Source organism: Aeromonas sp. QDB31 (assembly GCF_027707605.1).
Taxonomy (GTDB): domain Bacteria; phylum Pseudomonadota; class Gammaproteobacteria; order Enterobacterales; family Aeromonadaceae; genus Aeromonas; species Aeromonas media.
This window is the reverse complement of sequence record NZ_JAPCIX010000016.1, coordinates 29063-86318: the sequence shown is the minus strand read 5'-3', so window position 1 is coordinate 86318 and position 57256 is coordinate 29063. Positions and strand designations below refer to the sequence as shown.

The window sequence follows — 57256 nt, the reverse complement described above, 5'->3', positions numbered from 1 at the left end:
GACAACCGCGAGTCGGAGGGCCGCATGCTGGCCGACTTCGAGACCTGGATCCGCCAGCATTATCAGCGTGAGTCCGCCGCCGCCCTGTGAGGCGCTCCTCCACCATCAAGCCCTGCCCCTCGGCAGGGCTTGTTCATTTCAGCAGGAAGCAAGCTTGGTCAGGTGGGGCGGGATCTTTGCCGCGGCGCAAGATGTGCCTGTTTTTTGCGCCATCTATCTGTTTTGACTATTAATTATGGTGATGCGCAGAGGCTTTGGCTGAGCGCTGGCGAGGCGGGTCACAGATATGTTTCTCTGGATATATTGAGTATTCACGGCGATCCCATATCATGGCGCTCGCTCGCCGCCAGAGAGTGGCGACATTCAGATGATTAGCTAAATACAAAGCCCTGAAGGCTTGTCGAGGGATGGAAATTGAGAGCCGTATTGTTGTGTTTGCTGGGGCTGTGGCCCGCATTGAGTTTTGCCACTCTGTCCGCCGACATGGTGGTGGTCAAGAAGTCGAGTTATAGCCTGACCCTGATGAAGGATGGCAAGCCGGTCAAACGCTATTGGGTCGCCCTGGGTCCGGCTCCCAAGGGGCACAAGCTGCAGGAAGGGGATCAGCGTACCCCGGAAGGGCGCTACACCCTCGACTACAAGAAGAGCAATTCCGGCTTCTACAAGGCTATCCACATCAACTACCCGAATCTGGACGACATCAAGCGTGCCAATGAGCTGGGAGTGCGCCCGGGCGGCATGATCATGATCCACGGTCAGCTCAACCGTATGGGGGATCGCAGGGTGCAGCCGTCCAACTGGACCAATGGTTGCATCGCCGTGCTCAACCACGAGATGGACGAGATCTGGAACGCCGTCGAGCCCGGCACCCCCATCATCATCGAGCCCTGATCCTCGCCCCTCACGCCCGCTGCCCAGCGGGCGTTTTATTTCCTCCCTGGATGGCGTGACAGTCCATCCCGCACCGTGCTAGTTTTTCCGGTTCGCGTTGGCAGTCACAAGGATGATCCCATGATGTCAGGAACGAGCCTCCCCGTGCCCGAGCGCACGGGTGTGCTCTGGTGGCGCGCCACCCTGGATATTCTCCCACTCTCCATTTCCGTGATCCCCTGGGGGATACTGTGTGGCGCCCTGGCGTTGCAGGCGGGCCTGAGCCCGGTGCAGGCCCAGCTGATGTCGCTGCTGGTCTATGCAGGTGCCGCCCAGCTCTCGGCCACCACCTTGTTCGGGGCGGGCACTCCCCTGCTGCCCATCATGGGTTCCACCATGGTCATCACCTCCCAGCATCTGCTCTACGGCTTCACCTTCCGCCGGGACGTGCTGCCGCTCTCTCTGCGCTGGCGCGCCAGCCTCGCCTTCTTCCTGACCGACGAGATGTTCGCGGTGGCACTGAAAGACAGGGAGCGCCACGGCGTCTTCAACCCCGCCTATGCCCTGATCGCGGGCTTCGTGTTCTACCTGTTCTGGAACCTGGCGACCCTGCTCGGCATCGCCGCCGGCCAGTACATCGAGGGGCTGGACAAGATGGGGCTGGACTTTGCCATCGCCGCCACCTTCATCGCCATGACGATCCCCGCCATGAAGAACCTGCCCATGGTGGCGGCGACTGTGGTGAGCGGCGGCACAGCACTGCTCACCAAGCCGCTGCTGGCGGAGATCCACATCATCATCTCGGCCCTGGCCGGCATGGTGGTGGGCTATGTATTGCACCGGATGAGGAGATGACCATGGGCTGGCTGATGATTGGCCTGCTGGCCCTGATCACCTTTTTCAACCGCTTCGCCTTCTTCTCGCGGCTGACCCGCTATCAGCCCGGTGCCGAGATGGGGGCCTTCCTCAGCTTCTCGGCCCAGTCGGTGCTGACCGCCATCTGGCTGCCCATCGTCTTCAGCTATGAGCCAGGCAAGGGGCTGGACTGGGATCCGGACTACCTGGCCGCCACCCTGCTGGTGACCGCGCTGACCCTGCTGCGCCTGCCGACCCTGGTGGTGGTGGTGGTCGGTATGGGGTGCTTTTTCCTGTTGCGTTGGCAGGGGGGACTGGCGGCGCTGCTGCCCTGGTTGGGTTGAGTCGTGATCCAACATAACGGATGTCTCTATCAAACATCCGTTATGTTGTGAATGTCACTTTAAAAAAGACCTCTCAAGTGTGAGGATTTAGGGACTGTCCGCCAAGGAGCTCCCCATGTCTTTCACCGAAACCTGTCAGCGCATAGTGCGCGACCCCCTGCTCTCACCCGCTCAGAAGAGCCATGCCCTGGCGCTCGCCGCCGAGAATGCACTGCCCTATCCCGCGCTGCCTGCCGAGGTGACCGAGGCGATGGCGCAAGGGGTGCTGTGCGACATGTTCGAGGGACATGCCCCCTACAAGCCACGCTATGTGCTGCCGGACTACGAGAAGTTCCTGCGCCAGGGCTCTTCCTGGCTGGAGCTGGCGCCGCCACAGGATTTCGACGAGGCACTCGATGCCCTGCGCATCCTCTATCACCATGTGCCCTCGGTCACTGGCATGCCGGTCTGGTTGGGGCGCCTCGATCACCTGCTGCTGCCCTTCGTCGGGGAGCTGGATGACGAGACGCTGTACCGCAAGCTGAAGGGGTTCTGGATCTACCTGGACAGGGTGCTGCCGGATGCCTTCATGCACGTCAACATAGGCCCGGATGACAACAGGATCTGCCGCCTGCTCCTGCGCATCGACGGCGAACTCAAGCAGGTGGCGCCGAACCTCAGCCTGTTTCACGATCCTGCATCGATCCCGGACAGTCTGCTGATGCAGGGGGTGCAGAACATAGCCCTGTGCGGCAAGCCCCACATAGTCAACTACCCGATCCACAGGGAGACCTTCGATGAGCGGGGCTTTGGCATCGTCAGCTGCTACAACGCCCTGCCGCTCGGAGGCGGCGCCAATACCCTGGTGCGCCTCTCCCTCAAGGGAATGGCCGAGCAGAGCGCCGACCTCGAGGAGTTCATGACGCGCTGGCTGCCCCACTATTGCGAGCAGGCCTCCCGCCTCATCGAGGCAAGGGCCGCCTTCCTGCACCAGGAGTCCGGTTTCTTCGCCAGCTTCCTGGTGGAGGAGGGGCTGATCGAGGAGGCGCGTTTCGTCCCCATGTTCGGCATCTTTGGCATGGCAGAGGCGGTGAACCTGCTGATGGATAAGGCGGGGTTGCCCGGGCGCTATGGCCACGACGAGGGGGCCAACCAGCTCGGCCATCGCATCTCGGCCCGGCTTTCGGCCTGGGTGACGGCCCGGCCCCAGCCCCATGCCTGGGGCGGGCGTGCCCTGCTGCACTCCCAGGGCGGGCTCAGCCTGGACCAGGGGGTCACCCCCGGGGTGCGCATCCCTTATGGGGAGGAGCCGGATCCCGCCAGCCACCTGCTGGCCCTGGCCCCGCACCACGGCTACTACCACTCCGGGATCAGCGAGATCCTCACCCTGGATCCCACCATACGCCAGAACCCGCAGGCGCTGCTGCAGCTCTGCAAGGGGGCTTTCGCCCTCGGCATGCGCGAATTCAGTGCCAACGTGGTGGACAGCGACCTGGTGCGGGTGACCGGCTACATGATCCGCAAGAGCGACCTGGCCCGCTTCGCCGCCGAAGGGTCGCGGTTGCAGACCACCTGCCTCGGCGCCGAGGCGAGCGAGCTGACCGGGATCCGCCAGCGGGCGCCGCGGGTGGTCGCCCTTGAGGCGACCCAGTGTGACCACTGACAGTGACAAGGGGGCGCGCACCGCGACGGTCAGTCGCTGGTTGCCCTTCTCCTGCGTGGACGGGCCGGGCAATCGGCTGGTGCTCTTCCTGCAAGGGTGCAACTTTCGTTGCCCTGGTTGCCACAACCCGCACACCATAGGGCTGTGCGATCACTGTGGCGACTGCCTTGCTGTCTGCCCGAGCGGTGCGCTCACCCTTGCTGAGGGCCGCCCTGGCGAGAGCCGAGTGCGCTGGCAGGCGTCGCTCTGCACCCATTGCGACCGCTGCCTGGAAGCTTGCCCCCGCAGCGCCAGCCCCAAGACCCACCAGATGTCGGTGGCGGAGGTGCTGACCCTGCTGCGCCGCTACGGCCCGCTGCTCACCGGCATCACAGTCTCCGGCGGCGAGGCGACCACCCAGCTGCCGTTCGTGATCGGCCTGTTTACGGCCATCAAGGCCGCGCCGGATCTGGCTCACCTGAGCTGCCTGCTCGACAGCAACGGTTCCCTGGGCGAAACGGGCTGGCAGCGGCTGCTGCCGGTGCTGGACGGCGCCATGATCGATCTCAAGGGGTGGCGCGAGTCGGTGCATCACTCGCTCACCGGTCAGGGCCGCGAGCGGGTGCTGGCGTCGCTGCAACTGCTTGCGCGGGCGGGCAAGCTGGCGGAAGTGCGGCTGCTCCATGTACCGGGGCGCACTGATTTCATCGATGCCGATGGCAAGCTGGAAGCGGGCCTGGTCAGCTTTCTGCAGAGCCTAGGGCCCGTCCCCATCCGTCTCAACGGCTTTCGCCACCACGGGGTGCGCGGGGAGGCGCTGGCCTGGCAGGAGGCTGCCATGGACGAGCTGGATGGGCTGTCCAACGCATTGAAGGTGAAAGGATTTGGCCCAATCTCCCTGCCGCCATTGTGACGAGGCCGGCATGTTTTTCCTCCTGAGTCCCGATATGACGCAACTGTGAAGTCTGTCTATTTGGTGCGCGGAAAGTGGCGGCTAGAATGGGAAAACCGCCCATCATCAACAGATACCCATGAGTGAAACCAACGCCTTATATCGAGTGCAGTTTATTTGTCACAACGAGCGTTACGAGGTCTATGTCAAGGACGTGAATCAGGGCCAGCTATTCGGCTTCATCGAGATAGCGAACTTCGTGTGGGACAACCACACGGCGCTCATCGTCGATCCCAGCCATGAGAAGCTCAAGAGTGAGTTTGCCGACGTCAACCGCACCCTGATCCCCATGCACCAGGTGCTGCGCATCGATCAGGTGCGCAAGCAGGGGGCTGCCCGCATCACGGATCTGGGCAGCAACGTCGCCTCCTTCCCGAGCCCCATCTACACCAAGAAGCCCTGAGCCGCCCGGGTACTAGGTACTCAGCTCCCGTGCGAGCTGCAGGATCCGCTGGCGGAACCAGTGCAGGGCGGGATCTTCCCCCAGGGGGCCGTACCACACCAGGCTGTGGGTCACGGCGCCGTAGTCGAAGGGGACGGGCCGGCTCACCAGCCCGGACGGCCTGGCCTGCCCGGCCCAGCCGTCGATGGCGGTGAGGATGAGATCGCTCTGGCGCAGCAGGGCGGCCGCACTGCCAAAGTCCGGCAGGGTGGCACCGATCTGGCGTCGTACCTGACGCTGGGCCAGGCTCTGCTCGAAGAAGGGGTCGGCCAGCTCGCTGTCGCGAATGACGACATGGCGCCAGCTTAAGTAGGCATCCAGATCCCAGGGCCCAGCCAGCGCCGGGTGATCGTTCCGCAGCAGGCAGACCAGCTTGTCTTCCCGCAACGTCTCCCATACCAGGCCAGGCTGGCTGGGCAGGGGCTGGCTCTGGTCGTGGGGCAGGATCACGAAGTCGAGCTTGCCCGCCGCCAGTGCCGCCAGTCCCTGCTGATCCTTGTTCCAGATGACGGGCACCAGCCCGGGCACCTCCTGCATCAACGTCCCCAGCACGGGCCCCATGGGCCAGATCATGCTGCTTTCCCGCATCGCCAGATTCAGCTCCCCCTGCCAGCTGGCGGGGTTGAAGCCCTCCGGACTGGTGAGGCCGTTCAGCTCGCTCAGCAGCCGGCGCAGGCTGGGGCCAAGCCGCTCGGCGAACGGGGTCAGCAACAGCTGGTTGCCCTGGCGGTAGAGCAGCTGATCGCCGAGCAGATCCCGCAACTGGTTGAGGGTCTTGCTGACGGTGGAGGGGGTGGTGCAGAGACGCTCGGCGCTGCGGGTGACGCTCTGGGTGTCCAGCAGCAGGTGCAGGGTCACCAGATGGCGTCCGCCGAGGCGTGAGAGCGCGATGAGATCCATAAAACCTCCCGGGATGAAGCCCGTGCGGGCGAGGATGAGGGGAACGTCCGGCCGCCGGGATTGCCCCTCCAGACGAAACAAACAAAAAGCCCCGCCGAAGCGGGGCATGGGGATTACCCCTTGAGCACGGCGGCCATGGCGTCCGCCACGTAGTCGACGTTGCGGCTGTTGAGGCCCGCCACGCACATGCGGCCGGAGCGCACCAGATAGACGGCGAACTCCTCGCGCAGGCGATCCACCTGCTCCGGGGTGAAGCCGGTGTAGCTGAACATGCCGCGCTGGTTGATGAAGTAGCTGAAGTCGCGGCCCGGCACCTTGGCGCTCAGCACCTCAAACAGCTTCTCGCGCATGGCCTTGATGCGGGTGCGCATCTCGGTCACCTCGCCGACCCACAGGGCGTGCAGCTCCGGCTGGCTCATCACCGCCGCGGTGATCTGGCCGCCGTGAGTGGGAGGGCTGGAGTAGTTGCGACGCACGGTGGCCTTCATCTGGCCCAGCACCCGGCTCGCCTCTTCGGCATCCTGGCAGATGACTGACAGGCCGCCGCAACGCTCGCCGTAGAAGGAGAGGTTCTTGGAAAACGAGTTGCTGACGAAGAAGCTGACGCCGGCGGCCACCATGGCGCGAATGGCGTAGGCATCCTCTTCCAGCCCGTCGCCGAAGCCCTGATAGGCGATGTCCATAAAGGGGATCAGGTTCTTCTCGACTACCAGCGCGATCACCTGGTCCCACTGGGTACGGGAGAGATCCACCCCGGTCGGGTTGTGGCAGCAGGGGTGCAGTAGCACGATGCTTTTCGCTGGCAGGCTGCTCAGGCAGTCGATCATGGCGTCAAACTGCACGCCGCCGGTGGCCGCATCGTAGTAGGGGTAGTCGTGCACCTTGATGCCGGCGCCCTCGAACATCGCCTTGTGGTTGTCCCAGGTCGGATTGCTGACCCACACCTCCGAGGTCGGGAAGTAGCGCTTGAGCAGATCGGCGCCGATCTTCAGGGCGCCGGAGCCGCCGATGGTCTGGATGGTGGCGATACGTCCAGCCTTGACCGCTTCGTGGTCGGCACCGAACAGCAGGTGCTGCACCGCAGTGCGGTAGTTGGCGGCCCCTTCCATCGGCTGGTAGGGGCGCGGCGCGGGGGCGGCGGCGCGCTGGGCTTCGGCCTGCTGCACCGAGGGCAGCAGCGGAATGCGGCCCTGCTCGTCGTAATAGAGGCCGATCCCCAGGTTCACCTTCTGCTCGCGGGTGTCTTTGTGGAAGGTTTCGACGAGCGTCAGTATGGGGTCGCCAGCATAGGCATCGACGTGTTCAAACATGGGGGGTCCTTGAAGTTGACTGTCCAATTTCGCCAGCCCGGGGCCGGGGCCGTTATCATGGCGTAATCTGGAAGTGGCCTCAAGTTGTTCGACATGGCAGCAAGGATGACAGTTGTTGTCGTAGCAAGAGGGCCCGGCCGCCCATGAAGAATATGCCAGCCATAAAATTAATCACCCCTTTTGGCCGCTGAGGGTGCCTTTTATAGTGTCAACTGGATCACATATACCGTGAATATGGTACTCGGGCATGAAGGTCACCCGGTCACCCGGATCTCATCTGGGGCCACCTGAGATAAGTGATTAGTTGCATAATAAATAGAGTTTTTTCTGACAACCATGACAGTGTGCCTGGGTCCCGTTGCGGGGCCCCACTATAACGGGTGACCCATCGCCGATGACTCGAGACGTTTCTAATGCCGCTTCCCCCTGGCTGGACTGGCACGGCCTGGGTGGCTGGAATATCTATTTCCTTGCCAAGTTCGCCCTGCTCTGGGCGGGTTACCTCAATTTCCACCCCCTGATCAATCTGGTGTTTGCCGCCTTCCTGATCTTTCCCCTGCCCAGTACGGGGCTGCGGCGCATCCGGCACTGGCTGGCGCTGCCCATCGGCGCGGGGATCTTCTATCACGACACCTGGCTGCCGGGGATAGAGAGCATTCGCGCCCAGGGGGGGGCAGGTCTTCTCCTTCACCCTGGATTACTGGCTGGAGCTGCTCGGGCGCTTCATCAACTGGGAGATGGTCGGCGCCGGTTTCGTGATGCTGACCCTGTATCTGTTCATCGCCCAGTGGCTGCGCTTCACTCCCTGGATCCTGCTTGCCCTGCTCTGGTTATGGCTCTCTCCCCTGGTGGGTGATCCCTTTGCCTCCCGGGATGCGGTGGCGGCCAGCACGGTCACCTCCCCTCAATCCGGGTCCACACCACGGCAGGTGTCGATGACGGAGCAGCTGGATCAGAGCGCCCCGCCGACCAACGAGAACCTCAACACCTATCTCGACGACTTCTACCGGGAAGAGCAGGATCGTCTGGTGCGCTTCCCGAGCGCCCTGCCGGCCGACGCGACGCCATTCGATCTGCTGATCATCAACATCTGCTCCCTGGCCTGGAGCGACGTGGAGGCCAGCGGCCTGACCGAACACCCGGTCTGGCGCCATTTCGACATTCGTTTCAACCACTTCAACTCCGCGACCTCCTACAGCGGACCGAGCTCCATCCGTCTGCTGCGAGCCAGTTGCGGGCAGACCAGCCACCAGGGGCTCTATGTGACGGCCCCCAGCCAGTGCCTGCTGTTCGACAACCTGGCCCGGCTCGGTTTTGACAAGCAGATTGCCATGGATCACTCGGGGGCCTTTGGCAACTACCTGAAGGATCTGCAGCAGTACGCCGGGCTGGACATCACGCCCATGGGCAAGGAGGGGCTGGCCCATGATCTCGCCTCCTTCGATGGTGAACCCATCTATCGGGATGATGCCCTGTTCGGGCGCTGGCTGAGTGAGCGAGAGAAGAACCAGGCGGCGCGCAACATGACCTTCTTCAACCTGATCGCACTGCACGACGGCAACCGCTACGCGGCCACCCGCCAGGTAGCGCCCTACAAGGCCAGGCTCAAGACCCTGCTGGATCAGCTGGATGACTTCATGACGACGCTGGAGCAATCCGGTCGCAAGGTGGCCGTGGTGGTGGTGCCTGAGCACGGGGCCGCGCTGGCCGGCGACAGGATGCAGATGCCCGGGCTGCGGGACATTCCCAGCCCGAGCATCACTCTGGTGCCCGTCGGTGTCGCCCTGCTGGGGACCCGGGCGCAGCACGAGGCAACCCGCAACATCGACACGCCCAGCAGTTTCCTGGCGGTGTCCGAGCTGGTGTCCCGGCTGGTGGGGGGCAACGTGTTTGGCACTGACACCATCGACTGGGATGCACTGCTGAGCGGTCTGCCAGAGACCCCTTCGGTTTCGGAAAACCAGGGGGCTGTCGTGCTCGAGTATCAAAACCAGTTCCACATCAAGCTGGGGCAGGGGGATTGGGTCCCCTATCCCCAATGACACCGGAGGTGGACGTGCAGAGTGAGCGGCGACCCGCGACGCAGGCTCCCTTCGGGGTGCCGGTAGAAGGCGGCATGATGAGCGACGTGGCCATGGTGCAGCAGGCCTTCGGCGTCAATCTCTCCTACCAGGACATCGCGTTCCGGGAGCGGCTCATCGCCCTGCGTGAGCGCTTCCCGCTGCTGGCGGAGCTGGACCTGAGAGGGCCGGCAGCGCCGGACGCAGGGAGGTCAGCATGAACCTTGTCGCGTTGCAGGGGATCCGTGGCGGTGTGGGCACCACCTCTCTGGTCGCCGGCCTGGCGCTGGCGGCCCGGGAGCAGGGTGCCCGGGTGCTGGCGGTACGACCCCAGAGGCTGGAGCCGGCTGGCGGACCCGACGCGGGAGTGGCGTTCGGCACTCTATCACTATGAGGAGGGGCTGGATCTGCTGCCCCATGGCGGCCAGCAGGGGACATCGGCAGGAGCCTGGCTGCAGGCCATCGAGGGCTATGATCTGGTGCTGCTGGATCTGCCCATGGGCCAGTTGCCCGGGTTGCCCTGCAAGCGCTTGACCATAGTCAATGCCGACGCCAACTGCCATGTGCGTCTCTACCGCCATGTCTGGGGGGATGGGGAGCGATTGCTGGTGACCCAGTTCACCAGCCGCCGTGCCCTGCAACAGGATCTGCTGGATCTCTGGCAGGCGGGCGGGTTGCCCCTGCTCGGGCTGCGTCTGCATCGGGACGAGGCGATGGCCGAGGCCATGGCCGCCAAGCAGCCGGTGGGTCGCTATGCTCCCACCAGCCTGATCGCCCACGAGCTGACCGCCCTGGCCTGCTGGTGCCTGGACATCGAGGGCGCCGACCCATGCTAGCCAGGCTGCTGACCCCGACGGCGGGCCTCTGGTGCTCCCAGCGCTACCAGGCACTGCGCCGCCAGGGCGGCTCCCGGCTGGGGTCCGCCGGTCTGACCCTGGTGTGGCTGCTGGCCTGGACCCTCTTCCCCCTGGAGCGCCATGGCTGGCAGTGGGTGCTGGGCCACGCCCAGAGTCTCTATCCCCAGCTGGCCCGGCCCCGCGTCGGGGATCCCCTGCGCATCCTGTTGCAGAGCCTCTGGCTCATAGTGCGCCGCCCCGAGCCCATCCCCCTGCACTGGCCCGCCTCCTGGCAACGGGCCTGGCAATGGGGCACCCAGGCCCTCGGCACCCTGCTGATTCGGCAGGAGGAGAGGGGGCTGGCGGCGGCCAGGGCCACCCCCCGCGAGGCGCGCTGGAAGAGCGTGCTGCTCTGCGTGGTGGCAGGCATCCTCTCCCTGCTCTGCATTACCCAGCCCTTCACCCTGCAGGCGCAGCTGGTCTTCGTTCTGCTGCTCGCCGCCATGGCCTTCATTTTGCGCGCCGTGCCGGGCCGCTACCCCATGTTGATGATGATGGTGCTCTCCCTCACCGTCTCCTGCCGCTATATCTGGTGGCGCTACACCTCCACCCTGGACTGGTTCGATCCTCTCAGCCTCACCTGTGGTCTCTTGCTGCTGGCCGCCGAGACCTATGCCTGGGTGGTGCTGCTGCTTGGCTACTGGCAGACGGCCTGGCCGCTGCACCGCCCGCCGGCGCCGCTGCCGGCGGACCCGGCCCAGTGGCCCAGGGTTGACCTGATGATCCCCACCTACAACGAGGATCTCGCCATCGTCAAGGGCACCGTCTATGCCGCCATGGGGCTCGACTGGCCCGCTGACAAGCTGACCATCTGGCTGCTCGATGACGGGGGCCGGGAGTCGTTTCGCGAATTTGCCGAAGGGGCGGGGATCCGCTATGTGGCGCGGCCGACCCACGAGCACGCCAAGGCTGGCAACATCAACTACGCGCTCAGGCAGGCGAGCGGGGATCTGGTCGCCATCTTCGACTGTGATCACCTGCCAACCCGCTCCTTCCTGCAGATGACGGTGGGCTGGTTTTACCGGGATCCCAGGCTCGGGGTGGTGCAGACCCCCCATCACTTCTTCTCCGCCGATCCGTTCGAGCACAACCTGCAGCGGTTTCGCAAGATGCCGAACGAGGGGGCTCTCTTCTACGGTCTGGTGCAGGATGGTAACGACATGTGGGACGCCAGCTTCTTCTGCGGCTCCTGCGCCGTCATCAAGCGCTCGGCGCTGGACGAGATCGGCGGCATCGCGGTGGAGACGGTCACCGAGGATGCCCACACCTCGTTGCGGCTGCACCGCCTTGGGTACACCTCCGCCTATATCCGCATCCCCCTGGCGGCGGGGCTGGCCACCGAGAGTCTCTCCGCCCACATCGGGCAGCGCATCCGCTGGGCGCGTGGCATGGTGCAGATCCTGCGCCTGGACAACCCCCTGTTTGGCAAGGGGCTCAACCTGGGGCAGCGGCTCTGCTACTTCAACGCCATGCTGCACTTCCTGTCGGGCATACCGCGTCTCATCTTCCTGACGGCGCCGCTCGCCTTTCTGATCCTGCACGCCTACATCATCTACGCCCCGGCGGCGGCCATCGCCCTCTACATGCTGCCGCACATCTTCCACAGCGCCCTGACCAACTCCCGGTTGCAGGGCAAGGTGCGCCACTCCTTCTGGGGCGAGGTCTACGAGACGGTGCTGGCCTGGTACATAGCCCGGCCGACCACGGTGGCACTGTTTGCACCCCACAAGGGCAAGTTCAACGTCACCGCCAAGGGGGGCATGACGGAGGAGGTGTATCTGGATCTGGCGGTCTCCAGGCCCTATCTGATCCTGATCCTGCTCAACCTGTGCGGGTTGGGCTTTGGCATCTGGCGCATCGCCACCGGCCCGGCCGACGAGGTGTTGACCCTGATCCTCAGCATGCTGTGGACCCTCTACAACATGACCATACTGGGGGGGGCTCTGGCGGTGGCGTTCGAGTCGCGTCAGGTGCGCACCAACCCCAGGGTGGAGATGGTGATGCCGGCGGCCATCAAGCTGGCCAACGGCCACCTCTACCCCTGCACCGTCAAGGACTACTCCAATGGCGGGGTGGGTGTCCTGCTCGAGGATCCCCTGCCCCTGGTCGACAAGGACAGGGTCTGGTTGCTGCTGCGCAATGGCCAGCGGGAGCAGGCCTTCGCCGCCAAGGTGCAGCGGGTGTTCGGCCGCAAGCTGGGGCTGGAGCTGGCGCCCATGGATCAGACCGAGCACATCGCCTTCATCCAGTGCACCTTTGCCCGGGCCGACACCTGGTCCCTGTGGCAGCAGCGCCTCGGCAAGGATCGTCCGCTCCACAGCCTGCTCGACATCACGCAGCTCGGCTGGGGGGCTTACTGGCGCCTGGCGCGCGCCTCACCCATAGGGTTTGTTTGTATCCTGCTTGAGAAGCTGGTTCGCTGGCTGCTCTCTTTCGTTCCACGTCGCGTCTCGCCGGGTTTCCGGTCCGGGGCTCCGACCACACAGACAGTGAAAGGATGATGAAACCACAACGCTACCTTGTCCCTCTGCTGCTGATGACGCAGAGTGCGCTGGCCGCCGAGGCCAGCGGCCCCCTGCCACCCGTGCCCGCGCCGGTGCGCAGTCAGGCGCTGAGTTTCGAACAGATGTCCTCGACCCCGGGCACCCTCTCCCTGCGCGGCAACGCACCGGACGGCCAGGCGGACTTCACCGTGCGGCGTGACGAGGTGGTCACCCGGGCCAGCCTGGATCTCGACTTCACCCCGTCCCCCTCCTTGTTGCCGCTGCTCTCCCAGATCAAGGTCTACCTCAATGACGAGCTGATGGGGGTTACCGCCCTCACCAAGGCGCAGATGGGGGAGCGTACCCATGCCCGCATCGAGCTGGATCCGCGCTACGCCAAGGATTTCAACCGGATCAAAGTGAGCTTCGTCGGCCATTACCAGAAGGTGTGCGAGAACCCGGCGAGCGATACTCTGTGGCTCAACGTCAACCGGGACAGCAAGCTGAACCTGCAACTACAGACCCTGCCGGTGCGCAACGAACTCTCCTTCTTCCCCATGCCGTTCCTCGACGTGCGAGACGATGGCAAGCTGATCCTGCCCATGGTGTTCAGCGGCACTGTTCCGCTCCTGCAGCAGCAGGCGGCGGCCGTGCTGGCGTCCTGGTTCGGTACCAAGGCGCAGTGGCGGGGTCAGCACTTCCCCGTGCTCATCAACCAGTTGCCGGATCGCAACGGGGTGATCTTCGCCATCAATGACGCGCGTCCCGATTTCCTGGTCGACTACCCCAAGGTGAAGGGGCCCACCATCGACATGATCAGCTCCCCCGACAACCCCTATGTGAAGCTGCTGCTGATCCTGGGACGGGATCAGCAGGATCTGCTGACTGCGGCCAGGGGGCTGGCCCAGGGAGAGGTGCTGCTGCGGGGTCAGAGTGTGCTGGTGGACGAGGTGAAGCCACTGGCTCCGCGCCAGCCTTATGATGCCCCCAACTGGGTGCGGCTCGATCGCAAGATGCGGTTCGACGAGCTGACGGATTATCCGGGCCAGCTGCAGGCCACGGGCAGCCGGCTCTGGCCCATGAACCTGACGCTGCGCCTGCCGCCGGATCTCTATCTGCTGGGTGCCAATGGCATCAAGACGGAACTCAAGTACCACAATACGGCGCCGACCCGGCGAGATGGCTCCCGCCTGGACGTGGCGGTCAACGGCCAGTTCATGAAGTCGTTTCCGCTCGAACCGGGTGAGGCCAAGAGTGAGCAGTTGCTCACCCTGCCGCTCTGGTTCGCCGCCGATAACGATGCCACGGCGCTGCGCATGCCCGGGCTCAAGACCACTCAGGCCAACAGCCTGAGCTTCTCGTTTGAATATGCCAGGGAGATGATGGGGGGGAATGAGGACGGTCGCTGCGATCTGGTGATGCCCCCCGCCCATCAGGTGCGCATCGATGAGGGCTCAACCATCGACTTCACCGGCTATCGCCACTTCATCGAGATGCCGAACCTCAGGGCCTTCGCCTATGCGGGCTTCCCGTTCAGCCGGATGGCGGATCTCGCCGACAGCCAGGTGGTCATGCCCGCCAGGCCGCACCCGGCGCAGATCACTACCCTGCTCGATGCCGTGGGTGCCATCGGGGCCGAGACCGGTTATCCGGCCCTCTCCCTGCGAGTCCTGGATGATTGGGAGCAGGCCCGCACCGCTGATCTGGATACCCTGCTCATCGGCACCCTGCCTGAGGAGTTTCAGGGGGATCTGGCGCCAGATGCCCTGCTGCAGTCCACCCGCAGCTGGGTCAACGAGCCGACTCGCCAGCATCAGGGGGATCTGCTGCACAGCATGGCCGATCGCCAGCCTCAGGCCAGGGTCGGCATGACCGGCAACCGCGCCATCGCCGTCATCCTGGGTCTGCAGTCGCCGACCCATGAGCAACGCAGCCTGGTAGCCCTGCTGGCCGACGGCCCGGCGGGGGTCAAGCTGCTCAACGACACCCTGCAAAACACCACCCTGCGTGGCCAGGTCGCGGGGTCGGTGGCCATTATCCGGGAGTCCGGAGTGAAGAGTCTGGCGGTCGGGGATCGTTATGAGGTGGGCTATCTGCCCTGGTGGGAGCGCATCTGGCAACTGTTTGCCGAGTATCCGCTGCGCCTTGCCGGACTGACGCTGCTCTGCATGCTGGTGCTGGGCTGGGGCCTGCGGGTGCTGCTGGCCGGTGCCAGCCGTCGCCGCCTGAAGGAAGACTAAGAGATGACTCAGATGAAAAATGCCTGTGGCGCCCTGCTGCTCTGGGCCCTGTGTACCCTGCCTGCCCTGGCGGCTTGTGACTGGCCCGAGTGGGACTATTTTCGCCAGCACTACATCAGCGAGGAGGGGAGAGTGATCGACCCTGCCGACGGTCGGCGGATCACCACCTCCGAGGGCCAGAGCTACGGCCTCTTCTTCGCTTTGGTCAACAACGACAGGGAGACCTTCGCCCGTCTGCTCGACTGGACCGAGCGGCGGCTCGCCCGCGGGGATCTGACCGGCTTCCTGCCCTCCTGGCTCTGGGGTCAGCGAGAAGATGGCAGCTGGGGCGTGCTGGACGAGAACAGCGCGTCCGACTCGGATCTCTGGATAGCCTACAGCCTGCTCGAGGCGGGCCGTCTGTGGGACAACCACAGCTACGAATCCATCGGCACCCTGCTGTTGCGGCGCATCGCCCGGGAGGAGGTCGCCACCGTCCCCGGTCTCGGCCCCGTGCTGCTGCCCGGCGCCCACGGCTATACGGGGGAGGGGCGCTGGACCCTGAACCCGAGCTACCTGCCGCCCCAGTTGCTGGCCCGCTTCGCGGCGCTGCAGGGGCCCTGGCGCGAGATGCGTGGGCAACTGCCGAGGCTGCTGCAGGAGAGCGCACCCCTGGGCTTTGCCCCCGACTGGGTTGACTGGCAGGGGGAGAAGGGGTGGCAGGTGACGACGGACAAAGGCCCCCAGGGCAGCTATGACGCCATCCGCGTCTACCTCTGGCTCGGCATGCTGAACGACGAGGATCCCGCCAAGGCGCCCCTGGTGGCACACTTCACCCCCATGCTGGAGAGCACGGCGGCCCTTGGCGCCGTCCCCGAGCGGGTCGACACCCGGAGCGGCCAGACTCAGGGGCGGGGACCGGTCGGCTTTGCCGCCGCCCTGCTGCCCCTCTCCCAGGGGCAACCGATGCTGGCCACCCTGCGTGAGCAGGTGAAGCAGCACGGCGAGCAGGCCGACGCCTATTACGGCAGCGTCCTGACCCTGTTTGGCGCAGGCTGGGATCAGGGTCGCTATCGCTTCGCCGCGGACGGCACCCTGCAACCAGGCTGGAGCGAGTCATGCCAAGCAGATTGACCCTGGGTTGCCTGCTCGTCGGCCTGATGGGCGGCACCCTGGCTCAGGGGGCGGTGCAACCGGTGTCGTGGTTGCTGGAGCAGGTCCGGATCGGGGAAGCCCGCGGGCGGGAGGATCTCGTCAGCAACAGTCTCTACTCCCTCTCCCTGGTGGAGCCCAATCACCCGGAACTGCTGGCGGCCCAGGCGCGCCAGGCCCTGCGTCAGGGCAAGACCAGGGAGGCCGGGGAGTTGCTCGCCCGGCTCGGCAAGCAGGATCCCGACTCTGCGCTCTATCGCCAGGGCATGGCCAATCTCGCCCTGAGCGATCCGGCCCGGCGCCAGCAGTTGCAACAGGCGAGGCTGCTGACCAGCGCCGGTCGACTGGAGGAGGCTGAACGTCTCTATCGAAGCCTGTTCGCGGGGGACAGGCCCCCCAATCTCGAGGTGGCGGTGGAATATGCCCTGCTGCAGATGCGCATCCCCGCCATGAAGGCAAAGGGCATGGCGATGCTGGAGAGTCTGAACCGACAATATCCGGGTGAGCCACGGGTGCGCAGCGGGCTGGTCCGCCACTATCTGGCCGACGGGCGGCGCCAGCAGGCTCTGGGGCTGCTGCGCGAGATGGCGCAGGATGACAACAGCCGCGGGGAAGCGGCCGCGATCTGGCTCGCTGACATCGAGGCCATGCCGGTCGGCCCCCGGAGCATCGACGAATTGAAGCAATACATCCCCCTCTTCAGTACCGAGATGGAGGCCGACAAGGCCGAGGCGCTGCTCGCGATCCAGGAGGCGCAGTGGGCCTCTCCGGCCTATCGCTTCCGTCAGCTGGCGCTGGCCCGTACCGCCAGCGGCGGGGCCACCATCGCCGAGCTGCAGCGGGCCCTCGCCGCCAATCCCGGGGATCCCGAACTCATGGGGGCCCTGGGTCAGGCCTATTCCCGCAACGATCAGCGCGCGCTCGCCATCACCCAGTTCGAGCGGGTGCTGCGCCATCCCGATGTGACCGACAAGGACAAGTGGGCCAGCCTGCTGACCACCAATCGCTACTGGCTGCTGGTCAACCAGGGCTCCCAGGCCCTGGCGCAGCAGCAATGGGAGGCGGCGGCGACCCGCTATCGCAGCGCCATTGCCCTGGATGGCAAGGAGCCGGAGGCCTGGCTCGGATTGGGAGACAGCGAGCGGGGCCGTCATCGCGACGGCGAGGCCGAGCTCGCCTATCAGAAGGCCTTCGCCATGCCGGGCGCCCGTGATCGGGCCCTGGCCCGGCTGTTCGATCTCTACAAGGGGCAGGATCCGGCGCGGGCACTGGCCCTGCTGGATCAACACGGGAGTGCAGCCCTGCAGGCCGAGGGCAAGCGGCTCAAGGCCGAGCTGTTGCAGGAGCAGGCCGATCAGCTCGACAAGGCTGGCAAGCTGCCCCAGGCCCTGACCCAACGCCAGGAGGCGCTGCGGCTGCTGCCGGATGATGTCTGGCTGGCCTATCGGGTCGCCGCCACCCAGGCCCGTCTCGGGGATGTTGCTGGCGGGGAGCGGTTGCTGCGGGGGCGGTTGGCGGCGCAACCACAGAACGACAGCCTGCGCTACGCTACTGCCCTCTACCTGTCGGGGCAGGATCAGTCATCCCAGGCCCGCGCCGTGCTGGCCGAAGTGCCAGCCGCGCGTTGGTCGGCTGACATGCAGGAACTGGATCGCCGCCTCGCCCGTGGCGAGCTGCTGGCCAACGCCAGGCAACTGCACCTGGAGGGGGATGGGGCGGGCGCCGAGCGCCTGCTGCAGCCGTTGCAGCCCGATGATGAGGTGACCCTGATGCTGGCGGGCTGGGCCGCGGAGCGGGGGGATGTCGCCGGGGCAGAGCGCCATTACCGCGCGGTGCTGGCGCACGCGCCGCAGCAGCCCGAGGCCAGGCTTGGCATGGCTGAGCTGGCCCAGACCAGGGGAGATGTGGCTGAGGCTCGCCACTGGCTGCCGGCCTGGCCGGTCAGCCCGCTGCCGGCGGACGAGTTCAACTACTACCGCCGGGTGGCAAACCTCTATCAGGCGCTGGGGGAGGGGGAGACGGCGCGGGCCATCTTCACCGGCTACGAACCCCTGGTGTCGACGCAGCCGGCCTCCCAGCAGACGGCCCTGTTCTGGCGGGATGCCGCCCGTCAGCGCTTCGCCACCGGCGACGCCGAGGGGGCCCTGTCGCGGGATCGCAAGGGGCTGGTGGCGGCGGGCCTCTCTCCCCGCGAGGATCTGGATGAGGGCGCCCTGACCGCGCTCGCCCGCAGCCGTGACGGCGAAGACTGGCTGGCCTCCGGGCTGCGCGGTGATCTGGACAGTCACTATCGGCAGCAGCAGACCACTGTCTCCCTCGACAGCGACTACTGGGGATCCAGCGGCACCGGGGGGCTCTCCGATCTGCGGGCCCTGACCCAGATGGTGCAACTGGATACCCCCCTGGCTGGCGGTACCGCCTTTGGCCGCCTCGAGCTGGTGGACATGGATGCGGGCCGGCTGCCGGCCTCTCCCTACCGAGAGGAGTTCGGCACCTGCGCCGCCCGTGATTGCAGTGGGCAGGAACATCAGCAGAGCCGGGGCACCACCCTGGCGGCGGGCTGGCACAAGGGGGCCTGGGCCTTCGATCTGGGCACCACGCCGCTCGGCTTCGAGGTGGTGGACTGGGTCGGCGGCGCGACGGTGGAAGGAGATCTGGGGGATCTTGGCTGGGGGCTCACCCTCTCCCGACGGCCTGTCAGCAGCTCGCTGCTCTCCTATGCGGGCACGGTGGATCCGGGGACGGGCATCAGCTGGGGCGGGGTGAGAGCGAACGGGGTTCGCCTCGATCTCAGCCATGATCTGGGGGGCACCGTCGGTTTCTGGGGCAGCGCCCAGCAACACCTGCTGACGGGCAAGAACGTGCCGGACAACTGGCGCACCCGGCTCATGGGAGGGGGCTACTACAAGCTCATCAACGAGACGAACCGCCGGGCCAGCGTGGGGCTCAGCACCATGCTGTGGCATTACCAGCAGGATCTGAGCGGCTACACCCTGGGGCAGGGGGGCTATTACAGCCCGCAAGGGTACTTCTCGCTCTCGGTGCCGGTCAGCTACCGGCAGCGCACCCCTGACTGGTCATGGGAGCTGGGAGGCTCGGGATCCTGGTCCCGCTCCCGTACCGACGACAGTCGTCGCTACCCGCTGGAAGGCCTGTTGCCCACCGGACTGCCGGACAGGAATGCGCCGGTGCAGGGCGGCAGCAGCAGCGGCTTCGGCTATACCCTGAATGCTGTGGTGGAGCACCGCCTGACCGAGCACTGGCGCATCGGCGGGCGGATCGACATCCAGCAGGCGGATGACTATGCCCCCAGCCATGCCACCCTCTTCCTGCGCTACACCTTCAAGCCCTGGCAGGGGGATCTCGACATGCCGCCCCGGCCGTTGACCCCCTACGCGGACTTCGACTGACAGGAGCGCCCGATCTCTTCGGGCGCCCTTATTTCAGATAGGAGCGCAGCACCCTCACCACCTGATCCAGATCTTCCAGCCGCTCTGCCGGGGTCGCTTCCGCCGCCCCCAGATGCTCGCGCATGTGGCCTTCCAGCACCTCCAGCATCAGGCCGTTGACGGCGCCGCGGATGGCGGCAATCTGCTGCAAGATGGCGGCGCAGTCCGTCTCCTGCTCCAGGGCACTCTCCAGGGCGCCGGTCTGTCCCTTGATGCGTCTGACCCGTGCCAGCAGCTTCTTCTTGTCGTGAACCGTGTGTGACATACAGGATCCTCTCGCGCATTAAAACTATACTGGGGTATAGTATATAGCATTGTCGCTCTCAGGAGAAATTCATGTCATCCCTCGCTTCATCCCACTGCCAGCAACCCGTCGTTCATGAAGGGAATCCGCTGGCCGAACAGAAAACCCGTTGGGCCGTGCTGCTCACCCTCATCATGATGGTGGCGGAAATCGGCGGTGGCTGGTTCTACAACTCCATGGCGCTGCTGGCGGATGGCTGGCACATGAGCTCCCACGCCCTGGCCCTCGGCCTTTCGGTGCTGGCCTATCGCGCCGCCCGTCACTTCGCTCGGGATCACAGATTCAGCTTCGGTACCTGGAAGATAGAGGTGCTGGGAGGCTTCAGCAGCGCCCTGCTGCTGGTGGGGGTGGCGGGTCTGATGCTGTTCGAGTCGGTGGCCCGGCTGCTGGATCCCAGCCCTATCCACTATCAGCAGGCCATCGGCATCGCCATCGGCGGCCTGTTGGTGAACCTGGCCTGCGCCTGGTTGCTCAAGGACGATCACGGTCATCACCACGGTCACGGCCATCATCATGACCACCATGACCACCATGACCACCATGACCACCATGACCATCATGGTCATCACCACCACGGCCATCAGGATCTGAACCTGCGTGCCGCCTACCTCCATGTGCTGGCGGATGCGGCCACCTCTGTGCTGGCCATCTTCGCGCTGGTGGGGGGCATGCTGTGGGGAGCCGACTGGCTGGATCCCCTGATGGGCATAGTGGGGGCCGTGCTGGTGGCGGTCTGGGCCCGGGGGTTGCTGAGGGACACGGGTCGCGTGTTGCTGGATGCGGAGATGGACGCCCCCCTGGTGGCGGAGATCCGCGAGGTGATAGCCGAGCTGCCTGACGCCGAGATCCGCGATCTGCACGTCTGGCGGGTGGGGCAGGTGCAATATGCGGCCGTGCTCTCCTTGCGGATGGCGGTCCCCATCCCGGCACAGGCAATCCGTGAACGGCTCGCCATCCACGAGGAGCTGGTGCACCTGACCATCGAAATCGCTCAGGGATAGGAAGTAGGATGGCGCCCGGTGCCTATCCCGGGGCCTTGATTCAGTGCGGCGGGCGTTCGTTCTCCCCCTTGGCCTGATCCTGCCAGAGCGAGCCCAGCATCAGTTTGAGCAGCAGCCCTGGTGGGTCATCCAGCAGCCGGCCGGGTTCCAGCAGCAGGTGACCGTCGGCGCGAAAGCCCAGGCTGGCGTGGGTCGCTCCCTCGTCATCCAGGATCTGGATGATGCCGATCAGGGTTCCCCGCTCACCGGGCTGACAGCGCAGCCGCAGTTCGCGCGGCTCACCCAGCAGGGTGAAGGCCCGGCAGAGGGGTGGCGTCTCTTCGTAATCGGGCCAGCTGAAGAAGTGATACTGCTCGGCGAGTCCCCCGGCCTGCTGACAGAATTGGTGAAACAGCTGGGCAATCCCCTGATACTCCTGATCCAGCCGCTTCGCCTGCTCCTCGATCCGTTTCATCGGTCATGACTCCTTTCTATCCATTTGATCGGAAATTGATTTTTTCCGGCATGAACCCGTCGCTCTGCTGGTATGGGCCCAAAGCGGGGGCGGGTCTGTGAGCGCGATCCAATTTTCGTTATGAAAACGTTATCTTGTTGAAACGGGTTGGTTTTTTTTGCCCGGCCGCTCACATTTACAACAATCTCCGCTGATTAATATGGCATCGCTCGGTTACGACCGGGTACCTCGAGTATCGAGACCAACTACAGCGGGAATTATAAAAAAATGGATATGAAAAAGACCAAGGTGGCGCTGGTAACAGCCTCACTGCTCGCGCTTTTGTCAGGCTGTAACGACAACAGTTCTTCACCCTCCACCCCTCCGACTCCCCAGGATGAGCCCGTCGCTCGTCTTCCCAATGTGCAACCTCCGGCCGAGCAACTGGTGGCCGGCCCCAATCAGGCGGTGATCGCCCTGGTCGACACCCAGAGCAGTGCGGCCCGTGGCGTCGACGGTCCCTTCGCGGGCCACAGCCTGCACCTGTGGAACAACGATGCCTGCAACGCAACGGCAGAGGCAGGTCTCAATACCGGCTGGGATGACAAGAGCAAGACGCCGTCAGCGGCAGACAGCTTCGGCCCGGCCTGGGTGGTGCCGCTCAGCAAGATGGAAGGCTGCATCAACTTCATTGCCCGCAACGGCGATCTGGCGAACCTGACCGGCAGCGACATGAAGGTCATCTTCAGCGAGCACCCGGATCGCACCGTGGCCATCGTCGCGGGCAAGAACGAGATCTTCGGCAGCCGTGCCGAGGCCTTCACCGCCGCCTTCGGCGTGGCGGGAGCCAGTGCCCACCTGATCGACGGCAACACCCTGATCTGGCAAGGGGGCAAGGACAAGCCCCATGTCCGTCTCTATTACACCGAATCCGGCACCATAGCCGCCAACGGCGAAGGGGTATTCGACTTCCCCTACCTCAAGCTGACCCCGACCAGCCTCAGTGCCGAACAGCAGGCCAAGTATCCGCACCTCAAGGATGCCGCCGCTTTTGCCCTGCCGTCAGGGAAAGACCTCAAGCCCCTGCTCAAGGGAGAACTGGTGGCCATCGGCACCGATGCCGACGGTATTTTGCAGGGGGCGACCCTGGTGCAGAGCGCCGGTGCCCTCGATGCCCTCTACAGCGAAGCGGCCACCAAGCTGACTTACGGCGCCATCGTGGAGGGAGGCAATGTCACCTTCCGGCTGTGGGCACCGACTGCGAAGTCGGTCAAACTGGCGCTGTTCGACGAGCAGCACAACGCCATCGGCGAGCGCGCCATGACACAAGACGAGGCCAGCGGCAGCTGGAGCGTGCAGGGTGGCAGCGATCTGGTGGGCAAATACTATCGCTACGACATCCAGGTCTATCATCCGGTCAGCCGCAAGCTGGAATCCTACCAGGTGACCGACCCCTACTCCCTGAGCCTGGCCATGAACTCCGAGTTCAGTCAGGTGGTGGATCTCGACGATCCTGCCCTGAAGCCCGATGGCTGGGACAGCCTGAAGGCGCCCCACAGCCAGCAGAATCCCGCCGACATCACCATCTATGAGGCCCATGTCCGGGATCTGACCGGCAATGACCCCTCGACCGATGAAGAGAAGCGTGGCAAATTCCTCGGGCTGACCCAGCCCGACAGCGTCCCCGTCACTCACCTCAAATCCCTGGCCAAGAGCGGCGTCAGCCACCTGCACCTGCTGCCGGTGTTCGACATCGCTACCGTCAACGAGGATCCGGCCAAGGTGGCGAACATCAGCGATGACTTCAGCAAGCTGTGCGAGGTCAACGCCGAGGTCAAGAACTCCAAGTTCGCCAGCCACTGCGGCGGCGGTGAGACCATCGCGGCGGTGCTGGAAGATCTGCAAGCCAGCGACAGCAAGGAGAACCCTGTGGTGCAGGAGCTGTATGGCTATCTGCGCGGGGTGGACTCCTTCAACTGGGGTTATGACCCTTACCACTACACCACCCCGGAAGGCTCCTACGCCACCAATGCGGAAGGGACGGCCCGGATCAAGGAGTTCCGCGAGATGGTCATGGCCATCAAGCAGAACATCGGCATGAACGTGGTGATGGACGTGGTCTACAACCACACCAACGAGGCCGGCCTCGGCCCGAAATCCGTGCTCGACAAGATAGTGCCCTGGTACTACCAGCGTCTGAACCCGGAGACCGGCTCGGTGGAGAACTCCACCTGCTGCTCCAACACGGCGCCGGAACACGCCATGTTCGCCAAGCTGATGGATGACTCCCTGGTCACCTGGGCGCGGGACTACAAGATCGATGCCTTCCGCTTCGACCTGATGGGCCACCACCCGAAAGATCAGATGGTGCAGGCCCTGGCCGAGGTGAAGAAGGTCAACCCGGACATGTACTTCTACGGCGAGGGGTGGAACTTCGGCGAAGTGCAGGATGACAAGCGCTTCGTGCAGGCGACCCAGAAGCACCTGGCTGGCACCGGTATCGGCTCCTTCTCCGACCGGCTGCGGGATGCGGTGCGTGGCGGCAGCCCGTTCGACGGCGGTGACGCCATCCGCAAGACCCAGGGCTTCGGCAACGGCGCCCTGGTGGATGCCAACGAGGTGGACGGCGTCGATCTCGCCACCGCCCTGCACCAGTCCGACCTGGTGCGCCTCGGCATGGCGGGCAACCTCAAGGAGTTCGTGCTGACCGACAAGGATGGCGTGCCGAAGAAGGGGGCCGACATCGACTACAACGGTCAGAGCGCGGGCTATGCCCAGGATCCGACCGAAATCCAGAACTACGTCGACAAGCACGACAACCAGACCCTGTTCGACAACCTGGTTTACAAGGCGCCAGCAGGGGCCGATCTGGTGCGGATGCAAGGGGTATCGCTGGCCACCGCCATGCTGGGGCAGGGCATTCCCTTCACCCATGCCGGGGTCGAACTGCTGCGCTCCAAGTCCATGGAGCGGGACAGCTATGACTCCGGTGACTGGTACAACCGGGTCGACTACACCCTCGGCGACAACAACTTCGACAAAGGCTTACCACGCAAGGATAAAGACGGCGACAACTACCCCTTGATCGAGCAGGTGCTCGGCCAGCACGCCAAGCCGGGCTCGGCCGAGATGCAGCAGATGGTCAGCTTCTACCAGGAGCTGTCCGAGTTGCGTCAATCCTCCCGCCTGCTGCGTCTGGGCAGCGGTGCCGAGGTGATCAAGCGGGTCGACTTCCGCAACACCGGGCCGGATCAGACCCCGGGCCTCATCGTGATGACGGTGGATGATGGCAGCAAGGCTGGCGCGGATCTGGATCCGGCCATCGACGGTCTGGTGGTGATGATCAACGCCACCAGCCAGAGCCAGACCATCGGCGACTTCCGTGACGGCGACGATCAGCCCATCGACCTCTCCGGCATGGTGCTGAGTGGTAAGCATCGCGGGGTCGACAGCATCGCCAGTGGCGCTGCCGTGGGTAACGGTGAGCTGACCCTGGGAGCCTGGTCTGCTGCCGTCTTCGTCAAGCCGCAGAACGGCGCCCAGGGCGCAGGCCTGCCGGTGAGCAAGAAGACGGATCTGAGCACCCTGCCTCCCTTCGGTGATACCGAGGTGTTTGTCCGCGGTTTCCTGGGGGCCTGGGATCCGGTCAACAAGATGAACTTCAGTGGCAACTATACCTATGAGTTCACCACCGACGTGACGACGGATCAGCTGGGAACGACTCAGGTGAAGATCGCCGGTAGCGACTGGGGTGGTCCCGTCAACTACGGCAAGTGCAGTGATACCGACCAGCTGGCGACCGGCCAGGTCAGTGCGCTCTGTGCCAATGGCGGGGATCTGCCGTTCAATGTTGACAAGGCGGGCAGCTACAAGTTCGTCTTCACCGCCATGAACAAGGACAAGCCGACCTTGAGCGTCAGCTACACCGAGCCGGTGCAGAGCTGCAAGGTGCTGGATACCGTCGCCGGTAATCCGCTCGGCTTCCCGCTCTATGTGCGCGGCAGCCTGAGCGACTGGAACGCACAGCCGACCTATCAGCTGAACTACAAGGGGATGGAGGGCAATCTCGCCATCTATCAGGCCGCCTTCAACTACGCGGGCAGCTTCGACTTCAAGTTTGCCAACGACGACGGCAACTGGAGCAAGCAGTTCTTCGTCAAGGATGCCGGCGGCACCCTGATCGCCCTGGAGCCTGAGCAGTCCTATCCGCTGCAGCACGGCGATGGCGGCATGGGCAACAACAGCATGACTCTGGCCCAGGGCCTGTGGAGCTTCCTGGTCAAGGTCGATCCGACCAAGACCTCTGGCGAGGTGGGTACCGTCATCGTCCAGGAGTGCAGCGCCAAGTAAGCAACCCCATCGAGCCCTGGGCTGACTCGGCACCCCAGGGTTGAATTCCACCTCGCCAAGGGTGGGATAACTCCGAGAGAGTAAGCAAAGCGCGACTGCCGACCGGCAGCCGCGCTTTTTCTTTGTCGTGGTGGGCGAGGCAATAAAAAAGCCGCCCTGCTGGGGCGGCTGTTGGTTGTACCGTTAACGGCCGGCTTAGCGCTTGCGCAGCAGGCGCAGGGCGTTGGCGGTGACCAGGGCGGTGGCGCCGGTATCGGCGAGCACGGCTATCCACAGGCCTGTGATGCCGAGCAGGCTGGTGACCAGAAAGATGGCCTTGAGCCCCAGCGCCAGCGCTATGTTCTGGTGGATATTGGCCAGTGCCGCCCGCGACAGCCGGATCATGGCGGCCAGGCCGCCGAGCTGGTTGTGGGTCAGGGCCGCATCGGCGGTCTCCAGCGCCACGTCGGTGCCGCCCCCCATGGCGATGCCGATGCTGGCCCGCTTCATGGCCGGCGCGTCGTTGATGCCGTCGCCGATCATGGCTACCTTGCGGCTGCTGGCGAGCAGACCAATCTCCTCTACCTTGCCTTCCGGCAGCAGGCCCGCGCGCCAGTCCATGCCCAGCTCGGTGGCGATCGCCTCGGCGGCGCGCGGGTTGTCGCCGGTCAGCATGATGCTGCTTAACCCCAGTTCCTTGAGCTCGCGCAGCGCTGCCGCGGCGTCTGGCCGGATCTGGTCGCGTAGCGCCAGCAGGGCCGTCGGGGCGGCATCAGGCTGACCGAGCACCACCACCGTCTTGCCCTGGTGCTCCAGGGTGGCGATCCGGGCATTGAGGTCATTGTCCAGCGAGTCAATCCGGCTCGGGGCCAGCAGTTGCCAGAGGGTGCCTTCGACGCGCCCCTCCACCCCCATGCCGGGCAGGGCGCGCAGATCGCTTGCTGTGGCCAAGCTCAGCCCCTGTTCGCTCGCTGCCGCCACCACGGCGCGGGCCAAGGGGTGGTGGGAGCCCTGCTCGATGGCGGCGGCCAGCGCCAGCAGTTCGGTCTGTGGCTGGCCATTGAGGCTGATGAAGTCGGTCAGCTGCGGCTTGCCCAGCGTCAGGGTGCCGGTCTTGTCAAAGGCCACTGTATCGATGTGGGCCAGCCGCTCCAGGGCCGCACCGCCCTTGATCAGGGCCCCCTGCCGGGTTGCCGCCGCCAGGGCCGAGGTAACCGCCGCCGGGGTGGAGATCACCAAGGCGCAGGGGCAGCCGATGAGCAGCAGCGCCAGGGCGCGATAGATCCACTCGTCCCAGCTCTGGCCGAAGGCTAGCGGTGGCACCAGCATCACCAGCAGGGCGACCAGCATCATGGCCGGGGTGTACCAGCGGCTGAAGCGGTCGATGAAGCGCTCGATGGGGGCGCGCTGGCTCTCGGCCTCCTCGATGAGGTGCAGGATGCGGTCGATGGCGTTGTTGCCGGGCTCGGAGACCACCTCCAGGCGCAGCACCCGATCCGCCGCCAGACTGCCGGCGGGCACCTTGTCCCCCTGACGGCGCTCCACCGGGATGGACTCGCCGGTCAGGGCGCTCTCGTCAAACGCACCGAGCTCATCGAGCAGGCGGGCATCTGCGGCCAAGCGGGCGCCCGGGGCGATTTCGATGATGTCGCCGGGGCGTAGCATCTCGGCGGCAACCTCTTCCCGTACGTCACCTTCTGCTGTGGTACGAATGCGCAGCGCCTTGTCGGGCACCAGGGCCATCAGGGCGGTGACCCCGGCGCGGGCGCGACCGGCGGCGTAGGCCTCCAGGTGTTCCCCCAGCATGAAGAGCAGCAGCACCATGGCCGCCTCGGCGGTCTCCCCGAGGAAGAGGGCGCCGAGCGCCGCCACCGTCATCAGGGTCTCGATGGCGAAGGGGGAGCCGCTTCGGGTCAATGCCCACGCCTTGCGGGCGACGGGCCAGAGCCCCCAGAGTGTCGCCAGGGTAAAGAGCGGCTGGCCGAGCTGGGCCGGCAGCAGGGCGGCCACCCCCATCAGGCCGGCCAGCGACAGAGGCTGCCAATATCTGGTGAGCATGGCCATCTGTGGGCTGCGGCGTTTGGCGCTGTCGTCCCCGGGTTGAATTGCCCCCTTGAGCCGGAAGCCTGCAGCCAGCACGGCGGCGGTGACAGGGTCGGGGGAGAGGCCGGGGGCGAGATCCACCACCAGCTTCTCGGTGGCGAACAGCACGCGAGCCTGGGTGACACCTTCGACCCGGTTGACGGCCGTCTCTATCTTGCGGGCGCAGCTGGGGCAGTCCATCCCCAGCACCTGCCAGCTGTGGCGGCGACTGTCGCGGGTCGGGGCGGGCAGAGGCCCCTCGGTCACTGCTCCATGGGCGCGATGATCATGGTCGTGTGGATGGGAAGGCTTGCCTCCGGCGTCACGGCCCCTGGGGGGGTCTTCATCCCCGGGTCCCTCGTCGACCCCGTGCGCCTGGTGATCCTGGGGCGCCGGGTTGGCGCAACCGCTGGCAGATGCGACCTTGTCGCAGCAGTGGCTGTCGTGCCTGTGCTGATGGGGGGTGGCCTTGCCGATGGCCTTGATGGGGGCGGCATGGGAATGGTTGCAGCAGGATTTGCTCATGATGAGTCCCTCTTGAGTGGATCCCGCCCCTGCGGGATCGCCTATGTCTGAGCCCAGTGTAAACCTTGGTGTTAAGTCCAAGGTCAAGCCCTTCTCTTTCCCACCTCAGCGGGACAGGCGAGACAGGGCCGCAACAAATCCCTCTTGTTAGCGGGTGTTTGTCCCCTGCCGCTGGGCCTATACTGGGAACCCTGGATCCCCCATCGATAATCAAGGACCTAACATGAGCAATACCGTCACCCTGCAAGGCAACCCCGTCTCCGTCTCCGGCCACTTCCCCGTTGCCGGTGAGCAGGCCAAGCCCTTCTCCCTGGTTGCTGGCGATCTGTCCGATGCGACCCTGGCGACCTTCGCCGGCAAGCGCAAGATCCTGAACATCTTCCCGAGCGTCGACACCCCGACCTGCGCCACTTCCGTACGCAAGTTCAACGAGCAGGCCAGCGCCCTGAGCAACACCGTGGTGCTGTGCATCTCCGCCGATCTGCCGTTCGCCCAGGCCCGTTTCTGCGGCGCCGAGGGTCTGGACAAGGTAGTGAACCTCTCCACCCTGCGTGGCGTCCCCTTCCTGCAGGACTATGGCGTGGCCTTCTCCTCCGGTCCCCTGGTGGGCCTGGCTGCCCGTGCCATCGTGGTGCTGGATGAGCACGACAAGGTGCTGCACAGCGAGCTGGTGGCCGAAGTGGCCGACGAGCCGAACTACGCCGCCGCCCTGGCCGCTCTGTAAGTTTCGTCTTGCGCTGATTGCCGACGGCCTGCTGATGCAGGCCGTTTTTATTGCGGGCGCAGTGACCCTCAAGGTTGAGGTGATCAGACTCGCTGGCCCATATTCCCCTGCTTCTTCTCACCGGCCTTTTACTTATGGGGTCAGGCTGGCTAGACTTCGCCTCCCACTTCTTCTTGCCGCGTAGCCCCATGACCTTTAGCGAACTCTCCCTCCATCCCACCCTGCTGGCTGCACTGCCTGCCGAGCTGAATACCCCGACCCGCATCCAGCAGCTTGCAATACCAGTGGCATTGGCGGGCCAGGATCTGCTGGCGCTGGCCCAGACCGGCAGTGGCAAGACTCTGGCGTTCGGCCTGCCACTGCTGCAGGGGCTGGACGCGGCCTCCGATCGGGTACAGGGGCTGGTGCTGGTGCCGACCCGGGAGCTGGCTACCCAGGTGAGCGCAGCGCTGCAAGGGGTGGCCGAGGCGCTGGGGCTGCGCACCCTGACCCTGTGTGGCGGCGTGCCACAGGAGCAGCAACAGGCCGAGCTGGCCCTGGGGCCGCAACTGCTGGTGGCGACACCGGGGCGACTGCGGGACTTGCTGGCCCAGCGGCGGCTGGGCTTAAGCAACTTGCGCACTCTGGTGCTGGATGAGGCGGATCGCCTGCTGGAGATGGGCTTCTGGCCCGATATCCAGTGGTTGTTGAATGCCATGCCGACGGAGCGACAGACCCTGCTGTTCTCCGCCACCCTGCCATCCGAGCTCGAGACCCTGGCCATCGGCCTGTTGAACGCGCCGGTGCGGGTGGAGGCGGATCCTCGCAACAGCGTGGTCGGCGACATCGAGGAGCGGCTCCATCTGGTCAACAAGAGCAGCAAGGTGCCTGCACTGATCAGCCTGCTCAAGGCGCAAGACTGGCCCCAGGTGCTGGTGTTTATCAGCGCCAGGGACGATGCCGACGGGGTAGCCAGAAAGCTGGCCAAGGCGGGCATCGCGGTGGCCGCCCTGCACGGCGAGAAGGATCAAGGGGCGCGGGAGCAGGCGCTTGCCGATTTCAAGGCGGGCAAGGTACGGGTGCTGGTGGCCACGGATCTGATGGCGCGGGGCATCCATGTGGAGGCGCTGCCCGTGGTGATCAACCTGGATTTGCCTGCCAATGCCCCCGTCTATGTGCATCGCATCGGCCGCACCGCCCGCGCCGGGCAGAAAGGCCTCGCCCTCTCCCTGGTCTGCCATGGGGAGGCCGAGACGCTGGCGGCCATCCGCACCCTGACCGGTCGCGCGCTGCCGCTGGAGGAGCTTGAGGGCTTCCCGGTGACCGACCAGCCTGCGAGCGGGGAGGGCAAGCGGGCCCCCCGGGACAAGCAGGCCAACCGCCGCACCCAGGCCAAGCGCAGCGTCAGGCAGTTCAAGGGCAAGGCCTAGGGGCGACGCTGCCCGGTTGGGCAGTATCAAAGGGCGCCTGTTTCGGTATGCTCCATGGAATGGACCATGGAGGATAGCGGATGACGACCCTGGTAATGGGGCCCCTGCTGGGGCTCGAATCGGAGACACAATACAGCATCTGTTTCCTGGCGGTGGCGGGCTTCAAAGGGGCCAGTGTCAAGATCAATGGCAAGCTGCTGAGCGCCAGCAAGCAGGCGGATACCCCGAGAGGGGTGTTCTGGCGCGCCGTCTGGTCGGCGACCTCCAAGGCCCTGGCCAGCACGGTCGACTACGAGATCCTGCTGGACGGTGTGTCCGCCCGGGATCTGGCCGGGGCCAGCCAGTGGCAGTTTCATCTGCCGGGGCAGGAGGAGCGGGTGCGCATCGGGTATGCCTCCTGCAACGGTTTCTCCGACTTCAAGCTGCTCACCTCCACAACCCAGCCTTACGTAATGTGGGACAGGCTGGCCGCCGAGCACAGGGATCACCCCTTGTCGCTGCTGCTGATGGGGGGCGATCAGGTCTATGCCGACTCCCTCTGGACCTCGGTTCCGACCATGAAGGCCTGGAACGAGCTGGATCGGGTGGACAAGGTCAAACGCAAGGCGACCCGGACCATGGTGGAACAGCTCGATCGCTTCTATTGCGAACTCTACTGTCGGCAGTGGAGCCGCCCCGAGGTGGCCACCATGCTGGCCCGGGTGCCGAGCGTCATGATGTGGGACGATCACGACATCTTCGATGGCTGGGGCAGCTATCCCGCCGACTTGCAGGACTGCGAGGTCTATCAGGCCATCTATGCCGCCGCCGCCAAGTATTTCCGGCTGTTCCAGCTGCGCTCCGCTGCCAATGTCTCCCTGCTGGATCCGGCGCACCTGACCCATCACTCCTGGCGATTGCGTTTTCGGGGCTACCAGATCCTGGCGTTGGACAACCGGGCGACCCGCAGCCAGAACCAGGTGATGAGCCGGGAGCAGTGGGATCAGATCAACGGGGCGCTGGCCGATTGCGGTGAGGGACACCTGTTGGTCATGACCGGGGTGCCCGTGGTCTATCGGGATTTCTCCTTCACCGAGGCGGCGTTCGATGCGACCCCCTGGGAGGAGGAGCTGACCGACGATCTCAAGGATCACTGGCGCGCCAAGTCACACCAAGGGGAGCGGGCTCGCCTCATCATGCGGCTGCTGGACAATGCCAGACTGCGGCGCCAGGCCGTCAAGGGAGAGGATCAGGCGATCCCCAAGACCCTGATCCTGTCCGGGGATGTGCACGTGGGTTGCCTCGGGGTGATCCAGGACCGGCGGGGGGAGGGGGTGATGAATGTGCACCAGCTGGTCTCCTCCGGCATAGTCCATCCCTGCCCCACCCAGTTCCAGTGGACGGGGATCCTCGCCATGACCAACGACGCTCCCGAATACCTCGACGAGAGCCGGCTGGTCCGTGCCGAGCTGCTCAAGCCGTTTGGCGCCCCTGTCTATCTGCGCACCCGCAACTTCGCCACCCTGCAGATGGGCAGCGACAACAAGCTGTGGGCCAACTGGCATTGCGAGAACGATCTGGCCGCCAGCTATCCGCTGGCCTGATGCCGGGGAAATGCGAAGGGCCCTGGCGGGCCCTTTTTCTTTTCAGTCTCAGCTTCCCCAAGCCGTTGTCTGCTCAGGGCTGGTCTTGCGTCTGGGCGAAGAAGTCGCGCCTGAACTGGCCGAGCACCTCCTCTCTGTACTGCTGCCAGCGTTCGGGGGTCATGGCCCCCTGACGGGCCGCCAGCTGCAGCTCCAGCTCGGCCAACTGCTGCTGGTAGTGGCCGCGTTGATCCAGCTGCTGCTGGCGGGTGGCGGCAAACTGCACGGTCGCTTCGGCCTGCCCGGTCGGCAGGAAGTGGCGGGCCAATGTCTCCAGCTCCTCGCCCCCCCACAGCTGGCGCGCCTGCTGCAGGCGGGCATCCGGGTTGAACAGATCCGCCGCCAGATCCGGGTGATCCGCCACCCACTCATCCTGCAGCCGGGTCAGGGCCGCCAGCCGCTCGGCCAGCGGTAACTGCTCGTTTTCCTGCGCCAGCTGCTCGAGTGCCTGGGCGTAGCGCCCTTGCAGCCGAAACAGACTCTCCCCCTCGCTCATCCATCCAGTCTCCATTGCCTCCAGATTGGCCAGCCGCTCGCTCAGCGGCTGATCGCTGTCCGTTATCTCGCTGGCGAGCTGGTGGCTCATTTCGTCCGGCATGGCCCGCCAGCTGGCGGGCAGTGGTCCGGTTGTGACAGGCCCAGAGGCGGCGGCAGTCGGGCCGGGATCGGGCAGCCGCGGCGCCGATGCCTGTGGCGACGGGGCAGCGGTGACAGGGCTTGGCCTGCTTGCTGGCACTGGCTGGTCCGGATCGTCCCGCCCGCCGAGGTTGAGCAGCAACAGCGCCAGCACCGCCAGGGCCAGAAAGCCGTAGCGGCACTTCATCGGCTGATCTCTCCCTTGACCGGGAAGTGATCGGAGAGGTTGCTGGCGGGCCAGAGGCTGCCATCGCTGCTGCGCGGGATCCAGACGCTGTTGAGGTTATGACTGGCGGCACCGTACTCTCGGCTCACCACCAGATAGTCGAGGTACTCGACGTTGGCACCGCCCGAGAGGGGCCCGCCGGCGTAGGGATTGAGCCTGGGATCGAAGGTGGCCTCGGTGTAGCCGCCATAGACTGGCTCATCGGCGTCGAGGTTGGCCAGCATACCGGCGTAGTCGTCGGCGAACTTGCGCTTGTTGACGTTGAAGTCACCGCCGTAGATGACGGTGTCGCTGGCCGGGATCTCGAGGCTGGCGGCCAGGGTGCGCATCTGGCCGAACTGGATCTGGCGCAGCCGCCTCGCCTCGTCGGTGTCGAAGCTGGCGGTGTGGGTGGCGAACAGGTGCCAGGCCTTGCCCCCCTTGATCACCTCGGCGTACATCACTCCCTTGTCGGCGAAGCAGTCGGTGCCGGTGCACTGGGGATAGACCAGCTGGGCCTCGCGCACTATGGGGTAGCGGCTGACGATCACCACGCCGCCGTCGTGGATGTTGACCCCCGGCTTGTCGAGCACCTTGGTCTGGTACGGGTACTCCTTGGCCAGCGCCTGCAGGAAACCCTCGCGGCGGCCGTCGAACACCTCCTGCAGCAACAGGGCGTCATAGCCCTTGAGGTACTCGGGCAGCAGGGTCAGCCGCTCGCCGATGCTGGCGGCGATCACCGGCAGGGCCCAGACGTTGTAGCTGGCGACCTTGAGCTTGTTTTCTGCCGGCTCCGGCTGTTCCCGCCTTTGTGGTGGAGTGAGCATATAGTGCAGATCGTCGTAGCGGCCGGTGAACTTGGCGGCGAAGGCCAGCTCCTGCGGGCCCGCCAGGCGATGGATGGCGCGATCGCTCTGCCAGCCGGAGTCGTCTGCCGGCGTCTCGCCGCCGTGTTGCAGGGTGCTGTTCCACCAGGTGCCCTCCATCAGCTGGTTGAGACGATAGGTGTCGCCCCCGGCGGTGGTGACCCGGGTTTCGAACAGATAGCTCTTGCCCGCCTTCACCCCCTCGTAGCGGTTGAAGCTGAGTACCATGGCGCTCTCCCAGGGGCCCAGTTCCGTCCTGTGCTGAGTCCACTGGCTGCCCGCCTGCAGCTCGCCGGAGCCGCTCTGGTTGATCGTCAGTTGCAAGGGCTCGGGGCCGTTGTTGGTGAGGTAGACATCGGTATCGGCCAGCGCCTGCAACGGAAACTGGCTGGCCAGCAGCAGGGCGGTATAGCTGAGGGGCTTGTGCATCATGAAGTCCTTTTGGTTGAGGCACGATGGAAACTGACTGTTATGGCGGACGTCGGGGTTATTTCATTTACATTTTTGTTACAAATAAATGAAAGGCCCCATATGGGGAGGAAAAACCTGGGGGGAGGGAGCGCAACCGGATAGGACTGGCGTCGGGCATCAGGGGCTGGTGGCAGCGTCATCACAGCGCGTCCAAGGACGCGCCTGGCTACACGGAGGGCAATCTCAGTCGTGGAACTGGTTGATCAGGCGGGAGAGGTTTTGCAGCCGCTCCACCAGCAGGGTGATGCCATCGAGGGCTTGTCTGCTGTTGTCGGCGGTGTGGCTGGCCAGCTGGTGGATCTGGTGGATCCCCTGATCCAGGGTGCTGGTCACGTCCGCCTGCTGGCTGACGGCCTGGGCTATCTCGTCACTGGTGTGGGTCACCTGGGCCAGCATCTGGTTGATCTGGTCGAGCACCTCGGCGGTGGCCCCCATGTGCTGCTGACAGAGAACCGAGGTCTGGGCGCCCTGGGTCATGCCGTCGGAGAGCTGCCGGGTGCTCTGCTGCAGCGCCCCTATCATGTCGCTGATCTCGCCGGTGGAGCTGCGGGTCTTCTGGGCCAGCGCCCGGATCTCGTCGGCCACCACAGCGAAACCGCGCCCCTGCTCGCCGGCTCGGGCTGCCTCTATGGCGGCATTGAGGGAGAGCAGGTTGGTCTGATCCGCAATCTGCCCGATCACCTCCAGGATCCCGCTGATCTTCTGGCTGTCCTGGGTCAGGCGGACCAGCACGCCCTGACTGGCATCCAGCTCCTGGTGGAGTCGGTTGACCGAGGCGCGGGTGGTCGCCAGCGCCTGCTGGCCGCTGGCCGACACCTGCTGCACCTCGCTCACCAGGGCGTTGGCCTGATGGGCGTTGTCGGCCACGTCGCGGATCGACTGGCTCATCTGTGTGATGGCGGCAGCCAGCTGCTCGCTCTGGGCCCGCTGCTGCTGCAGGTGGGTGTCTATGGTCTGGATGTGTCCCCTGTCATCCTCTGCCGCCTGCAGTATCTGCTGGTTGGTGTCGGCGCTGCGCCCCACCACGGCCCTGAGCTCGGCCTTCCTCATGCGCAGCAAAAGCTCGAGGGCCGCCAGGCTGTCCCGTCGTCTGGCGTAGAGCACCTGGCAGAGGGGGGTGCCCAGTTCTTCGCCCGCCATGGCCAGCAGCCGGGCCAGTCGCTGCTGCAGGTGCCAGCCGTGCCCTATCTGGGCCAGCAGACAGAGCAGAGTGAGGCCACCCCATCCGGCCTGGCCCGTCATCAGGCTGGCTCCCATGCCGACCAGGGCTGTGCCCGAGAGCAGCAGACTGAGTTGCCCCGGCTCCAGGGTGACGCGACTCTGCCAGGGCAGTGCCTTGCCCGCCCGGATCCGGGCATAGAGTCGCTCCGCCCAGACGATGTCGTGATCCTGTGGGCGGGTGCGGACCGACTGGTATTCGATGATCTGCTGCCGTTCGTTGAGGATGGGGGTGACATAGGCATTGACCCAGTAGAACTGGCCGCTCTTGGCGCGGTTCTTCACCAGTCCCATCCAGCTCTTTCCTTGCTGCAGTCGCTGCCACATATCGGCGAAGGCGGCCCTGGGCATGTCGGGGTGGCGAACCAGGTTGTGGGGGACCCCTTCCATCTCGGCGGCGCTGTAGCCAGCCACGTCGCAGAAGTGCTGGTTGGCATAGGTGATGTGGCTGGTGGGGTCCGTGGTCGAAATCAATGATATGTGGTCGGGGAAACGGATCTCCCCTTCTTGCCGGGTGGTGGTCATGTGCGCATCCTGAATGAGCCAAGTAACTGATAAATTTATTTTTATTGTGTGTTGTCGTTACGGCTTCATTGTAGGGGCGACCCAAGTGGTTATCTTGGCTTGGGTCAATAAATCAACACTATGACGACTGAAAAAAGTAGTAGATGGGGGGCGACTTAAGCGCGGGATCAACTGCGGGGGGTGAAGTCGTGGATCTCTCCCGTCCTGGGTTGGAAGCGGGGATCCCGACCCTGATCGCGGGAGACCCAGGCCATGGCCTGGCAGAAGCTCTCCTGCTTGGCGAACTCGTCACGGGCCTGATCGATGGCCCGCTCGGCGTTGCGCCGTTCCATCTTGCTGGCCTTGCGATCGCTGAACTGCTTCTGCTGGCTCAGCATCCATTCGAGGAAGGCCTGGCGGCATTCGGTTTCATTGGCGGCCTTGGCAGGGAGGGCAGAGAACAGGGCAAGCAGGAGCAGACAACGCATAGGGAGATCGATTCAACGGGCTGATGGACGAAAAGAGGCGGCATTTTATGCCGGGAACTTGAATTGGAACAGTGCGAAGAGGGGGCCAGCCGCGCCGGCCCCCTCTGACTCAGTGCTTGACGAGGTAGAGCTGGCGGCTGTAGGCCACGTCTTCCGGGTTGTTGATGGGGTAGCCCTTGAGCCAGGGCTTGATCAGACGGGCGTTGGTGTATTGGTAGATGGGGGCGATCGGCGCCTCCTCCTGCAAGATGGTTTCGGCCTCGTCGAACAGGCGTGCCCGTTCACCCTCATCCCGGCTGCTGGCCGCCTTGGTCAGCAGGGCGTCGTAACCGGGGTTGGCGAAGCGGGCCATGTTGCCGCTGTGGTGGGAGCCCCACAGGCCGAGGAAGGCGGAAGGGTCATTGTAGTCGGCGACCCAGGAGGAGCGGATCACCTCGAACTGGCCGCTCTGGCGACTGTCGAGGTAGGTCTTCCACTCCTGATTGGTGAGCTCGACCCGAGCCCCCAGCTTCTGCTTCCACAGGTTGGCGATGGCCAGCGCCATCTTCTTGTGAATTTCCGCCGTGTTGTAGAGCAGGGTCAGCTCAAGGGGCTTGTCCGGGCCATAGCCTGCCTCTTTCAGCAGCGCCCTGGCCTTGTCGTCCAGCGCCTGCTGACTGCTGGTGGAGAGCAGGTTGGGCTTGGGAACAAACCCGGCGGTCACATCCGGGGTGAAGTGATAGGCGGGTTTTTCCCCCGTGCCCAGCACCTTGTTGGCGATGAGCGCCCGGTCGATGGTGTAGGAGAGCGCCCGGCGGACCCGCACGTCATTCAGGGGCGGGCGCTGGGTATTGAAGGCGTAGTAGTAGGTACCGAGTTGCTCCGGGGTATAGACCTCTCCCGGGATCTGGGCCATCAGGCTTTGGTACTGCTCCTTGGGGAAGGATTCGGTGATGTGCAGATCCCCGGCCAGATAGCGGTGGGTGGCGGCACTCTCCTGGTTGATGGGGACGAAGGTGACGCGGGTCAGCACCGTATGGGCGCGATCCCAGTAGTAGGGGTTCGGAGTCAGCTCCAGCTTCTCGTTCACTACCCGGTGGCTCAGTACGAAGGCGCCGTTGCCCACCAGCTTGCCGGGCTGGGTCCACTGGTTGCCGTATTGTTCCATGCTGGCCCTGTGCAGGGGGGACAGGCTGGGGTGGGTCAGCAGGCTCAGGAAGTAGGGCACCGGCTGGGAGAGCGTCACCTGCAGGGTATGGTCATCCACGGCTTGCACCCCGAGCGCCTCGGGAGGCAGCTTGCCCTCGACTATCTCGTCCACCTTGTCGAAGTGGGCCAGCTGGGCAAACCAGGCGAAGGTGGCCGCCTCCTTGGGATCCACCAGCTTGCGCCAGCCGTAGACGAAGTCGGCGGCGCGCACCGGATCCCCGTTGGACCAGCGGGCATCCGGCCGCAGATGGAACGTGAACTGCCGGTTGTCCTTGTTCTCCCAGCTTGCGGCCACACCGGGCAGCACCTTGCCGTCCGCCCCCTGAGTCAGCAGCCCCTCATAGAGGTCTCTGAGCACTTGCAGCTCGGGCAGGCCGACCAGCTTGAGCGGACTCAGGCTGGTCGGTTCGTCCTTGAGATGACGCACGACGGCCTGTTCGGCGGCGAGTTGGGTACCAGCCGGTACATCGGCGGCCTGGACACAGGCACAGCCCAGCAGGGCCAGCAGGGGGCTCCATCCTTTCATGGCGAATCCTTCAAATTGTGTGAAGCGAGGAGAAAACTCGGCGAGAATTCATCGCCGGCAGACGGGGAATCATGATATCCCCTTTGCTGGTCAGACCGCCAGAGTGAGTCCCATCATATCCGGGACGGCAACCCTATGTGCGTCCGCCCCGAGCGCGGGCAAGAGGAGCAAACGATGAGAGTATGGATGTTATTGGCCTGTGTGCTGAGCCAGGGTGCCTGGGCGCTGGCCCCTTGCGAGAAGGGCAGCCAGGTGGGGAGCTGGTGCGAGGTGAGCATAGATCGACTGCATCCGACTCAGGGCGGGGTGGGGCAGTTGCAGGTCGACACCACGGTGCGGGAACTGGCGGACAAGAGCGAGAAGCAGCTCGACAAGCTGATGAAAAAGAAAGAGATCCCCATCGTCATCGCCCCCGATGGCGGCTACTGGCTGGTCGACAGGCACCACCTGACCAAGGCGCTGTGGCAACAGGGGGTGAAGGCGGTGAGGGTCAAGGTGATCGCCCGCTTGCAGGACAGGGGCAGTTTCTGGAGCCAGATGCAGAACAACCACTGGGCCTGGCTGAAGGATGAGCGGGGTCAGCCGCTCACTCCGGAGCAGCTGCCCGGCCATATCGGTGAGCTGCCGGATTATCCCTACCGTACCCTGGCGGGCCTGCTGCAGGATGCGGGCTACTTCAGCAAGCAGGATCAGGTCTACTTCGTCGAGTTCGCCTGGGCCAGCTGGCTCGGCCAGCAGATGGCGTGGCAGCCGGTCAATGCCGCCAATCTGGCGGATCGCCTCGCCGAGGCCAAGCGCCTGGCCTGCAACAGCAAGGCCAGTGCCTTGCCCGGCTATCCCGGCAAGCAGTGTCGCCTCAACCCGCCACGCAGCGGCAGCTGACGCGGGATCAAGAAGGGGCGCCCAGGCGCCCCCTCGTCACTCTCCCTGGCCGGCTCCTTGCCAGCGGGCGGCGGCCTGTTCCAGCAGAGCCACCTCTCCTTGCTGGATCAGCGGCAGCAGGGCCTGCACCTTGTCATCCGGCCAATCCCACCAGGCGAGCGCCTGCAACCGGGCAATCTCGTCGTCGCCAAAGCGCATCCGGATCACCCTGGCTGGCGTGCCCGCCACCATGGCATAGGGCGGCACATCCTGAGTCACCAGCGCGCGTGCCGCTATGATGGCGCCATCCCCTATGGTGACGCCCGGCATGATCATGGCTTCCATGCCTATCCAGACGTCATTGCCGATACGGGTATCACCGGCGGGTCTATAGCTGCGCTTGAGCGCCTCCACCTCGGCAAACGGATAGGTGCTGATGAAGTCGGTGTTGTGGGTGTGGTTGCCCCCCATGATGATCTTCACCCCGGCGGCGATTTGCACATAGTCGCCGAGATGTAACCGGTCTATGTGCCAGATGGGATCCCAGCCGGTGTCGGCTGAGCGGCTCCAGCTGTCGCCGTGCAGGTCACGTACGACTTCCTCTTCGAAGGGACCGTCCCAGGCGCCGGAGTAGTAGCTGTGTCGCCCCTTGAGGCAGATGTTGGGATTGGTCACCGTCAGGTGCAGGTATTCGACCTGCGACCAATGTTGGCAGATGGTCATGGCTGTGTTCCTCGTTGAATGGATCTGGATTGGATGCGCGGTTTGGCGCAGCTAATAGATCCAGACCAGCAGGCGGGGCACGCACAGGGTGGAGCAGCCCAGCGCCTGGGATGAACGGGGTCGTTGCATGAAGAAGGGCTCCTGGCAGAAGAGGCCAGATGGTAAAGGATGGGAGGGATTATGCCAAGGGGAGGGGGAGAATCTGGTCAAAACCTGCACAAAGCGTCTGGTTGATATTTATTCTCGATTGGCCATGATATGGGCTCCACTCGTATCGGCAGGAGAGAGGACCATGACGAATCAGAACTGGCAGCGTTACATGCTGGAGGCGGAGAATGCCCTTGGCATAGGGGCACTGGGCACGGCCATCTGCCTCTATCAGCAGGCCCTGGGGGAGGTGTATGAGCTGGCGTCCGGGGATCTGGACGAACTGGCCAGCATGCGGGTCGCCACCTGCCACCGCATGGCTGACTTCTGGCGCGCCATGGAGGAGCCCGCCTATGAGCTGCGCTATCTCAAGCTGGCCTCCGAGCTGGTGACGGCGCTGGTGCCTCAGTGCCCGAACCGGGCGTGCGAATCCCTCGTCAGCGAGCTGGGCTGCTGCCGCGCCGCCCTGCTCTCCTTCTTGAAGCGCCACCCCAACCCCGAGATCGCCAGGTTGATTCAGGTGCAGGACAAGGTGCAGGGCTGCGAGCTGATAGGCCGGTTCCGCCTCAACTAGCGGCTGTGCGCCCGAGCCGCCGCGCGATGCGGCTCTGTGCTTCCTCCCCTTGCAGGGCGAGGGAGAAGGCGCGGGCCTCCAGATCGATGACGAAATGCACCGCCTGCCTGAGCTCCTGCTTGAGCAGCGCCTTGCTCTTTTGCAGCGCCTTCGGCGCCTTGGCCGCGAGCTTCAGCCCCTGTTCGCGGGCAAACGCGAGCAACGTATCGGCGGCCACCACCCGGTTGGCGAGCCCGAGCCGCAGCGCCTCTCCGGCGTCGATGGCCTCCGCCAGCAACAACAGCTCTGCCGCCTTCAGATGGCCCACGGCACGGGGCAGCAGCAGGCTGGAGGCAAACTCCGGCACCAGTCCGAGCTCGACGAAGGGCAGTTGCAGCCTGGCGTTGTCCCCCAGATAGACCAGATCGCAGTGCAGCAGCAGGGTGGTGCCTATACCCACCGCAGGGCCGCCCACGGCGGCGATCACCGGCTTGGGGAAGTCGGCCAGGGTGTGGAGGAACTGCAGGATGGGGTCATCCGCTTCCAGGCTGCTCTTGCCCATGAAGTCCGCGAGATCATTGCCCGCGGTGAAGCACTCCTGCTGCCCTTGCAGCAACACCACATGCACGCTCTCGTCCTGGGCAGCCTGCTGAAAGGCCTCGGTGAGGGCCAGGTACATGTCGGTGTTGAGGGCATTGCGCTTGTCCGGCCGGTTGAGGGTCAGCAGGAGCAAGCCATCCTGCTGCTCGGCCAGAATTGTGAGGGCCATGTCTGAATCCTTGTGTTCGGGGGCTGTCAAAAGCTTGCCACAGGGGTAAGCTTTGCGTCGTTTAACAACATCATAAAAGGATTTCAACCATGTTTAAACGTGCGTTTTATTCCACCCTGGCCCTGCTCCTGGCAGCCCCCGCACTGGCCAAGGTCGAGGCCGTCGACGGTTATGTGCGCTTGCTCCCCCCGGGTTCACCCAACACCGCTGCCTTCATGGTGCTCAAGAATGACGGGGACAAGCCGGTGGCCCTGACTGCGGTTGCCTCCCCTGACGCTGGCCGTGCCGAGCTGCACACCCATCTGCACGAAAATGGCGTCATGAAGATGCGCCAGGTCGAGAGCATCGAGATCCCGGCCAGGGGTGAGGCCGTTCTCAAACCAGGCAGTCTCCACATCATGCTGTTCGACGTGCGTGAGCTCTCCCAGGACACGCCCTTCCCGCTGACGCTGACCCTGGATGATGGTCAAACCCTCAGTCTGAGTCTGCCGGTGAAGCCGGTCGAGCCGATGAAAGGCATGCAGCACTGACATTAATGGACGCTTGTTCAGCTTTTTACTCTAGGTATTCCTTGCTCACCGGGTAAAATGATGGCCTTTCCAGTCCACAAGGGAACGATATGATGAAAAAGACTTTGATTGCCGCCAGCCTGCTGGCCCTCTTCAGTCAAGCCGCCATGGCTGCCGATGACTGGCGTTTCGCGGCGGGTGTCGATAGCTGGAACTCCCAGGGCAGCGGCAGCATCCATGGTGTGGATGCCAACGGCAGCTATGATGACCAGTACAACTGGACTGGCTACCTGCAAGTCGAGCACGACATCTTCCTGCTACCGAACGCCAAGTTCGAGATCACCGATTTCAGCACCAGTGGCGGTTCATTCAACAACGATCTCGAAGCCTATGATCTGACCCTCTACTATCGTCTGCTGAACAACGACCTGTTCAAGATCGATCTGGGCCTGACCGGTCGTCAATACGACGGCAAGTTCCACACCCTGAACGAATCCTACGACGAGGGTGAGCTGATGGCTTATACCGGCGCCGAAGTGATGCTGCCGGGCACAGGTTTCTCCTTCTTCGGCGACGCTCGCATCGAGAACGGCGATCACTATGACTACCGTCTTGGAGCGGCTTATCAGTTCTCCTCCATCCCGGTGCAGATCCGTGCCGGCTGGCGTGATGCCGCCATCGACATCGCCGATATGGATCAGGGGATAGAAGGCTGGTTCATCGGCGGCGCGTTCCGCTTCTAAAGGCGGCACGGTTAAGGACAGCGAACGTGTGGCACATCTCTGGTGACGGGCGTATGTTCCGGCCTGAGCCGTGCCCAGCGGCTGGAATAAGCCCATGATGGGTACGTCGACAGAACCGTCCATTGCCAAGGGGTAAGGATATGGGCCATATCATAGTGACTGGCGCGGGCTCCGGCCTTGGGCGTGCTCTGACCATCGGACTGGTAGAACGCGGTCATCGCGTCTCCATGATGGGGCGCCGTTATCAGCGACTGCAGGAGCAGGAACAACTGCTCGGCAGCGCGGTGATCGGCATCGCTGCCGATCTGGCGCACCATGAAGAGGTCGACGTTGCCTTCGCCGCAGCGGTGGAGTGGGGCGGCCTGCCCGACATGGTGATCCACTGCGCCGGAGTCGGCGAATTCGGCCCGGTTGGTGTCTATACCGCCGAGCAGATCCGCCGGGTGGTGGAGAGCAATCTCATCTCCACCATTCTGGTGGCCCAGCAGACGGTGCGGCTCATCGGCGACAAGGGCGGCGTGCTGGCCAATGTGCTCTCCTCCGCCGCCCAGGTGGGCAAGGCCAACGAGAGCCTCTACTGCGCCTCCAAATGGGGCATGCGCGGTTTTCTGGAGTCGTTGCGGGCCGAGCTGAAAGGCTCGCCGCTACGGCTGGTGAACCTCTATCCGAGTGGGATCCGCAGCGAATTCTGGGACAACTCGGATCACGTGGACAGCAGCGGCTTCATGACCCCGGAAGATGCGGCGGCCTACATGCTCGACGCACTGGAAGCGAGAAGCAGCTGCCATGTGACCGATCTCTTTATCGGTCGCAACGCCTGAGGAGCTACTCCATCATCCGGTTGCTATCGTCAGAATACAGAAACAAAAAGCGCGCCAAATGGCGCGCTTTTCTATTCAGGCAAGGAGGCGGAATTAACGGCCCAGCTTGGCCTTGAGCAGGGCGACGATGTCTGTGATCGCCACTTCCTGCTTCTCGCCGGAGCGGCGGCACTTGTACTCCACCACACCGTTGTCCAGACCGCGATCGCCGATGACGATGGCGTGCGGGATGCCCAGCAGCTCCATGTCGGCGAACATCACGCCCGGGCGCTCTTTACGGTCATCGAACAGCACATCCACACCGGCGGCTTTCAGCTCGGCGTAGAACTGCTGTGCCTGCTCGGCCACGCGCTCGGATTTGTGCATGTTCATCGGCACTATGGCCACTTCGAACGGGGCGATGGCGTCCGGCCAGATGATGCCGTACTGGTCGTTGTTCTGCTCGATGGCCGCAGCCACCAGACGGGAAACCCCGATACCGTAGCAACCCATCTCCATGGTGACGGACTTGCCGCCTTCGTTCAGCACGCTCGCCTTCATCGCTTCGGAGTACTTGGTACCCAACTGGAAGATGTGGCCCACTTCGATACCGCGCTTGAGCAGCAGCTTGCCCTGGCCGCACGGGCTCGGGTCGCCTTCCACCACGTTGCGCAGGTCGGCAACTTCGTAAGAAGCGATATCGCGATCCCAGTTGGCACCGGTCAGGTGGAAGCCGGTCTCGTTGGCACCGCAAACAAAATCGCTCAGCTGGGCGGCGCTGCGATCGACGATGATGCGACCGGCAAAGCCGACCGGGCCGATGGAGCCTGCATCGCAACCGGCGGCAGCTTTGATCTGCTCGTCGTTGGCGAAGGTCAGCGGGTTGGCAACGCCAGCCAGTTTCTCGGCCTTGATTTCGTTCAGCTCGTGGTCGCCACGCAGTACCAGCGCGATGACGGCCTGTTTGCCGTGATCATCTTCCTCTGCCAGTACCAGCAGGGTCTTGGCGATGACGGTCGGTGCCACGGCCAGGAAGGCGGCCACTTCGTCGATGGTGTGGACGGCCGGGGTGGCAACCTTGGTCAGGGCTGCGGTGGCAGCAGCGCGCTCGCCAGCCGGTGCCAGCGCTTCGGCCATCTCGATGTTGGCGGCATAATCGGAGCTGTCGGAGAAGGCGATCAAGTCTTCACCGCTCTCGGCCAGTACCTGGAATTCGTGGGAACCGGTACCCCCGATGGAGCCGGTATCGGCCTGCACCGGACGGAAGTTCAGACCCATGCGGGTGAACGCCTTGCAGTAGGCGGCGTGCATCTTCTCGTAGGTATCGACCAGAGACTCTTTGTCGATGTGGAAAGAGTAGGCGTCCTTCATCAGGAATTCACGGCCACGCATCACGCCGAAACGGGGGCGTACTTCGTCGCGGAACTTGGTCTGGATCTGGTAGAGGTTGAGCGGCAGCTGCTTGTAGCTGTTCACTTCGTAACGGATCAGCGAGGTGATCACCTCTTCGTGGGTCGGACCCAGCACGAAGGGACGGTTGTTGCGGTCGGTCAGACGGCACAGCTCGGGACCGTAGTCATCCCAGCGGCCGGATTCCTGCCACAGCTCGGCGGGTTGCACCACCGGCATGGAGACTTCGATGGCACCAGCATTGTTCATCTCTTCGCGAACAATGTTCTCGATTTTTTTCAGAACCCGCAGACCGGTTGGCAGCCAGGCGTACATGCCGGAGGCCAGTTTGCGGATCATCCCGGCGCGCAGCATCAGCTGGTGGCTGATGACTTCAGCGTCGGAGGGGGTTTCCTTGAGAGTGGAAAGCAGATATTGGCTGGTACGCATCGCGGTAGACCTTCGCTAGTTCGGGCCCTTGGCCCTGGAAAATTTCAAGTGCGGAATTTTAACAGGCTGAGCCCCGTGGCCCAAGGGCTAAATTCAGCCAGGCGGAGGGAAAGGGGCCGCTTTGGCACGGGCCCTGGAGCCCGGGCAGGGGAGGGCGAGCGGGAGATCGCGGGGCAAGCCCTATGCTGGATACTTATCCAGTTATTCTTTATGCTATGACCCAATTTGCAAGAGTCTGCGTGGCGAGGAAGAGAACATGATCGGTCGCTTGAGAGGCGTCATCATCGAGAAACAACCCCCTGAGGTCCTGATCGAAGTGGGGGGGTTGGGTTATGAGGTGCATATGCCCATGAGCTGCTTCTATGATCTGCCCGAACTCGGGAAGGAAGCAGTCATTCACACCCACTTCGTGGTACGCGAAGATGCTCAACTGCTGTATGGCTTCAACCACAAGCAGGAGCGGGCGCTGTTTCGCGAGCTGATCAAGACCAACGGGGTCGGTCCCAAGCTGGCGCTGGCCATCCTCTCCGGCATGACCGCCACCCAGTTCGTGCTGAGTGTGGAGCGCGAGGAAATAAGCTCTCTGGTCAAGCTGCCCGGGGTGGGCAAGAAGACCGCCGAGCGGCTGGTGGTGGAGATGAAAGACAGGCTCAAAGGCTGGGTCAGCCACGATCTCTTCTCCCCTGCGGAAATCACCCTGCCTGCCCAGGAGAGCCAGCTGCGTGCGCCCGATGCGAGCGAAGAAGCGGCCAGCGCTCTGGTGGCGCTCGGTTACAAACCCCAGCAGGCGAGCCAGATCGTGGCCAAGGTGGCCAGTGAAGGCATGTCGGTCGAAGCCATCATCCGCGAATCCCTGCGCAGCCTGGTGTGAGAATGACAATGAAGCAAGCGGATCATCCTGCATCACTCGACGGTGGCAGTGGGGACACAGAGCGTGAGGTAGCCCATGATTGAAGCGGATCGTCTTATCTCGGCCGGCGCCGCCCGCGAGGACGAAGTCATCGATCGGGCCATCCGGCCCAGGAAGCTGGCGGATTACACCGGCCAGGATCACGTCTGTGACCAGATGGAGATCTTCATCGAGGCCGCCCGCCAGCGCGGGGAGGCCCTCGATCATCTGCTGATCTTCGGCCCGCCCGGGCTTGGCAAGACCACGCTGGCCAACATCGTCGCCAACGAGATGGGGGTCAGCATCAAGACCACCTCGGGGCCCGTGCTGGAAAAGGCGGGGGATCTCGCGGCCCTGCTCACCAACCTCGAACCGAACGATGTGCTCTTCATCGATGAAATTCACCGCCTCAGCCCCGTGGTGGAGGAGGTGCTCTATCCGGCCATGGAGGATTATCAGCTCGACATCATGATAGGGGAAGGGCCTGCCGCCCGCTCCATCAAGCTGGACCTCCCCCCCTTCACCCTGATCGGAGCCACCACCCGGGCCGGCTCCCTGACGAGCCCGTTGCGGGATCGTTTCGGTATCGTCCAGCGGCTGGAGTTCTACAACGTCAAGGATCTCACCGATATCGTCTCCCGCAGCGCCCGCTGTCTCGGGCTCGACATGTCGGGGGATGGTGCGCTGGAGGTCGCTCGCCGTTCCCGTGGAACCCCGCGGATTGCTAATCGTTTGTTAAGACGGGTGCGGGATTTTGCTCAGGTGAAGTCCGATGGGCGTATTGATGGACCCATAGCTGCCCGAGCCATGGACATGCTGGACGTGGACAATGAGGGGTTCGACTTCATGGACCGCAAGCTATTGTTGGCCGTCATCGACAAGTTTATGGGGGGACCCGTGGGCCTCGACAACCTGGCCGCCGCCATCGGTGAGGAGAAGGACACCATAGAGGACGTGCTGGAGCCTTATCTGATCCAGCAAGGCTATCTGCAACGTACACCCAGAGGGCGGATCGCGACACCGAGAGCTTATGTTCACTTTGGCCTGCAACGGCCAGATGAGCAGTAAAAGCAGCCTTTGAACGACAAACCGCCCCAAGGGCGGTTTTTTATTATCCGGGTAAAAAAAAGCCCACGGCGGATGCGGTGGGCAAAGACAATTCAGGATGGATGTTCACAGACAGTGAGTGCGTCTGCAGACCGGTCGGAAAAAAAACAAAGGAGCCGTCGCGAGGCCTCAGAGTCGGTTCATTTGATAGAGTTGAACGAACGAAAGCTTGTAGTAGCGGATGGTCTTGGCAACAAACTTTTTCATCATTAATCCCAACAAACAGGTTCGAAATGTTCATCGAATACGTACCGGGAACCCGGAATGACCGGCCTGTATCCAGAGGTATGCCCTCACTGCGAGGCGCATTGTAGGAGCTCTTGTCGGGTGGAACAAACAAGAAAATCTATGGGCTTTTGATTAGATAAAGTAATGAATTCACGGAAGTGAATTACTCGCATAAAGATGTGTTTTTGTTGGTTTTAAATTGCTTTCTTGATGAGGCAAGCCATTTTTTAAATTATGGAATAATGAGAGCGCTGCTTATGGCGTTCACTATTTCATTAACAGAATTGAAACCATTTGGTTTCTTTTTAAAATTGATTTAAATCAATAATTTATGCGTTTATTCTTTTTGTGATGAGGCTCGCACAATTAATATTTACCGGCTCTTAAGTTGCCTTGAAAAGGCATGTATTGATGATGGTTTTACATTGATTTCAATCAAATAAAGGTGATATAAAACAGCGATCATTATAGGCGAGAATAGAACCACAGTTATTGTTTTAAAGATGTTAAACATTAGCTTTTTTTGTTCTCGTATATTGCCTTGTTGTTAATGTGGTGGCAGTCGAATCCGATCGGTCCGCGAGGCGTGACCGACCGTTCGGGGACTTCCAATGGAAGCTTTGTCCTTAAAACTTAAAATAGCCGTGCCAATAATCGGTGAGGAAACATCATGATTGCTGAGCATGTGGTAGACCTATCGCGGTTCCAATTCGCTGCGACGGCCCTTTATCACTTCCTGTTTGTACCCCTGACGCTGGGAATGGCCTTCATTCTGGCGATCATGGAGTCTGTCTATGTGATGACCAACAACACTGTGTACCGGGACATGACCAAGTTCTGGGGCAAGTTGTTTGGTATCAACTTCGCCCTTGGGGTCACCACCGGGCTCACCATGGAGTTTCAGTTCGGTACCAACTGGGCTTATTACTCCCACTATGTCGGCGACATCTTCGGGGCCCCGCTGGCCATCGAAGGCTTGATGGCCTTCTTCCTGGAGTCCACCTTCGTCGGCATGTTCTTCTTCGGCTGGGATCGCCTCAGCAAGCGCCAGCATCTGGCGGCAACCTGGCTGATGGCACTCGGGACCAACCTCTCCGCCCTCTGGATCCTGGTCGCCAACGGCTGGATGCAGAACCCGGTCGGCGCCGAGTTCAACTTCGAATCCATGCGGATGGAGATGGTGAGCTTCGCGGAGCTGGTGTTCAACCCGGTGGCCCAGGTCAAGTTCGTCCACACGGTGGCGGCGGGCTACACCACGGGCGCCATGTTCGTGCTGGGCATCTCCTCCTACTACCTGCTGAAGAATCGTGATGTGGCCTTCGCCCGTCGCTCCTTCGCCATCGCGGCTGCGTTCGGCATGGCCTCCATCCTCTCCGTGCTGATCCTGGGTGACGAGTCCGGCTACGAGACCGGGGAAGTGCAGAAGGTGAAGCTGGCGGCCATCGAGGCCGAGTGGAACACCGAGCCGGCTCCCGCATCCTTCACCCTGTTCGGCATCCCGAACCAGGAAGAGATGCGCACCGACTACGCCATCAAGATCCCCTACGCCCTCGGCATCATAGCGACCCGTTCCCTGGACGGTCAGGTGACCGGTCTCAAGGATCTGAAGAGCGAGCATGAACTGCGCGTGCGCAGAGGCATGACCGCCTACGATCTGCTGACCAAGCTGCAATCCGGCGACAAGTCAGACGAGACCCGCGCTCGCTTCGACGAGGTGAAGCAGGATCTGGGCTACGGTCTGCTGCTCAAGCGTTACACCGCCAACGTGACCGACGCGACCGACGATCAGATCAAGGCCGCCGTGGATGACTCCATCCCGCAGGTACTGCCGCTGTTCTTCGCCTTCCGCATCATGGTTGCCTGCGGCATGTTGATGCTGGTGCTGATCGGTCTGGCCTTCTATGACAGCACTCGCCACAAGATCGGTGAGCGCAAGTGGTTGCTCAAGGCGCTGCTGTACGGCATCCCGCTGCCCTGGATCGCCATCGAGGCAGGCTGGTTTGTCGCCGAGTACGGTCGCCAACCCTGGACCATCGCCGAGATGCTGCCGACCTCAGTCTCCGCATCCAATATCCCTGCGTCCGAGATCTGGTTCTCCCTGATCGGGATCTGCCTGTTCTACACCGTACTGCTGATCATCGAGATGTACCTGATGTTCAAGTATGCGCGTCTGGGCCCAAGCAGCCTGAAGACGGGCAAGTACCACTTCGAACAGAGCAAGGCATAAGGAGAGTAACCCATGTTTGATTACGAAATGTTGCGTCTGGTCTGGTGGGTGTTGGTCGGCGTGCTGCTGATCGGCTTCGCCATCACCGACGGCTTCGATATGGGGGTCGGTGCCCTGCTCCCCTTCGTCGGCAAGAAGGATGTGGAGCGTCGGGTGATGCTCAACACCATGGGGCCGCACTGGGAAGGCAACCAGGTCTGGCTGGTCACCGCGGGCGGTGCCCTGTTCGCGGCCTGGCCCATGGTCTATGCGGCGGCCTTCTCCGGCTTCTACATCGCCATGATCCTGACCCTGATGGCGCTCTTCTTCCGTCCGGTCGGCTTCAAGTACCGCTCCCTGCAGGAAGGCGCCCAGTGGCGCACCAGCTGGGACTGGGCGCTGTTCGCCGGTAGTGCGATTCCCCCCGTCATCTTCGGGGTGGCCTTCGGCAACCTGCTGCAAGGTGTTCCGTTCAGCTTCAACCAGTTCCTGATGCTGACCTACCACGGCAACTTCTTCGGCCTGCTCAACCCGTTCGGTCTATTGGCCGGTCTGGTGAGCCTGTTCATGATAGTGACCCAGGGCGCTGCCTGGCTGATGATGAAGACCGAAGGTGAAGTGCTGGCCCGCTCCCGCACCGCCGCCATGATCTTCTCCCTGCTGACCCTGGTGCTGTTTGCCCTGGCCGGTGTCTGGGTGAGCGGCATGGATGGCTATGTGATCGTGGGCGCCGTTGCCACCGATGCCGTCACCAACCCGCTTCACAAGGAAGTGGTGGTGCAGGCCGGTGCCTGGATGCAGAACTATAACCTCTATCCCTGGATGATTGCCGCCCCCGTGCTGGGTCTGGTGATGAGCCTGCTGACCGCGCTTGCGGCCAAGCTGGGCAAGGGCTGGATGGCGTTCCTGTTCTCCTCCCTGGCCATTGCCGGCATCATCCTGACCGCGGGCTTCTCCATGTTCCCGTTCGTGATGCCCTCCAGCCTGGAGCCGTCCCAGAGCCTGACCATGTGGGATGCCACCGCCTCCTTCAACACCCTCAAGGTGATGACGGTAGTCGCAGTCGTCTTCGTACCGACAGTGCTGGCTTACACCATCTGGACCTACATCAAGATGTTTGGCCGGGTGAGCAACAAGCACATCGAAGACAACCAACAATCGCTCTACTAAGAAGGTGCCCTGATATGTGGTATTTCACCTGGATCCTGGGGCTGTTGCTGGCCTGTGCGTTTGGGATCATCAATGCGCTCTGGCTGGAGCACACCGAGAACCTGGATCGTCAGATCGATGAAGACAAGTGACAGGCTAGCCCGGCTGGCCGCTCCCCTGGAGCGCCAGCCATGGCAAGGTCTGATGTTGCTGGCGGCTGCCCTGCTGGGCGTCGCCATCTTGCAGGCACCGAATCTGATCGCCGCCAACACCAGTGACCACGGTCTCTGGCTGGCCCCTTGGCTGATGTGGGCGGTCTGCTGTGGCGTCATGCACGGACTGGGGTTCCACCCCCGCAGCCTGGTCGGGCGCGTGCTGTTTTTCCCCTGGCTCGCCTGGCCAAGCCTGTTGTACGGGCTCTGGCTGACCAGCAGTTATTACCTGCCATAAACACCGAGGGAGGCCAGACATTTTCTGCCTCCCTCTGCTTTTGTACCCCGCAGCGTGGCTGTGGTTTTGCCCCCGGCGGATCGGCCGTTATTGCCTGCCATAAAAAACAGGGGGAGATGGGATTTCCCTGTCTCCCCCTGCTTCTTTCCTATTCAGCCCTGCGCTATGATAGCCCCCCATCTGACTGTCGAATGGATCACAGATTTTTATGGGGGAAGTCTCTGAGTTTCCGGTACGTGTCTACTACGAAGACACCGACGCCGGAGGCATCGTCTACAACGCCAATTATCTCAAGTTTATGGAACGGGCTCGCACCGAGTTCCTGCGCGCCGGCGACATCGAGCAAGATGTCCTGTTGCAGGCGGGGATCGCCTTCGTGGTGAGTCGCACCGAGATCGATTTCCGCTCCGCGGCCCGCTTCAATGAACTGCTGACCGTATTGACGCAAGTGACTGAAGTGAAACGTGCCTCCATGCGCTTTTCACAGCAGATCCTGGCGGCTGATGGACGACTGATCACCCAGGCCATGGTACAGATTGCCTGTGTCAGTCATCCGCAAATGAAACCTGTTGCAATACCTGAAAAAATCAAGGGAGTGCTGTTAAGTGCACGCTGAAATTTCGTTTATTGGTCTGTTCTGGCAAGCCAGTCTGCTGGTGAAACTGGTCATGATGACCCTGATGGGCATGTCGGTCGTCTCCTGGGCGCTGATCATCCAGCGTTCCAAGATCATCAAGGCGGCCAATCTCGCCTCGGAGCAGTTTGAAGACAGATTCTGGTCCGGCGTCGACCTCAACCGTCTCTATCAGGAGTCCTCTTCCCGCCGCGATGACATCGAAGGCATGGAAGACATCTTCTATTCCGGCTTCAAGGAGTATGCCCGCCTGCTCAAGGCCGGCGCCCGTGGCCAGGATGCGGTGATGGACGGTACTTACCGCGCCATGCGCGTCTCTCTGTCCCGTGCGGTGGACGAGCTGGAATCCAACCTGCCAGTGCTGGCGACCGTCGGCTCCATCAGCCCCTATATCGGCCTGTTTGGTACCGTATGGGGCATCATGAACGCCTTTATTGCCCTGGGTCAGGTGCAGCAGGCGACGCTGCAGATGGTGGCACCGGGCATCGCGGAGGCGCTGATCGCCACCGCCATGGGTCTGTTCGCGGCCATTCCGGCGGTCATCTTCTACAACCGGTTCACCAACAAGGTGGAGAAGCTGGAGAACGCCTACGCCAACTTCATGGATGAGTTCACCACCATACTGAACCGCCAGATTGCACAGCAGCAGGGTGAGAAGTAAATGCAAACCTATCAGCGGATCCGGCGCAAGAAGGTCGCCGAGATCAACGTGGTGCCCTATATCGACGTCATGCTGGTGCTGCTCATCATCTTCATGGCGGTGACGCCGGTGATCACGCAAGGGGTCAAGGTAGATCTGCCCCAGGCGGAGTCCGAGCAACTGCCCGAGGATGCCAAGCCCCCCTTCATCGTCAGCGTCAACACCGAGGGTGAGTATGTCATCAAGGCCGGTGAGGCGGATGACGAGCCAGTGCCAAGCGGCACGCCCGAGGCGATGCAGCAATACATCACCGAGAAGGCCATGGGCTATCTGGCCATCAACCAGAACGCGCCCGTGGTGGTGGCGGGTGACAAGTCCGTGCGTTACGAAGAGGTGATCCTGCTGATGGTGGCCCTCAAGAAAGCCGGTGTGCCTCAGGTTGGCCTGATGACGGATCCGGTGAACTGACGGAGATGGATGTGAAGCGTGGTATTTCCGGTTATCTCGTCGCGTCGCTGCTGCTGCATCTGATCATCGGCATCATCCTGCTGGTCGGCGTCGACTTCAGCAAGCCCAAGCGCCCCGAGTCCAAGGGACAGATCGTCAACGCAGTGATGCTGGACAGCGAGTTCCTGGAGCAGCAGGCCCAGCAGATCCAGCAGCAAAAAGCCCAGCCCAAGGCTGCCCAGCAGCAGAAAGAGAAGGATAAGGAAGACGCCGATCAGGCCCGGCGCGAACTGGCGAAGGAGCAGGAGCGTCTGCGCATCGCCGAGACCAAGCGCAAGGAGGCCGAAGAGGCCACCCGCAAGGCCGAGACCGAGAAGCAGAAGAAGGTCGCCGAGCAGAAGCAGGCGGAAGAGAAGGCCCAGAAGGCCGAGGAAGCCCGCAAGCTGGAGGCGCAGAAGACCAAGCAGGCTGAAGCCAAGCGTCAGGAAGAAGAACTCGCCAAGGCGCTGGCGCTGAAGAAAAAGAAAGAAGAGCTGGAGAAGAAGCAGGCCGAAGAGAAAGCCAAGGCGAAGGCGGATGCGGCCAAGAAGGTTGAAGCCGACAAGAAGGCCAAGGCCGAGGCTGAGAAGAAAGCCAAGGCGGAAGCCGAGAAAAAGGCCAAGGCTGAGGCAGAGAAAAAGGCTGCAGATGAAGCCGCAAAGAAGGCAAAAGCTGACGCAGAGAAGAAGGCGAAGGCCGAGGCTGACAAGAAGGCCAAAATAGAGGCGGAGCGCAAGCGCAAGGCGGCCGAGGAGGCCAAGCTGCAGAAAGAGATGGAAGCCATGATGCAGCAGCAGCTGGAGGCTGAGGCCAGTTCCCGCAGCCAGGCCGCATCGGCTGCCGCCAAGGGGGAGGTCGACAAGTACGCCGCCCTCATCAAGGCAACGGTGGAGCGCTACATGATTTTGGATCCCACCATGCGGGGCAAAACCTGTACTATCGGTGTCAAATTGGCCAGTACCGGCTTCGTCATCTCGGTGGACAACGGCCAGGGTGACCCGGCGGTCTGCCGCTCCGGCAAGGCGGCGGTCTTGAAGGCGAATCAGTTGCCGGTGCCGAAGGATCCGGCGGCGTTCGAGATGTTGAAGGAGTTTAACCTCAAGTTAGAACCTAGCATCTAGACATGATAAAACGGGGTCATTGACCGTGGTTGGCAGCATCTGCTGATAAAGGAATTTCACCTCTCATTTTTATTGGAACAGAGTATTTAAGCCATGATAAGAAAAGTGTTTTTTGCTTTGGTTGGCTGCCTTCTGCTAGGCCAGAGCGCTCAGGCGGCCTTGGACATCGTCATCACCGGCGGTATTGACAGTGCGCGCCCCATCGCCATCGCTCCTTTCAAGTGGGAGGGCAATGGCCAACTGCCACAGGATATCGCAGAGGTGGTCTCCAACGACCTGATGCGCAGCGGCAAGTTCAAGCCGCTGGCCCGTGGCCAGATGCCGCAGACCCCGAGCACCAGCGGCGAGATCAACTTCGCCCCCTGGGCGTCCCAGGGTGTGGAGGCCGTGGTGGTCGGTTCCATCGCGGCGGTCGGTGATGGCACCTACAAGATCAACTTCGAGCTGGTCGACGTGCTGAAGGGCCAGCTGGCCAAGACCCAGGGCGGCGAAGCGAATGGTTACATCCTCGACAGCCGCATGGCAACCATACCAGGTGCCCAGATGCGCCAGTTCGCCCACCGCATCTCCGACATCGTCTACGAGCGTCTGACCGGTGAGCGTGGCGCCTTCCTGACCCGTCTGGCCTATGTCTCCGTCCAGCAGGGCACCCAGTTCCCGTACCAGCTGCGCATCTCCGATTACGATGGCTACAACGAGAAGACCCTGCTGCGCTCCCGCGAGCCGCTGATGTCGCCGGCCTGGTCGCCGGATGGCAGCAAGCTGGCCTACGTGAGCTTCGAGAATCAGAAGTCCGAGATTTACGTACAGGACATCTATACCCAGCAACGCAGTCTGATCACCAGTTTCCGCGGCATCAACGGTGCCCCCGAGTGGTCACCAGATGGTCGCCGTTTGGCTATCGTTTTGTCCAAAGATGGGCAGCCTGATCTCTATGTTGTTGATGTTGCTAGCAAGCAACTCACTCGAGTCACAAATAACCGTACCATCGACACCGAACCCTCCTGGATGCCGGACGGTCAAACTTTGCTGTTCACCTCTGAACGTGGTGGCAAACCCCAGATTTATAGCGTAAATTTGGCGACTGGCGTCACTCGCCGGATGACCTGGGAAGGGGATTCCAACCAGGGGGCATCCATCACGCCGGACGGCAAGTCCATGGTGGTGGTGACCCGGGTTCAGGGACAATATCGCATCGCTCGCCAGGATATGGAGAACGGAGCCATGTTGGTACTGACTCAGAGTGCTCTGGATGAGTCGCCAAGTGTGGCACCCAATGGCAGCATGATCATTTATGCCACCATCTATCAGGGTCGTAAGAGTCTTGCGTTGGTGTCGACCGATGGTCGCTTCAAGGCAGTGCTTCCGACCAGTAGCGGTGAAATTCGTGCACCAGCTTGGTCGCCCTTCTTGAATTGATAAAAAAATCGATTGTTTTTTGTTTTGTTATAAAGGTTTAAGGAAATAGCATGCAACTCAATAAACTGCTCAAGGGTCTGGCCATCGCACTGCCACTGTTCACCCTGGCTGCCTGTAGTTCTTCTTCCGACTCCGACGCCGCTGGCGCCGAGTCTGGCATGACCGACGGCATGGGCGGTGTACAAACCGGTGGCGCCAACGGCATGTTGTCCCCGGAAGAGCAGATGCGTCAGAAGTTCGAAGCTCTGCAGCGCGATAACGTGATCTACTTCCCGTACGATGGCTACGACATTCAGGGTCAGTACGCCGACCTGCTGGATGCCCACGCCAGCTACCTGCGTGAGCGTCCGAGCGTCAAGGTATTGATCGAAGGCCACGCCGATGAGCGCGGTACTCCGGAATACAACATCGCCCTGGGTGAGCGTCGTGCCAAGGCCGTTGCCAAGTATCTGCAAACCCTGGGTGTGCAGGCTGAGCAGCTCTCCATCGTCAGCTATGGCGAAGAGAAGCCGCTGGATCTGTCCCACACCGAGGATGCCTTTGCCAAAAACCGCCGTGCGGTCCTGGTTTACTAAGGTTTGAACCGAACGAAGTTCGTTTATATGCAAGCGGCCATTTCGATGGCCGTTTTATTTGCACTAAACGTCAAGGTTTGATCCGAATGAAATCTGTATAAGCGAGCGACTATGGCGCTGGCCGTTTTATTTGCACTAAACGCTAAGGTTTGATCCGAATGAAATCTGTGTACAAGCAAGCTGTTGTTGCGCTGGCCGTATTGGTTGCTCTGAATGCGCATGCGGCGGCTCCTGTCAGCGATCTGGGCGGTGACTCGGGTGGTGGGGTTGTCCTTAGCGGCAACAACGGCGCTATCGTGCCTACCGGCAGCCTGGAAGACAGGGTCGCCCTGCTGGAGCGCACCCTGAATGCCCGTCTGCGCCTGCAGGCCGAGCTGCAGCAACAGGTCGACTCTCTGCAAGGGGAAGTCTCCGAACTGCGTGGTCAGCTGGAGCAGCAGACTTACCAGATGGAGCAGTCGCAAGAGCGTCAACGCCAGCTCTATCAGGAGCTCGACAAGGTTGCCAACAGCCAGCCTGCCGCCGCTGCGCCCGCGACCCCGGCAGCCGGCGCCACGACACCTGCCGCCGCTGTCAACTACTCGACCAATCAGGACGAGAACCAGGCCTATGACGCCGCCGTGAACATGGTGCTCAAGGAGAAGAACTACGACAAGGCCATTCCTGCCTTCGAAGGGTTCATCAAGCAGTTCCCAAGCTCCAGCTATGTTCCCAATGCGCACTACTGGCTCGGCCAGCTGATGTTCAACAAGGGTGACAGGGCCGGTGCAGCCAGCCAGTTCTCCACTGTGGCGAACAAGTACAGCAAGTCGCCCAAACGGGCCGATGCCCTGCTGAAACTCGGCATGCTGGCGCAGCTTGATGGCAAGAAAGCAGAAGCCAAGGCCTTCTATGAGCAGGTGATCAAGGGTTACCCCAATACCTCGCCGGCCCAGTTGGCCAAGCAGAGCCTGAGCAAGTTGTAACATTGCTGCATGTCACTGTTTTCGTAACAGTCTTGTAAATATGCCTCTGCTTTGTATGCGCAGTGAACAAACAGATTTAATTTAAGATTTTTCTATTGCGCCAGGATGATAAATCCGTAATATAGGCCGCCGTCAGAGCCGGTGCAGCAGTGCGCTCGGAGCTGGTCGTGGTGAGGGTCGTTAGCTCAGTCGGTAGAGCAGTTGACTTTTAATCAATTGGTCGCTGGTTCGAATCCAGCACGACCCACCATTTCTTCACAATGGGTGAAGACAGAATTCCCAGGTCGTTTAGCTCAGCTGGGAGAGCACCTCCCTTACAAGGAGGGGGTCACTGGTTCGAGCCCAGTAACGACCACCAC

Annotated in this window: 51 protein-coding genes, 2 tRNA genes and 1 pseudogene (1 of these 54 only partly in view); 41 read left to right on the top strand and 13 right to left on the bottom strand. The window is 63.1% G+C overall.

All coding sequences use genetic code 11. The features are described 5' to 3' along the window. From PG898_RS15535 to PG898_RS15505, 7 genes are all read left to right on the top strand, one after another. On the top strand, positions 1–90 hold the 3' portion of the coding sequence (locus PG898_RS15535; protein WP_270824556.1) for a M3 family metallopeptidase. 1761 nt of this gene lie to the left of the window's left edge; the window shows 90 of its 1851 coding nt (coding positions 1762–1851); its start codon lies beyond the left edge, outside the window; it ends in the stop codon at positions 88–90. A 324-nt stretch (positions 91–414) separates the two neighbouring features. Beyond that, on the top strand, positions 415–891 hold the full coding sequence (locus PG898_RS15530) for a L,D-transpeptidase family protein (protein ID WP_041206757.1): 477 nt from the start codon (positions 415–417) through the stop codon (positions 889–891). A 120-nt stretch (positions 892–1011) separates the two neighbouring features. After that, a complete protein-coding gene (locus PG898_RS15525) occupies positions 1012–1725 on the top strand; it encodes an AzlC family ABC transporter permease (RefSeq protein ID WP_041206756.1) in 714 nt (237 codons plus the stop codon). A 2-nt stretch (positions 1726–1727) separates the two neighbouring features. Further along, positions 1728–2069 (top strand): AzlD domain-containing protein, encoded by a 342-nt coding sequence (locus PG898_RS15520; RefSeq protein WP_005332636.1) that lies wholly within the window; start codon positions 1728–1730, stop codon positions 2067–2069. Between the two features lie 115 nt (positions 2070–2184). After that, a complete protein-coding gene (locus PG898_RS15515; protein ID WP_270824555.1) occupies positions 2185–3711 on the top strand; it encodes a YjjI family glycine radical enzyme in 1527 nt (508 codons plus the stop codon). Continuing rightward, positions 3701–4603, top strand: a complete 903-nt coding sequence (locus PG898_RS15510; RefSeq protein WP_270824554.1) for a YjjW family glycine radical enzyme activase — start codon at positions 3701–3703, stop codon at positions 4601–4603. The genes PG898_RS15515 and PG898_RS15510 overlap by 11 nt, the downstream gene beginning before the upstream one ends. 118 nt (positions 4604–4721) lie before the next feature. Then, on the top strand, positions 4722–5045 hold the full coding sequence (locus PG898_RS15505; protein ID WP_043133393.1) for a DUF1820 family protein: 324 nt from the start codon (positions 4722–4724) through the stop codon (positions 5043–5045). A gap of 12 nt (positions 5046–5057) precedes the next feature. Here PG898_RS15505 and PG898_RS15500 read toward each other — a convergent pair whose 3' ends face one another. Both PG898_RS15500 and PG898_RS15495 read right to left on the bottom strand, forming a co-directional pair. Next, positions 5058–5984: a LysR family transcriptional regulator gene (locus PG898_RS15500; protein WP_270824553.1), complete on the bottom strand. Its 927-nt coding sequence runs from the start codon at positions 5982–5984 to the stop codon at positions 5058–5060. Positions 5985–6097: 113 nt separating this feature from the next. After that, complete coding sequence (locus PG898_RS15495; RefSeq protein WP_270824552.1) at positions 6098–7294, bottom strand: amino acid aminotransferase; 1197 nt, start codon at positions 7292–7294, stop codon at positions 6098–6100. A gap of 394 nt (positions 7295–7688) precedes the next feature. On the opposite strand from PG898_RS15495, the pseudogene bcsG (PG898_RS15490) reads away from it, so the two are divergent. The 9 genes and pseudogenes from bcsG (PG898_RS15490) to bcsC form a co-directional block, all read left to right on the top strand. After that, positions 7689–7907, top strand: a pseudogene (gene bcsG / locus PG898_RS15490) (cellulose biosynthesis protein BcsG); the annotation flags it as partial. A gap of 79 nt (positions 7908–7986) precedes the next feature. Next, positions 7987–9336: a cellulose biosynthesis protein BcsG gene (gene bcsG / locus PG898_RS15485; protein WP_306821164.1), complete on the top strand. Its 1350-nt coding sequence runs from the start codon at positions 7987–7989 to the stop codon at positions 9334–9336. Between the two features lie 8 nt (positions 9337–9344). Next, positions 9345–9575, top strand: coding sequence for a cellulose biosynthesis protein BcsR (bcsR, locus tag PG898_RS15480; RefSeq protein WP_226171395.1), 231 nt, complete (start codon positions 9345–9347; stop codon positions 9573–9575). Beyond that, the gene (locus PG898_RS15475; RefSeq protein ID WP_270824551.1) at positions 9572–9748 is read left to right on the top strand and encodes a cellulose synthase operon protein YhjQ/BcsQ; all 177 of its coding nucleotides are present in this window, start codon (positions 9572–9574) and stop codon (positions 9746–9748) included. The genes bcsR and PG898_RS15475 overlap by 4 nt, the downstream gene beginning before the upstream one ends. Beyond that, positions 9702–10190 (top strand): cellulose synthase operon protein YhjQ/BcsQ, encoded by a 489-nt coding sequence (locus PG898_RS15470; protein ID WP_270824566.1) that lies wholly within the window; start codon positions 9702–9704, stop codon positions 10188–10190. Before PG898_RS15475 ends, PG898_RS15470 begins: the two co-directional genes overlap by 47 nt. Continuing rightward, positions 10184–12751 carry a UDP-forming cellulose synthase catalytic subunit gene (gene bcsA, locus PG898_RS15465; RefSeq protein WP_270824550.1) on the top strand — a complete coding sequence of 856 codons (2568 nt, stop codon included), beginning with the start codon at positions 10184–10186 and terminating at the stop codon, positions 12749–12751. Before PG898_RS15470 ends, bcsA begins: the two co-directional genes overlap by 7 nt. Next, entirely contained in the window at positions 12751–14973 is a 2223-nt protein-coding gene (gene bcsB / locus PG898_RS15460; RefSeq protein WP_270824549.1) for a cellulose biosynthesis cyclic di-GMP-binding regulatory protein BcsB, read from the top strand. Before bcsA ends, bcsB begins: the two co-directional genes overlap by 1 nt. A gap of 3 nt (positions 14974–14976) precedes the next feature. After that, entirely contained in the window at positions 14977–16086 is a 1110-nt protein-coding gene (gene bcsZ / locus PG898_RS15455; protein WP_270824548.1) for a cellulose synthase complex periplasmic endoglucanase BcsZ, read from the top strand. Further along, a complete protein-coding gene (gene bcsC / locus PG898_RS15450; RefSeq protein WP_270824547.1) occupies positions 16071–19514 on the top strand; it encodes a cellulose synthase complex outer membrane protein BcsC in 3444 nt (1147 codons plus the stop codon). Before bcsZ ends, bcsC begins: the two co-directional genes overlap by 16 nt. A gap of 28 nt (positions 19515–19542) precedes the next feature. On the opposite strand, the gene PG898_RS15445 is transcribed toward bcsC, so the two are convergent. Continuing rightward, complete coding sequence (locus PG898_RS15445; protein WP_005326467.1) at positions 19543–19818, bottom strand: metal/formaldehyde-sensitive transcriptional repressor; 276 nt, start codon at positions 19816–19818, stop codon at positions 19543–19545. 71 nt (positions 19819–19889) lie between these two features. On the opposite strand from PG898_RS15445, the gene dmeF reads away from it, so the two are divergent. Beyond that, a complete protein-coding gene (gene dmeF, locus PG898_RS15440; protein ID WP_270824546.1) occupies positions 19890–20858 on the top strand; it encodes a CDF family Co(II)/Ni(II) efflux transporter DmeF in 969 nt (322 codons plus the stop codon). A 40-nt stretch (positions 20859–20898) separates the two neighbouring features. Here the strand turns inward: dmeF and PG898_RS15435 are convergent, their stop codons facing one another. Next, positions 20899–21312 (bottom strand): hypothetical protein, encoded by a 414-nt coding sequence (locus tag PG898_RS15435; RefSeq protein ID WP_005326471.1) that lies wholly within the window; start codon positions 21310–21312, stop codon positions 20899–20901. Between the two features lie 267 nt (positions 21313–21579). Between PG898_RS15435 and pulA the strand changes: the two genes are divergently transcribed. Beyond that, positions 21580–25641: a pullulanase-type alpha-1,6-glucosidase gene (gene pulA / locus PG898_RS15430; RefSeq protein ID WP_270824544.1), complete on the top strand. Its 4062-nt coding sequence runs from the start codon at positions 21580–21582 to the stop codon at positions 25639–25641. A 195-nt stretch (positions 25642–25836) separates the two neighbouring features. On the opposite strand, the gene PG898_RS15425 is transcribed toward pulA, so the two are convergent. Further along, positions 25837–28227, bottom strand: a complete 2391-nt coding sequence (locus PG898_RS15425) for a zinc/cadmium/mercury/lead-transporting ATPase (RefSeq protein ID WP_270824543.1) — start codon at positions 28225–28227, stop codon at positions 25837–25839. Positions 28228–28450: 223 nt separating this feature from the next. Between PG898_RS15425 and tpx the strand changes: the two genes are divergently transcribed. The 3 genes from tpx (at position 28451) to PG898_RS15410 (ending at position 31943) form a co-directional block, all read left to right on the top strand. Next, positions 28451–28951, top strand: coding sequence for a thiol peroxidase (gene tpx, locus PG898_RS15420; RefSeq protein ID WP_270824542.1), 501 nt, complete (start codon positions 28451–28453; stop codon positions 28949–28951). 188 nt (positions 28952–29139) lie between these two features. Further along, positions 29140–30360 (top strand): DEAD/DEAH box helicase, encoded by a 1221-nt coding sequence (locus PG898_RS15415; protein ID WP_270824541.1) that lies wholly within the window; start codon positions 29140–29142, stop codon positions 30358–30360. A gap of 80 nt (positions 30361–30440) precedes the next feature. Next, positions 30441–31943, top strand: coding sequence for an alkaline phosphatase D family protein (locus tag PG898_RS15410; protein ID WP_270824540.1), 1503 nt, complete (start codon positions 30441–30443; stop codon positions 31941–31943). 73 nt (positions 31944–32016) lie between these two features. Here the strand turns inward: PG898_RS15410 and PG898_RS15405 are convergent, their stop codons facing one another. The 5 genes from PG898_RS15405 to PG898_RS15385 form a co-directional block, all read right to left on the bottom strand. Beyond that, positions 32017–32805: a hypothetical protein gene (locus PG898_RS15405; RefSeq protein WP_270824539.1), complete on the bottom strand. Its 789-nt coding sequence runs from the start codon at positions 32803–32805 to the stop codon at positions 32017–32019. Then, entirely contained in the window at positions 32802–34118 is a 1317-nt protein-coding gene (locus PG898_RS15400; protein ID WP_270824538.1) for a sphingomyelin phosphodiesterase, read from the bottom strand. Before PG898_RS15400 ends, PG898_RS15405 begins: the two co-directional genes overlap by 4 nt. Before the next feature lie 225 nt (positions 34119–34343). After that, on the bottom strand, positions 34344–35903 hold the full coding sequence (locus tag PG898_RS15395; protein ID WP_270824537.1) for a methyl-accepting chemotaxis protein: 1560 nt from the start codon (positions 35901–35903) through the stop codon (positions 34344–34346). 167 nt (positions 35904–36070) lie between these two features. Continuing rightward, a complete protein-coding gene (locus PG898_RS15390; protein ID WP_005331508.1) occupies positions 36071–36370 on the bottom strand; it encodes a hypothetical protein in 300 nt (99 codons plus the stop codon). 109 nt (positions 36371–36479) lie between these two features. Further along, a complete protein-coding gene (locus tag PG898_RS15385; RefSeq protein WP_270824536.1) occupies positions 36480–38084 on the bottom strand; it encodes a peptide ABC transporter substrate-binding protein in 1605 nt (534 codons plus the stop codon). 174 nt (positions 38085–38258) lie between these two features. On the opposite strand from PG898_RS15385, the gene PG898_RS15380 reads away from it, so the two are divergent. Continuing rightward, a complete protein-coding gene (locus tag PG898_RS15380) occupies positions 38259–38966 on the top strand; it encodes a ParB-like protein (RefSeq protein ID WP_270824535.1) in 708 nt (235 codons plus the stop codon). A 36-nt stretch (positions 38967–39002) separates the two neighbouring features. Here PG898_RS15380 and PG898_RS15375 read toward each other — a convergent pair whose 3' ends face one another. Beyond that, a complete protein-coding gene (locus PG898_RS15375) occupies positions 39003–39668 on the bottom strand; it encodes a CatB-related O-acetyltransferase (protein WP_270824534.1) in 666 nt (221 codons plus the stop codon). Positions 39669–39960: 292 nt separating this feature from the next. Here PG898_RS15375 and PG898_RS15370 point away from each other — a divergent pair, with 292 nt between their 5' ends. After that, positions 39961–40389: a DUF2753 family protein gene (locus PG898_RS15370; RefSeq protein WP_005331514.1), complete on the top strand. Its 429-nt coding sequence runs from the start codon at positions 39961–39963 to the stop codon at positions 40387–40389. Here PG898_RS15370 and PG898_RS15365 read toward each other — a convergent pair. Next, positions 40382–41137, bottom strand: coding sequence for an enoyl-CoA hydratase-related protein (locus tag PG898_RS15365; RefSeq protein WP_005331516.1), 756 nt, complete (start codon positions 41135–41137; stop codon positions 40382–40384). The genes PG898_RS15370 and PG898_RS15365 overlap by 8 nt on opposite strands. An 89-nt stretch (positions 41138–41226) precedes the next feature. Here PG898_RS15365 and PG898_RS15360 point away from each other — a divergent pair, with 89 nt between their 5' ends. The 3 genes from PG898_RS15360 (at position 41227) to PG898_RS15350 (ending at position 43210) form a co-directional block, all read left to right on the top strand. Then, positions 41227–41667, top strand: a complete 441-nt coding sequence (locus PG898_RS15360) for a copper chaperone PCu(A)C (protein ID WP_005331518.1) — start codon at positions 41227–41229, stop codon at positions 41665–41667. A gap of 92 nt (positions 41668–41759) precedes the next feature. Continuing rightward, positions 41760–42389 (top strand): TIGR04219 family outer membrane beta-barrel protein, encoded by a 630-nt coding sequence (locus tag PG898_RS15355; protein WP_041206747.1) that lies wholly within the window; start codon positions 41760–41762, stop codon positions 42387–42389. A gap of 140 nt (positions 42390–42529) precedes the next feature. Next, complete coding sequence (locus PG898_RS15350; RefSeq protein ID WP_005331522.1) at positions 42530–43210, top strand: SDR family oxidoreductase; 681 nt, start codon at positions 42530–42532, stop codon at positions 43208–43210. A 93-nt stretch (positions 43211–43303) separates the two neighbouring features. Here PG898_RS15350 and PG898_RS15345 read toward each other — a convergent pair whose 3' ends face one another. Beyond that, positions 43304–45028, bottom strand: coding sequence for a proline--tRNA ligase (locus PG898_RS15345; protein WP_270824533.1), 1725 nt, complete (start codon positions 45026–45028; stop codon positions 43304–43306). A 256-nt stretch (positions 45029–45284) separates the two neighbouring features. Here PG898_RS15345 and ruvA point away from each other — a divergent pair, with 256 nt between their 5' ends. The 15 genes from ruvA to PG898_RS15270 all read left to right on the top strand — a co-directional run bounded on the left by ruvA (position 45285) and on the right by PG898_RS15270 (position 57255). Further along, positions 45285–45899 carry a Holliday junction branch migration protein RuvA gene (ruvA, locus tag PG898_RS15340; RefSeq protein WP_041206746.1) on the top strand — a complete coding sequence of 205 codons (615 nt, stop codon included), beginning with the start codon at positions 45285–45287 and terminating at the stop codon, positions 45897–45899. A 75-nt stretch (positions 45900–45974) separates the two neighbouring features. Beyond that, positions 45975–46985 (top strand): Holliday junction branch migration DNA helicase RuvB, encoded by a 1011-nt coding sequence (ruvB, locus tag PG898_RS15335; RefSeq protein WP_005331532.1) that lies wholly within the window; start codon positions 45975–45977, stop codon positions 46983–46985. A gap of 937 nt (positions 46986–47922) precedes the next feature. After that, positions 47923–49479, top strand: a complete 1557-nt coding sequence (gene cydA / locus PG898_RS15330) for a cytochrome ubiquinol oxidase subunit I (RefSeq protein WP_270824532.1) — start codon at positions 47923–47925, stop codon at positions 49477–49479. Positions 49480–49491: 12 nt separating this feature from the next. Then, positions 49492–50628 carry a cytochrome d ubiquinol oxidase subunit II gene (gene cydB, locus PG898_RS15325; protein ID WP_042650005.1) on the top strand — a complete coding sequence of 379 codons (1137 nt, stop codon included), beginning with the start codon at positions 49492–49494 and terminating at the stop codon, positions 50626–50628. A 14-nt stretch (positions 50629–50642) separates the two neighbouring features. Continuing rightward, on the top strand, positions 50643–50759 hold the full coding sequence (gene cydX, locus PG898_RS15320) for a cytochrome bd-I oxidase subunit CydX (RefSeq protein ID WP_005331536.1): 117 nt from the start codon (positions 50643–50645) through the stop codon (positions 50757–50759). Next, positions 50746–51057: a cyd operon YbgE family protein gene (locus tag PG898_RS15315; RefSeq protein ID WP_041206743.1), complete on the top strand. Its 312-nt coding sequence runs from the start codon at positions 50746–50748 to the stop codon at positions 51055–51057. The genes cydX and PG898_RS15315 overlap by 14 nt, the downstream gene beginning before the upstream one ends. A 208-nt stretch (positions 51058–51265) precedes the next feature. Then, on the top strand, positions 51266–51673 hold the full coding sequence (ybgC, locus tag PG898_RS15310) for a tol-pal system-associated acyl-CoA thioesterase (RefSeq protein WP_005331541.1): 408 nt from the start codon (positions 51266–51268) through the stop codon (positions 51671–51673). Continuing rightward, the gene (tolQ, locus tag PG898_RS15305; protein ID WP_005331543.1) at positions 51663–52352 is read left to right on the top strand and encodes a protein TolQ; all 690 of its coding nucleotides are present in this window, start codon (positions 51663–51665) and stop codon (positions 52350–52352) included. The genes ybgC and tolQ overlap by 11 nt, the downstream gene beginning before the upstream one ends. After that, entirely contained in the window at positions 52353–52799 is a 447-nt protein-coding gene (tolR, locus tag PG898_RS15300) for a protein TolR (RefSeq protein ID WP_005331545.1), read from the top strand. Positions 52800–52804: 5 nt separating this feature from the next. Further along, the gene (gene tolA, locus PG898_RS15295; RefSeq protein ID WP_270824531.1) at positions 52805–53938 is read left to right on the top strand and encodes a cell envelope integrity protein TolA; all 1134 of its coding nucleotides are present in this window, start codon (positions 52805–52807) and stop codon (positions 53936–53938) included. Between the two features lie 93 nt (positions 53939–54031). Further along, positions 54032–55357 carry a Tol-Pal system beta propeller repeat protein TolB gene (gene tolB / locus PG898_RS15290; protein ID WP_043128866.1) on the top strand — a complete coding sequence of 442 codons (1326 nt, stop codon included), beginning with the start codon at positions 54032–54034 and terminating at the stop codon, positions 55355–55357. A gap of 50 nt (positions 55358–55407) precedes the next feature. Then, the gene (gene pal, locus PG898_RS15285; RefSeq protein ID WP_005331552.1) at positions 55408–55932 is read left to right on the top strand and encodes a peptidoglycan-associated lipoprotein Pal; all 525 of its coding nucleotides are present in this window, start codon (positions 55408–55410) and stop codon (positions 55930–55932) included. A gap of 158 nt (positions 55933–56090) precedes the next feature. Further along, positions 56091–56897, top strand: coding sequence for a tol-pal system protein YbgF (ybgF, locus tag PG898_RS15280; RefSeq protein ID WP_270824530.1), 807 nt, complete (start codon positions 56091–56093; stop codon positions 56895–56897). 174 nt (positions 56898–57071) lie between these two features. Further along, positions 57072–57147: transfer RNA gene (locus tag PG898_RS15275), tRNA-Lys, on the top strand. A 32-nt stretch (positions 57148–57179) separates the two neighbouring features. Then, positions 57180–57255 (top strand) — tRNA-Val (locus tag PG898_RS15270). Position 57256: the final 1 nt, after the last annotated feature.

Excerpts from the sequence above, each read along its gene's own strand:
- PG898_RS15525 (WP_041206756.1), top strand. The coding sequence starts at position 1,012 with ATGATGTCAGGAACGAGCCTCCCCGTGCCCGAGCGCACGGGTGTGCTC.
- PG898_RS15520 (WP_005332636.1), top strand. The coding sequence starts at position 1,728 with ATGGGCTGGCTGATGATTGGCCTGCTGGCCCTGATCACCTTTTTCAAC.
- PG898_RS15515 (WP_270824555.1), top strand. The coding sequence starts at position 2,185 with ATGTCTTTCACCGAAACCTGTCAGCGCATAGTGCGCGACCCCCTGCTC.
- PG898_RS15505 (WP_043133393.1), top strand. The coding sequence starts at position 4,722 with ATGAGTGAAACCAACGCCTTATATCGAGTGCAGTTTATTTGTCACAAC.
- PG898_RS15500 (WP_270824553.1), bottom strand. The coding sequence starts at position 5,984 with ATGGATCTCATCGCGCTCTCACGCCTCGGCGGACGCCATCTGGTGACC.
- PG898_RS15495 (WP_270824552.1), bottom strand. The coding sequence starts at position 7,294 with ATGTTTGAACACGTCGATGCCTATGCTGGCGACCCCATACTGACGCTC.
- PG898_RS15475 (WP_270824551.1), top strand. The coding sequence starts at position 9,572 with ATGAACCTTGTCGCGTTGCAGGGGATCCGTGGCGGTGTGGGCACCACC.
- bcsA (WP_270824550.1), top strand. The coding sequence starts at position 10,184 with ATGCTAGCCAGGCTGCTGACCCCGACGGCGGGCCTCTGGTGCTCCCAG.
- bcsB (WP_270824549.1), top strand. The coding sequence starts at position 12,751 with ATGAAACCACAACGCTACCTTGTCCCTCTGCTGCTGATGACGCAGAGT.
- bcsZ (WP_270824548.1), top strand. The coding sequence starts at position 14,977 with ATGACTCAGATGAAAAATGCCTGTGGCGCCCTGCTGCTCTGGGCCCTG.
- bcsC (WP_270824547.1), top strand. The coding sequence starts at position 16,071 with ATGCCAAGCAGATTGACCCTGGGTTGCCTGCTCGTCGGCCTGATGGGC.
- PG898_RS15445 (WP_005326467.1), bottom strand. The coding sequence starts at position 19,818 with ATGTCACACACGGTTCACGACAAGAAGAAGCTGCTGGCACGGGTCAGA.
- dmeF (WP_270824546.1), top strand. The coding sequence starts at position 19,890 with ATGTCATCCCTCGCTTCATCCCACTGCCAGCAACCCGTCGTTCATGAA.
- PG898_RS15435 (WP_005326471.1), bottom strand. The coding sequence starts at position 21,312 with ATGAAACGGATCGAGGAGCAGGCGAAGCGGCTGGATCAGGAGTATCAG.
- pulA (WP_270824544.1), top strand. The coding sequence starts at position 21,580 with ATGGATATGAAAAAGACCAAGGTGGCGCTGGTAACAGCCTCACTGCTC.
- PG898_RS15425 (WP_270824543.1), bottom strand. The coding sequence starts at position 28,227 with ATGAGCAAATCCTGCTGCAACCATTCCCATGCCGCCCCCATCAAGGCC.
- tpx (WP_270824542.1), top strand. The coding sequence starts at position 28,451 with ATGAGCAATACCGTCACCCTGCAAGGCAACCCCGTCTCCGTCTCCGGC.
- PG898_RS15415 (WP_270824541.1), top strand. The coding sequence starts at position 29,140 with ATGACCTTTAGCGAACTCTCCCTCCATCCCACCCTGCTGGCTGCACTG.
- PG898_RS15410 (WP_270824540.1), top strand. The coding sequence starts at position 30,441 with ATGACGACCCTGGTAATGGGGCCCCTGCTGGGGCTCGAATCGGAGACA.
- PG898_RS15405 (WP_270824539.1), bottom strand. The coding sequence starts at position 32,805 with ATGAAGTGCCGCTACGGCTTTCTGGCCCTGGCGGTGCTGGCGCTGTTG.
- PG898_RS15400 (WP_270824538.1), bottom strand. The coding sequence starts at position 34,118 with ATGCACAAGCCCCTCAGCTATACCGCCCTGCTGCTGGCCAGCCAGTTT.
- PG898_RS15395 (WP_270824537.1), bottom strand. The coding sequence starts at position 35,903 with ATGACCACCACCCGGCAAGAAGGGGAGATCCGTTTCCCCGACCACATA.
- PG898_RS15390 (WP_005331508.1), bottom strand. The coding sequence starts at position 36,370 with ATGCGTTGTCTGCTCCTGCTTGCCCTGTTCTCTGCCCTCCCTGCCAAG.
- PG898_RS15385 (WP_270824536.1), bottom strand. The coding sequence starts at position 38,084 with ATGAAAGGATGGAGCCCCCTGCTGGCCCTGCTGGGCTGTGCCTGTGTC.
- PG898_RS15380 (WP_270824535.1), top strand. The coding sequence starts at position 38,259 with ATGAGAGTATGGATGTTATTGGCCTGTGTGCTGAGCCAGGGTGCCTGG.
- PG898_RS15375 (WP_270824534.1), bottom strand. The coding sequence starts at position 39,668 with ATGACCATCTGCCAACATTGGTCGCAGGTCGAATACCTGCACCTGACG.
- PG898_RS15370 (WP_005331514.1), top strand. The coding sequence starts at position 39,961 with ATGACGAATCAGAACTGGCAGCGTTACATGCTGGAGGCGGAGAATGCC.
- PG898_RS15365 (WP_005331516.1), bottom strand. The coding sequence starts at position 41,137 with ATGGCCCTCACAATTCTGGCCGAGCAGCAGGATGGCTTGCTCCTGCTG.
- PG898_RS15360 (WP_005331518.1), top strand. The coding sequence starts at position 41,227 with ATGTTTAAACGTGCGTTTTATTCCACCCTGGCCCTGCTCCTGGCAGCC.
- PG898_RS15355 (WP_041206747.1), top strand. The coding sequence starts at position 41,760 with ATGAAAAAGACTTTGATTGCCGCCAGCCTGCTGGCCCTCTTCAGTCAA.
- PG898_RS15350 (WP_005331522.1), top strand. The coding sequence starts at position 42,530 with ATGGGCCATATCATAGTGACTGGCGCGGGCTCCGGCCTTGGGCGTGCT.
- PG898_RS15345 (WP_270824533.1), bottom strand. The coding sequence starts at position 45,028 with ATGCGTACCAGCCAATATCTGCTTTCCACTCTCAAGGAAACCCCCTCC.
- ruvA (WP_041206746.1), top strand. The coding sequence starts at position 45,285 with ATGATCGGTCGCTTGAGAGGCGTCATCATCGAGAAACAACCCCCTGAG.
- ruvB (WP_005331532.1), top strand. The coding sequence starts at position 45,975 with ATGATTGAAGCGGATCGTCTTATCTCGGCCGGCGCCGCCCGCGAGGAC.
- cydA (WP_270824532.1), top strand. The coding sequence starts at position 47,923 with ATGATTGCTGAGCATGTGGTAGACCTATCGCGGTTCCAATTCGCTGCG.
- cydB (WP_042650005.1), top strand. The coding sequence starts at position 49,492 with ATGTTTGATTACGAAATGTTGCGTCTGGTCTGGTGGGTGTTGGTCGGC.
- cydX (WP_005331536.1), top strand. The coding sequence starts at position 50,643 with ATGTGGTATTTCACCTGGATCCTGGGGCTGTTGCTGGCCTGTGCGTTT.
- PG898_RS15315 (WP_041206743.1), top strand. The coding sequence starts at position 50,746 with ATGAAGACAAGTGACAGGCTAGCCCGGCTGGCCGCTCCCCTGGAGCGC.
- ybgC (WP_005331541.1), top strand. The coding sequence starts at position 51,266 with ATGGGGGAAGTCTCTGAGTTTCCGGTACGTGTCTACTACGAAGACACC.
- tolR (WP_005331545.1), top strand. The coding sequence starts at position 52,353 with ATGCAAACCTATCAGCGGATCCGGCGCAAGAAGGTCGCCGAGATCAAC.
- tolA (WP_270824531.1), top strand. The coding sequence starts at position 52,805 with ATGGATGTGAAGCGTGGTATTTCCGGTTATCTCGTCGCGTCGCTGCTG.
- tolB (WP_043128866.1), top strand. The coding sequence starts at position 54,032 with ATGATAAGAAAAGTGTTTTTTGCTTTGGTTGGCTGCCTTCTGCTAGGC.
- pal (WP_005331552.1), top strand. The coding sequence starts at position 55,408 with ATGCAACTCAATAAACTGCTCAAGGGTCTGGCCATCGCACTGCCACTG.
- ybgF (WP_270824530.1), top strand. The coding sequence starts at position 56,091 with ATGAAATCTGTGTACAAGCAAGCTGTTGTTGCGCTGGCCGTATTGGTT.